The 44,029-nt window shown below is 67.4% G+C and carries 45 protein-coding genes (1 of these 45 running past the window's edge); 24 read left to right on the top strand and 21 right to left on the bottom strand.

The annotated features are described in order from the left end of the window. Both dnaE and AC1DHX_RS09195 read right to left on the bottom strand, forming a co-directional pair. A partial coding sequence (gene dnaE / locus AC1DHX_RS09200) for a DNA polymerase III subunit alpha (RefSeq protein WP_476899970.1) occupies positions 1 to 2,674 on the bottom strand: 2,674 nt, incomplete at its 3' end. Next, entirely contained in the window at positions 2,671 to 3,006 is a 336-nt protein-coding gene (locus AC1DHX_RS09195) for a DUF6504 family protein (protein ID WP_476858399.1), read from the bottom strand. The genes AC1DHX_RS09195 and dnaE, both read right to left, overlap by 4 nt. 229 nt (positions 3,007 to 3,235) lie before the next feature. On the opposite strand from AC1DHX_RS09195, the gene AC1DHX_RS09190 reads away from it, so the two are divergent. After that, positions 3,236 to 3,622, top strand: a complete 387-nt coding sequence (locus AC1DHX_RS09190; RefSeq protein ID WP_018773194.1) for a hypothetical protein — start codon at positions 3,236 to 3,238, stop codon at positions 3,620 to 3,622. Positions 3,623 to 3,629: 7 nt separating this feature from the next. Here AC1DHX_RS09190 and AC1DHX_RS09185 read toward each other — a convergent pair whose 3' ends face one another. Continuing rightward, positions 3,630 to 3,956 (bottom strand): chorismate mutase, encoded by a 327-nt coding sequence (locus AC1DHX_RS09185; RefSeq protein ID WP_028277548.1) that lies wholly within the window; start codon positions 3,954 to 3,956, stop codon positions 3,630 to 3,632. A gap of 14 nt (positions 3,957 to 3,970) precedes the next feature. Here AC1DHX_RS09185 and AC1DHX_RS09180 point away from each other — a divergent pair, with 14 nt between their 5' ends. After that, entirely contained in the window at positions 3,971 to 4,393 is a 423-nt protein-coding gene (locus AC1DHX_RS09180) for a VOC family protein (protein WP_476858398.1), read from the top strand. A 67-nt stretch (positions 4,394 to 4,460) separates the two neighbouring features. Here AC1DHX_RS09180 and AC1DHX_RS09175 read toward each other — a convergent pair whose 3' ends face one another. Next, complete coding sequence (locus AC1DHX_RS09175; RefSeq protein ID WP_459384961.1) at positions 4,461 to 5,207, bottom strand: SOS response-associated peptidase; 747 nt, start codon at positions 5,205 to 5,207, stop codon at positions 4,461 to 4,463. A gap of 287 nt (positions 5,208 to 5,494) precedes the next feature. Here AC1DHX_RS09175 and AC1DHX_RS09170 point away from each other — a divergent pair, with 287 nt between their 5' ends. The 4 genes from AC1DHX_RS09170 (at position 5,495) to AC1DHX_RS09155 (ending at position 8,197) form a co-directional block, all read left to right on the top strand. After that, a complete protein-coding gene (locus tag AC1DHX_RS09170) occupies positions 5,495 to 5,752 on the top strand; it encodes a mycoredoxin (protein ID WP_011692168.1) in 258 nt (85 codons plus the stop codon). A 132-nt stretch (positions 5,753 to 5,884) separates the two neighbouring features. Beyond that, positions 5,885 to 6,970: an S-(hydroxymethyl)mycothiol dehydrogenase gene (locus AC1DHX_RS09165; RefSeq protein ID WP_476858397.1), complete on the top strand. Its 1,086-nt coding sequence runs from the start codon at positions 5,885 to 5,887 to the stop codon at positions 6,968 to 6,970. Next, positions 6,967 to 7,629, top strand: a complete 663-nt coding sequence (locus AC1DHX_RS09160) for an MBL fold metallo-hydrolase (protein WP_476858396.1) — start codon at positions 6,967 to 6,969, stop codon at positions 7,627 to 7,629. Before AC1DHX_RS09165 ends, AC1DHX_RS09160 begins: the two co-directional genes overlap by 4 nt. A gap of 67 nt (positions 7,630 to 7,696) precedes the next feature. Further along, positions 7,697 to 8,197, top strand: coding sequence for a DinB family protein (locus tag AC1DHX_RS09155; protein WP_476899969.1), 501 nt, complete (start codon positions 7,697 to 7,699; stop codon positions 8,195 to 8,197). 530 nt (positions 8,198 to 8,727) lie between these two features. Here AC1DHX_RS09155 and AC1DHX_RS09150 read toward each other — a convergent pair. After that, positions 8,728 to 9,039: a hypothetical protein gene (locus AC1DHX_RS09150; protein ID WP_476858394.1), complete on the bottom strand. Its 312-nt coding sequence runs from the start codon at positions 9,037 to 9,039 to the stop codon at positions 8,728 to 8,730. A gap of 206 nt (positions 9,040 to 9,245) precedes the next feature. Between AC1DHX_RS09150 and AC1DHX_RS09145 the strand changes: the two genes are divergently transcribed. Together AC1DHX_RS09145 and AC1DHX_RS09140 are read left to right on the top strand one after the other, a co-directional pair. Continuing rightward, the gene (locus AC1DHX_RS09145) at positions 9,246 to 10,004 is read left to right on the top strand and encodes a VOC family protein (protein WP_476899968.1); all 759 of its coding nucleotides are present in this window, start codon (positions 9,246 to 9,248) and stop codon (positions 10,002 to 10,004) included. 56 nt (positions 10,005 to 10,060) lie between these two features. Continuing rightward, entirely contained in the window at positions 10,061 to 11,473 is a 1,413-nt protein-coding gene (locus AC1DHX_RS09140; RefSeq protein WP_476858392.1) for an AAA family ATPase, read from the top strand. A 58-nt stretch (positions 11,474 to 11,531) separates the two neighbouring features. Here AC1DHX_RS09140 and AC1DHX_RS09135 read toward each other — a convergent pair whose 3' ends face one another. After that, positions 11,532 to 12,320: a GNAT family N-acetyltransferase gene (locus AC1DHX_RS09135; protein ID WP_476858391.1), complete on the bottom strand. Its 789-nt coding sequence runs from the start codon at positions 12,318 to 12,320 to the stop codon at positions 11,532 to 11,534. 291 nt (positions 12,321 to 12,611) lie between these two features. On the opposite strand from AC1DHX_RS09135, the gene AC1DHX_RS09130 reads away from it, so the two are divergent. Together AC1DHX_RS09130 and AC1DHX_RS09125 are read left to right on the top strand one after the other, a co-directional pair. Next, the gene (locus AC1DHX_RS09130) at positions 12,612 to 14,243 is read left to right on the top strand and encodes an FAD-dependent oxidoreductase (protein ID WP_476858390.1); all 1,632 of its coding nucleotides are present in this window, start codon (positions 12,612 to 12,614) and stop codon (positions 14,241 to 14,243) included. Between the two features lie 54 nt (positions 14,244 to 14,297). Next, positions 14,298 to 15,587 carry a cytochrome P450 gene (locus tag AC1DHX_RS09125; RefSeq protein WP_476856822.1) on the top strand — a complete coding sequence of 430 codons (1,290 nt, stop codon included), beginning with the start codon at positions 14,298 to 14,300 and terminating at the stop codon, positions 15,585 to 15,587. Here the strand turns inward: AC1DHX_RS09125 and AC1DHX_RS09120 are convergent. Then, complete coding sequence (locus tag AC1DHX_RS09120; protein ID WP_476856823.1) at positions 15,577 to 16,065, bottom strand: hypothetical protein; 489 nt, start codon at positions 16,063 to 16,065, stop codon at positions 15,577 to 15,579. The two genes, AC1DHX_RS09125 and AC1DHX_RS09120, sit on opposite strands and share 11 nt — an antisense overlap. Positions 16,066 to 16,097: 32 nt before the next feature. Continuing rightward, positions 16,098 to 18,656 carry an AMP-binding protein gene (locus tag AC1DHX_RS09115; RefSeq protein WP_476899967.1) on the bottom strand — a complete coding sequence of 853 codons (2,559 nt, stop codon included), beginning with the start codon at positions 18,654 to 18,656 and terminating at the stop codon, positions 16,098 to 16,100. Positions 18,657 to 18,875: 219 nt separating this feature from the next. On the opposite strand from AC1DHX_RS09115, the gene efeO reads away from it, so the two are divergent. Then, positions 18,876 to 19,796 carry an iron uptake system protein EfeO gene (efeO, locus tag AC1DHX_RS09110; RefSeq protein WP_476850017.1) on the top strand — a complete coding sequence of 307 codons (921 nt, stop codon included), beginning with the start codon at positions 18,876 to 18,878 and terminating at the stop codon, positions 19,794 to 19,796. Then, positions 19,793 to 21,205 carry an iron uptake transporter deferrochelatase/peroxidase subunit gene (gene efeB / locus AC1DHX_RS09105; protein WP_476858389.1) on the top strand — a complete coding sequence of 471 codons (1,413 nt, stop codon included), beginning with the start codon at positions 19,793 to 19,795 and terminating at the stop codon, positions 21,203 to 21,205. The genes efeO and efeB overlap by 4 nt, the downstream gene beginning before the upstream one ends. Positions 21,206 to 21,250: 45 nt before the next feature. On the opposite strand, the gene AC1DHX_RS09100 is transcribed toward efeB, so the two are convergent. Genes AC1DHX_RS09100 through AC1DHX_RS09090 form a run of 3 tightly spaced genes read right to left on the bottom strand, consistent with a single transcriptional unit; the run spans position 21,251 to position 23,042 of the window. After that, positions 21,251 to 21,802, bottom strand: coding sequence for an N-acetyltransferase family protein (locus AC1DHX_RS09100; RefSeq protein WP_476850019.1), 552 nt, complete (start codon positions 21,800 to 21,802; stop codon positions 21,251 to 21,253). Positions 21,803 to 21,825: 23 nt separating this feature from the next. Continuing rightward, positions 21,826 to 22,086 (bottom strand): hypothetical protein, encoded by a 261-nt coding sequence (locus AC1DHX_RS09095; RefSeq protein WP_476856826.1) that lies wholly within the window; start codon positions 22,084 to 22,086, stop codon positions 21,826 to 21,828. Positions 22,087 to 22,115: 29 nt separating this feature from the next. Further along, positions 22,116 to 23,042 carry a GNAT family N-acetyltransferase gene (locus AC1DHX_RS09090; RefSeq protein WP_476856827.1) on the bottom strand — a complete coding sequence of 309 codons (927 nt, stop codon included), beginning with the start codon at positions 23,040 to 23,042 and terminating at the stop codon, positions 22,116 to 22,118. Positions 23,043 to 23,277: 235 nt separating this feature from the next. Between AC1DHX_RS09090 and AC1DHX_RS09085 the strand changes: the two genes are divergently transcribed. The 3 genes from AC1DHX_RS09085 to AC1DHX_RS09075 all read left to right on the top strand — a co-directional run bounded on the left by AC1DHX_RS09085 (position 23,278) and on the right by AC1DHX_RS09075 (position 25,062). Further along, the gene (locus AC1DHX_RS09085) at positions 23,278 to 23,535 is read left to right on the top strand and encodes a DUF1387 domain-containing protein (protein ID WP_230008836.1); all 258 of its coding nucleotides are present in this window, start codon (positions 23,278 to 23,280) and stop codon (positions 23,533 to 23,535) included. Between the two features lie 301 nt (positions 23,536 to 23,836). Next, positions 23,837 to 24,403, top strand: coding sequence for an N-acetyltransferase family protein (locus AC1DHX_RS09080; protein ID WP_476856828.1), 567 nt, complete (start codon positions 23,837 to 23,839; stop codon positions 24,401 to 24,403). A gap of 179 nt (positions 24,404 to 24,582) precedes the next feature. Further along, positions 24,583 to 25,062: a hypothetical protein gene (locus tag AC1DHX_RS09075; protein ID WP_476856829.1), complete on the top strand. Its 480-nt coding sequence runs from the start codon at positions 24,583 to 24,585 to the stop codon at positions 25,060 to 25,062. 28 nt (positions 25,063 to 25,090) lie between these two features. Here the strand turns inward: AC1DHX_RS09075 and AC1DHX_RS09070 are convergent, their stop codons facing one another. Together AC1DHX_RS09070 and AC1DHX_RS09065 are read right to left on the bottom strand one after the other, a co-directional pair. Next, a complete protein-coding gene (locus tag AC1DHX_RS09070; protein WP_476858387.1) occupies positions 25,091 to 26,410 on the bottom strand; it encodes a carboxylesterase family protein in 1,320 nt (439 codons plus the stop codon). Positions 26,411 to 26,422: 12 nt separating this feature from the next. Continuing rightward, positions 26,423 to 27,130, bottom strand: a complete 708-nt coding sequence (locus AC1DHX_RS09065; RefSeq protein ID WP_476856831.1) for a FadR/GntR family transcriptional regulator — start codon at positions 27,128 to 27,130, stop codon at positions 26,423 to 26,425. Between the two features lie 123 nt (positions 27,131 to 27,253). Here AC1DHX_RS09065 and AC1DHX_RS09060 point away from each other — a divergent pair, with 123 nt between their 5' ends. The 3 genes from AC1DHX_RS09060 (at position 27,254) to AC1DHX_RS09050 (ending at position 31,621) form a co-directional block, all read left to right on the top strand. Further along, on the top strand, positions 27,254 to 28,663 hold the full coding sequence (locus AC1DHX_RS09060) for an SLC13 family permease (protein WP_476899966.1): 1,410 nt from the start codon (positions 27,254 to 27,256) through the stop codon (positions 28,661 to 28,663). An 82-nt stretch (positions 28,664 to 28,745) separates the two neighbouring features. Beyond that, a complete protein-coding gene (locus AC1DHX_RS09055; protein ID WP_476856833.1) occupies positions 28,746 to 29,999 on the top strand; it encodes a CaiB/BaiF CoA transferase family protein in 1,254 nt (417 codons plus the stop codon). Beyond that, complete coding sequence (locus AC1DHX_RS09050) at positions 29,993 to 31,621, top strand: carboxyl transferase domain-containing protein (protein ID WP_476899965.1); 1,629 nt, start codon at positions 29,993 to 29,995, stop codon at positions 31,619 to 31,621. The genes AC1DHX_RS09055 and AC1DHX_RS09050 overlap by 7 nt, the downstream gene beginning before the upstream one ends. Here AC1DHX_RS09050 and AC1DHX_RS09045 read toward each other — a convergent pair. Beyond that, positions 31,579 to 32,325 carry a lipoate--protein ligase family protein gene (locus AC1DHX_RS09045; RefSeq protein ID WP_476856835.1) on the bottom strand — a complete coding sequence of 249 codons (747 nt, stop codon included), beginning with the start codon at positions 32,323 to 32,325 and terminating at the stop codon, positions 31,579 to 31,581. The two genes, AC1DHX_RS09050 and AC1DHX_RS09045, sit on opposite strands and share 43 nt — an antisense overlap. A 16-nt stretch (positions 32,326 to 32,341) precedes the next feature. On the opposite strand from AC1DHX_RS09045, the gene AC1DHX_RS09040 reads away from it, so the two are divergent. Further along, positions 32,342 to 32,725 (top strand): DUF2177 family protein, encoded by a 384-nt coding sequence (locus tag AC1DHX_RS09040; RefSeq protein WP_230010036.1) that lies wholly within the window; start codon positions 32,342 to 32,344, stop codon positions 32,723 to 32,725. Between the two features lie 2 nt (positions 32,726 to 32,727). Here the strand turns inward: AC1DHX_RS09040 and AC1DHX_RS09035 are convergent, their stop codons facing one another. Further along, positions 32,728 to 33,531, bottom strand: a complete 804-nt coding sequence (locus tag AC1DHX_RS09035) for a thioesterase family protein (protein WP_476856836.1) — start codon at positions 33,529 to 33,531, stop codon at positions 32,728 to 32,730. Positions 33,532 to 33,726: 195 nt separating this feature from the next. On the opposite strand from AC1DHX_RS09035, the gene AC1DHX_RS09030 reads away from it, so the two are divergent. The 3 genes from AC1DHX_RS09030 (at position 33,727) to AC1DHX_RS09020 (ending at position 36,988) form a co-directional block, all read left to right on the top strand. Continuing rightward, positions 33,727 to 34,437 (top strand): endonuclease/exonuclease/phosphatase family protein, encoded by a 711-nt coding sequence (locus tag AC1DHX_RS09030; RefSeq protein ID WP_476850153.1) that lies wholly within the window; start codon positions 33,727 to 33,729, stop codon positions 34,435 to 34,437. A 95-nt stretch (positions 34,438 to 34,532) separates the two neighbouring features. Further along, positions 34,533 to 35,801: an alkaline phosphatase family protein gene (locus tag AC1DHX_RS09025; RefSeq protein WP_476899964.1), complete on the top strand. Its 1,269-nt coding sequence runs from the start codon at positions 34,533 to 34,535 to the stop codon at positions 35,799 to 35,801. Continuing rightward, the gene (locus AC1DHX_RS09020) at positions 35,798 to 36,988 is read left to right on the top strand and encodes an alkaline phosphatase family protein (protein WP_476899963.1); all 1,191 of its coding nucleotides are present in this window, start codon (positions 35,798 to 35,800) and stop codon (positions 36,986 to 36,988) included. Before AC1DHX_RS09025 ends, AC1DHX_RS09020 begins: the two co-directional genes overlap by 4 nt. A gap of 6 nt (positions 36,989 to 36,994) precedes the next feature. Here the strand turns inward: AC1DHX_RS09020 and AC1DHX_RS09015 are convergent, their stop codons facing one another. Continuing rightward, entirely contained in the window at positions 36,995 to 38,110 is a 1,116-nt protein-coding gene (locus AC1DHX_RS09015) for an alkaline phosphatase family protein (RefSeq protein WP_476856839.1), read from the bottom strand. A 151-nt stretch (positions 38,111 to 38,261) separates the two neighbouring features. Between AC1DHX_RS09015 and AC1DHX_RS09010 the strand changes: the two genes are divergently transcribed. After that, a complete protein-coding gene (locus tag AC1DHX_RS09010; protein ID WP_476858384.1) occupies positions 38,262 to 39,302 on the top strand; it encodes an isopenicillin N synthase family dioxygenase in 1,041 nt (346 codons plus the stop codon). 69 nt (positions 39,303 to 39,371) lie between these two features. Here AC1DHX_RS09010 and AC1DHX_RS09005 read toward each other — a convergent pair whose 3' ends face one another. The 4 genes from AC1DHX_RS09005 to AC1DHX_RS08990 all read right to left on the bottom strand — a co-directional run bounded on the left by AC1DHX_RS09005 (position 39,372) and on the right by AC1DHX_RS08990 (position 42,427). After that, positions 39,372 to 39,839, bottom strand: coding sequence for an SRPBCC family protein (locus AC1DHX_RS09005; protein WP_223916783.1), 468 nt, complete (start codon positions 39,837 to 39,839; stop codon positions 39,372 to 39,374). A 50-nt stretch (positions 39,840 to 39,889) separates the two neighbouring features. Continuing rightward, positions 39,890 to 40,087, bottom strand: a complete 198-nt coding sequence (locus tag AC1DHX_RS09000; RefSeq protein WP_223916785.1) for a YegP family protein — start codon at positions 40,085 to 40,087, stop codon at positions 39,890 to 39,892. Between the two features lie 127 nt (positions 40,088 to 40,214). Next, positions 40,215 to 41,879: a DUF5671 domain-containing protein gene (locus AC1DHX_RS08995; RefSeq protein ID WP_476858383.1), complete on the bottom strand. Its 1,665-nt coding sequence runs from the start codon at positions 41,877 to 41,879 to the stop codon at positions 40,215 to 40,217. Next, a complete protein-coding gene (locus AC1DHX_RS08990; protein WP_476858382.1) occupies positions 41,876 to 42,427 on the bottom strand; it encodes an LpqB family beta-propeller domain-containing protein in 552 nt (183 codons plus the stop codon). Before AC1DHX_RS08990 ends, AC1DHX_RS08995 begins: the two co-directional genes overlap by 4 nt. Positions 42,428 to 42,530: 103 nt before the next feature. On the opposite strand from AC1DHX_RS08990, the gene AC1DHX_RS08985 reads away from it, so the two are divergent. Next, the gene (locus AC1DHX_RS08985) at positions 42,531 to 43,985 is read left to right on the top strand and encodes a DUF5129 domain-containing protein (protein WP_476858381.1); all 1,455 of its coding nucleotides are present in this window, start codon (positions 42,531 to 42,533) and stop codon (positions 43,983 to 43,985) included. 15 nt (positions 43,986 to 44,000) lie between these two features. Here AC1DHX_RS08985 and AC1DHX_RS08980 read toward each other — a convergent pair whose 3' ends face one another. Next, on the bottom strand, positions 44,001 to 44,029 hold the 3' end of the coding sequence (locus AC1DHX_RS08980) for a DUF1918 domain-containing protein (protein ID WP_476850038.1). The gene runs 166 nt beyond the window's last position; 29 of the gene's 195 nt are visible here — the last part of the coding sequence; its start codon lies beyond the right edge, outside the window; it ends in the stop codon at positions 44,001 to 44,003.

Here is a 44,029-nt window from a genome sequence, read left to right as displayed (position 1 = left end):
GCCGGATGCCCAGCCTGCCCCGGTCCGGCCCGGATTCCACCCGTTCCACCCGGTACTCGGCCTGGCTCCGGTTGATGTCGAGGGGAAGGATGGGGATTCCCAGCCGGCGGGCCTCGGCCACGAGCAGGCGTTTGGGGTACATCCCGGGGTCGTGTTCCCAGAGCCCGGCGAGGAACGCCTCCGGGTGGTGTGCCTTGAGCCAGGCCGACTGGTAGGTGGGCACGGCGAAGGCGGCTCCGTGGGCTTTGCAGAACCCGAAGCTGCCAAAGGCCTTGAGGGTCCCCCAGACCTTGTCCACCACCTCGGGACTGTAGTTCCGGGCCCGCGCCTCCTTCCGGAAGAACTCTTCCACCCTGGCTTCAAGCACGTCATTGCCGAGGGCACGGCGGAATTCGTCGGCCCGCGCCAGCCCGCACCCGGTCATGACATCGAAGGTCTTGAGGATTTGTTCGTGGAAGACCGTGACCCCGTGGGTCTCTTTCAGGACAGGCTTGAGGTCGGGATGCGGGTAGACCTCGGGGGCGAATCCGTGCCGGTGCTCCAGGAAGGGCCGGACCATGTCGGATTTCATCGGGCCGGGGCGGAACAGCGAGATGTCAATGATGAGGTCGTTGAATTCCCGGGGTGCCATCTTGCCGATCAGTTCGCGCTGGCCCGGGGATTCGATCTGGAAGCAGCCCAGGGTGTGGGTGCTGCGGATCAGTTCATAGGTGGGCTCGTCATCGAGCGGGACCGCGTTGAGGTCGATGTGCCCGTCCCCTGAGATGTAATCCGGGCCCGTACCGTCCGGGCCGGCCGGATGCGCGCCGGCGGCCACCACCTCGGCCTTCGAGGGGTGGAGCCGGATCACTTCCCGGACGGCGAAGGCCATGGCACTCTGCATCCGGACGCCAAGGACATCGAGTTTGAGCATGCCCATGGGGTCCATGTCGTGCTTGTCGAACTGGCTCATGGGCAGGCCCAGGCCGCTGGGCTGCACGGGGGTGCGGTCCAGCAGGGTGGCGTCGCCGAGGATGACGCCGCACGGGTGCATGGAGATGTGGCGGGGCAGCCGGTCCAGCCGCTCCGTGAGGTCCACCAGCAGGTCCAGCTGCTGGTTCTCGGAGAAGCCGCGTTGCTCCACCCGGTCCGCGAATTCCTTCAGCTCGGGTTTCTCCACGAGGGCTTCGCGGAAGTGCCGGGCCGAGAACCGCCACAGTTGCTTGGCGATTTCCCCGACCTCGCCGTCGTCCATGCCCAGGGCCAGGCCGGCGTCGCGCACGGCACCGCGAGCGCGGTAACCGTTCTGCATGCTCATCAGCGTGACGCGTTCGGCTCCGAAGCGCTCAAAGATCTTCCGGTAGACGTTGTGCCGTTCGGCGCTTTCGACGTCGATGTCGATGTCCGGCAGGGTGGCGCGGTCGCGGGAGAGGAAGCGTTCGAAGATGAGGTCGTGCTGGAGCGGGTTCACCTGGCTGATGTCGATCAGGTAGTTGACCAGGCTGGAGGCGCCCGAACCGCGTGCGGCCGCCCGGACGCCCAGGGCCAGGATCATCCGGGAGACCTCTGCGACGGTGAGGAAGTAGGAGGCGAAGCCCAGCGAGTCGATGATCCGGAGCTCGTGCTCCAGCCGGGTCCGCATCTGCTGTTCCCGCTGCCCGGAAATTCCCGGGAAGCGGCGGCCGATGCCGGCTTCGCAGCGCAGGGTCAGTTCGGCGAGCGCGTCGCCGTCGATCCCGATCACGGAGGCTTCCGGGACCACGGGCTGTTTCCAGCCCATGTCTGCCACAGGATCCATGCGGCAGCGGTCCGCGAGCGCCTCGGTCTGGGCCAGGAGCCGTTTGAGGTCCGCTGTGCCGTAGCCGGCGGCGTGGATGATCTCCTTGCCCAGTTGCAGCATCCGGGCCGCCGATTTGAGCCAGCCCTGCCCGTTGGGCTGCAGCAGCGGTGCGGCGGAGAGCTCGGGGAGGGATTTCAGCGTCCGGGCCGAGTCCAGCACATCGGCGGTGGCCGCGCCGTCCTCGGCCACGTACCGCACGGCGTTGCTCAGCACGGCGGGCACCCCGTGTTCTGCGGCGAGTTTGAGCATGCGCACGGCGTGGGCGGTGCTCAGCGGTTCCCCGGGCGGGCTGAGCTGGGACACAACCTCTGCCGCCAGCGTTCCGGGGGGCATGGCGTCCAGCCAGCTTTTGAACAGGGTGCGGGGCCGCAGGTAGCGCCGGCCGCCCATGGCCCGGCCGACGTCGGAGTCCGGGCCGATCAGCACTGTCAGGACCGGCTTCAGGGTGTCCGGGTGCAGGGTGCGGGAGGCCAGTTCCGCCCGGGTGACGGCCACCGGCACTATTCCTCCGGCCTTGCCCGTGGTGCGGGCGTGGGCGTCGGAGATCAGCCGGCACAGCGCCCGGTAGCCGGCACCGTTGTTGTGTCCGTGCGCCAGCACGACGACGCGTCCCCCGAGCTGGGTGCGGTGGTCGCCGTCGTCGTCAAAGACCGCAAGGTCCACCCCGACGATTGCATCCAGCCCGGCTGCCATGCACGCCTTCAGGTGCTTGACGGTTCCATACAGGCCGTCGCGGTCCGTGCAGGCCAGCGCGGTGGCGCCGTCAGCGGCGGCCGCGGCGGCAAGTTCATCCGGCCAGGAGACGCCATAGTGGGCGCTGAACGCGGTGGAGACGTGCAGGTGGGTGAAGGTCATGCTGATTCGGGCTTCCGGAGGGGCTGGAGGGCGTCGTGGATCTTCAGGAGCCGCCACCGGCCGCTGCCGACATGCCGGGTCAGGTCAAGGGTGAGGGTGGAATCCGCGGCGTGATCCCCGGCCGCACGCACCTGGACCCGCCAAATCTCATGATCCACCAGGCCCGGCCCGCTTCCGAGTGGCGCCCGGCGTTCCTCGGCCCACCACTGGCGGCGTTCGTACCAGCGGACGGGGTCAGCGCAGACCGTGTAGCGCCGGCCGGCCCAGTCGAGGCGCAGGGGCTCGCCGGAGGGCGTGCAGATGACATCCACGGACTCGCTGAAAATACCCACGTTGCCTCCCGACCCAGTCCGGGCTGGAGCCGGCCCAGTCCCCGCTTCGACTTCCTACGTCCATTCCGCTTCCGACGCCTTGTGTTCAACGCCCACTACTTCAGCGCCTTCTGTTTCACGCCCTGTATTTATTCGAACATATCTTCGAATAAATACAGTCTACGTCGCGGAGCCGACAAAACCCAGATCGGGGGTGGACGGACGATTGCACAGGTAGCAGGATTGAGCCATGAGCTCCCATATCGCACTCCTGAAGCACGTAAAGATCGCCGCCAAGAATTCAACCTTGGTGGCGACCTTCGATATAGACGGAAATATCCCGGGGCAAGGCGCCTACGTGGTGGGCCTGCTGGCAGCCGGGCCGGACTACTCCCATCAGCGCAGACTGGGCATTGAGTTCATGAACGGCGAGGCCGTGTCCTTCTACTACTTCAACCATGACGGCACGGAAGAGAACTTCGACCTCAAAGGCGTGGAACACTCAGGAAACACCATCACGGGAAACTTCCCCATCGCGACTGTGCTTGGCCTGCCCAAGGGCCATCTCATGACGGCCTTCAGCGATTGTGACGGCCGGGACTACCAGGCCAACGTGCCTGTCGAAGAAGCCCTATAGGCACCTTCTAGGAGCTGGACTTGTACACTTCCAGCTCGAGCGTGATGAAGGCATCGATCATCGCCCGGTAGGTCTTCTCGACAAGTTCGACGTCGATGTCCTTCTTTTCCGCTGTGGCGCGGACGTGTTCGATGACCCGCTCCACACGCCCGGGCGCACGGACCTCGGCGCTGTCCGCCTTGAGGGTCCCGGCGATCCGGATCAGCCGTTCCCGGCGCCCGATCAAGGACACGATCTGCTCGTCCACCTCGTCAACAGCCACCCGCACGGCGGCGAGCTGTTCGCGGTCGGCCTGGGCGGCCTTGTCGTCTGCGTGATTTGTGGGCATGTGCATGACAGTATCGAAAGATGCAGCCACGAGTCGACTTCATATCGCTAGGTGTCCGCAGTGTTGACGCCTCACGCCGCTTCTACGTCGATGGCCTCGGATGGCCGGTCCACCGGGAAGTCCCCGGGGAGGTGCTCTTCATCCAGGTCAACCACGGCCTCATCCTCTCGCTCTGGGACGCGGGTCAAATGCAGTCCGAGGCGGCCACCGATCCCCCTGCCGGCATTGCGTGCATCACGCTCAGCCTCAACCTGGCCGGCACGGCGGACGTCGACCGGGTGATGGCCGAAGCCGGGACCGCGGGAGCCCGCATCGTTGCGGCACCGAAGACCCAGCCCTGGGGCGGCTACACCGGCTACTTCGCCGATCCCGACGGCTACCGCTGGGAGGTCGCGTTCAACCCCGACTGGTCGGTCGACGGCGACGGCAAAGTAACGCTCTGACCTCAGGTGACCAGTACCGCCCCGCGCCTTGGCAGCCGGCGGGCACCTTGACAGGGCGGCGTACCCGCTAGAACAGGCTCCCCACCGGCTGGATGAGTTCCGGTGAGTCATTCCTGACGTTCCCGACGGCGGTTCCGACGGCGTCGATCGTCCAGCCTTCCGCGACGTCGTGGGCCCCGGCCCGGACCAGGTCCACGAGCCCGGCCGCGTCATCGGCCTGCGGGTCCAGCCACGTCTGCATGGTCTCGCGGTTCATGGGCAGCGGAACCCTGTCATGCAGCGCGGTCAGCTCGGCCAGCATTCCCCCGGCGTAGCCCTCCGGCGGCGAGTCGGTGGTCATGATCGAGGTCGAGAGCATCCAGCGCTCCGGGTCGCCCTCTTCCTTGGACGGGTCCCGCCACCATTCATAGAGTCCCGCGAAGACAAGGGGGCGTCCGTCCTTGGGATGGACGTAGTAGGGCTGCTTGGTGCGGCCCTCACCTTTCCACTCGTAGTAGCCGTCAGCCGGGACGGCGCAGCGACGGGCGCGGGTCGCTTTCCGGAAGGCGGGCTTCTCCAGCACGGTCTCGCTGCGGGCATTGATCATCTTGGACCCGATGCCCGGGTCCTTGGCCCAGGACGGCACCAGGCCCCACCGCGCAATGTGCAGTTGGCGGACCGGTTCTCCCTCCACCAGCCGTTCGAGCAGGATCGGCACATCCGCAGTCGGGGCCACGTTCCACGACGGCGGAATCGCGATCTCATCCTCCAGCCCGGCATCGAATTCGGCCAGCAGGTCTCCGACGGCCCGGGCCATCACGTAGCGTCCACACATGGCACCAGCATGCCACCGCACCCATCCCATGTCATCCGCCCAGCCGCCGTCGCGCACTCTGCGGGAAGACCATCCTGAGCCCGCCGAGGTCGCCGGAAACGTGCGAACTCGCCGGAACTTTCCGGCGACTTCGCATCTTTACCGCGAATTCGCGTCCGACGGCGGCGTGGGGGGCAGCGCTCTCTGCGGGAATAGCGGGCTGCGGGGTACGGTTGTTGGCAGTGACGTACGACTTCAGTGGGGCCGGCCCTATACGCCGGCCCCACCACTTACTTGAGGAGAACTTCGTGGACTTCACCCCCGAATCCGGCACCATCACCATGTTTTCGACCACGTGGTGCGGCTACTGCAACCGGCTGAAGAAGCAGCTGGACGCACAGGGCATCGGGTACACCGAGATCAACATCGAGGAAGTCGAAGGCACGGCCGATCTCGTCGAGCAGCTCAACGGAGGCAACCGCACCGTCCCCACCGTACTGTTCCCGGACGGCACCGCCGCCACCAACCCCTCCGCAGCTGAGGTCAAGAGCCGGCTCGCCGCCTAGGCCCTTCCTGCATCCAAGGACACCACCAAACCACGACGGCGCGGCCTCCCAAGGGCCGCGCCGCCGCCCGTTGTGCCAGTAACCAGTAAGTTGTGCCAGCAATCCGCGTTCCAGAACAGAGGAGCTTGTTTCATGGTCCATAAAGTCAAAGCCGCAGTAGTCCGTTCCAAAAATGCCGACGTCACCCTGGAGACGATCCTGGTGCCGGACCCGGGCCCCGGCGAGGCCCTCGTGGACATCCTCACCTGCGGTGTCTGCCACACCGATCTGCACTACAAGCAGGGTGCCATCAACGACGACTTCCCCTTCCTGCTCGGCCACGAGGCCACCGGCGTTGTCAGTGCCGTGGGACCGGATGTCACCGAGGTCGCCCCCGGGGACCGCGTGGTGCTGAACTGGCGGGCCGTCTGCGGCGAGTGCCGAGCCTGCCGCCGGGGCCAGCCGCAGTACTGCTTCAATACCCACAACGCCACCCAGAAGATGACGCTGGAGGACGGCACGGAGCTGACGGCCGCGCTGGGCATCGGCGCCTTCGCCGAAAAGACCCTCGTAGCGGCGGGCCAATGCACCAAGGTGGACGACGACGCCGATCCCGCCGCCGTCGGCCTGCTCGGGTGCGGCGTCATGGCAGGCATCGGCGCGGCGATCAATACCGGAAACGTCCAGCGCGGCGATTCTGTCGCCGTGATCGGCTGCGGCGGGGTGGGCGTGGCGGCCGTCGCCGGCGCAGCGCTCGCCGGCGCCACCACCGTGATCGCCGTCGACATCGACGCCAAGAAGCTCCAGCGTGCCACGGAGCTCGGCGCCACCCACACGGTGGACTCCTCGGCCGTCGACCCCGTCGAAGCGATCCGCGAACTGACCGGCGGTTTCGGYGCCGATGTGGTGATCGACGCCGTAGGCCGCCCGGAAACCTACAAGCAGGCCTTCTACGCCCGGGACCTCGCCGGCACGGTGGTCCTGGTGGGTGTGCCGAGCCCCGAGATGACCCTGGACCTGCCGCTGCTGGATGTGTTCGGCCGCGGCGGCTCGCTCAAGTCGTCTTGGTACGGCGACTGCCTGCCCTCCCGCGACTTCCCCACGCTCATCAGCCTCTACCGGCAGGGCAAGCTGGACCTGGACGCCTTCGTGACGGAGCGGATCACGATCGACCAGATCGAGGACGCCTTCGCGAAGATGCACGCCGGCGCTGTGCTGCGCTCGGTGGTGGAACTGTGAACGCCGGCTCAGAGAGCTTCCGGATCGACCGGCTGGTGACCTCCGGGACGTTCTCGCTCGACGGCGGGACCTGGGATGTTGAGAACAACGTATGGGTCCTCGGGGATGACGCCGAATGCGTGATCATCGACCCGGCGCACGATCCCGCGGCCGTGGCCGCCGCCGTCGCGGGCCGGAAGGTCACGGCGATCCTGCTCACGCATGGCCACGATGACCACATCGGCGCCGTCGGAGCCCTCCGGATGCTCGTGAACGCGCCCGTGTACCTGCACCGGTCCGACTGGATGCTGTGGGAGCGGGTGTTCCCCGGCACCGAGCCGGACCACGCCATTGCCGACGGCGACACATTCGACGTCGCAGGGGCAAGGCTCGTGGCACTGCACACCCCCGGCCACTCGCCAGGGTCCGTGTGCTTCCTTCTCGAAAGCGAAGGCACCGTGCTCAGCGAAAAAACAGTGTTCAGCGGGGACACGCTGTTCCAGGGTGGCCCCGGGGCGACGGGCCGTTCCTTCAGCGATTTCCCGACCATCATCGAGTCCATCCGGACCCGGCTCCTGCCGCTCCCGGCCGACACGACGGTCCGGACCGGCCACGGGGATCCCACAACGATCGGCGCCGAAGCACCGCACCTTGAGGAATGGATCGCCCGCGGCCACTGACCGCGTCCGCGGAAAGGCCCGGCCCACCGCTTCCGGCCCGGGCCTTTCCGCCATAGGATGTGGGGCCATGAGCWCTCGCCCCAGCATGGATCCGGCAACACTGGCCGCGGACCTGCGTACCCAGTTCGATGCATTCCTCGATGAGCATCGCGCGGACCTGCACGCCTGCCTGGACGGGCTCACCGAAGAAGAGGCCCGGGCCTCGCTGGTGCCGTCGCGGACCACCCTCCTCGGGCTGGTGAAGCACGCCGCCTTCGTGGAGAAGGTCTGGTTTGACGAGGCCATCACGTGCCGGCCCCGGGCGGAGATCGGCATTCCGGCCACCCCCGACGAATCGTTCATCCTGGCGGATGGCGACACCATCGCGGACCTCCAGGCCGCCTACCTCCACGCCTGCGGGGACTCACGGCGTCGGGCCGCTTCGCTCGGCCTTGACGACCTTGTCAGAGGCAACCGGCGCGGCCCGCTGCCGCTGCGGTGGGTCTACCTGCACATGCTCAGGGAACTCGCCCAGCACTGCGGCCACGCGGACATTCTGCGCGAGCAGATCCTCGCTGCGCGCACCTGACGGCACCGGCCTCCCGGGTCAATGTTCTGAACCAGAAGAGCGGCATTGAACAATGAGTGCCGGTGAGCGCGGATGCGGCCACCCCCGATTGGTTTTCACAGGGCCGCATCCGCGCTGGTCTAGGGAAGCCCGGGGTCGGGCTCTGGTCCTGTGCGCGGGCGGCGTAATCGCGCCCCGGTCAGCTCAGACACCACAGCGGGGGCGCGCAAGGAAGCGGGCCGGCCGGATGTCGTGCCCGGTCTAAAGGCCAACGCCGTGAACTGGACTACGGCACTGCCGGGGACAACGACTCTGGTGGCCATGAGATAGGAACTCCCGCAACGAAGTTTGCAGCCTCTGCCTGACCAAATTCAGAATAGCAATTGCATTTGCCGTACAAAAGGAAAAGAGAGTAACAATTAATATGCGGTTATTCCGGCCGGTATCCCCCTGGTCCGGCTCACCGTCTCCAGGGCCCCCGGTGTTTGTAGGGACCACAGTCCGGAAAGATGTGGGATGCGGATGAGGTCAACCGGCCGGTGCGCTGGCCGTCATTTCGTGGACGGGGCGTATTCCGGGTAGTAGCGCTGGATCTCCTGAACGGTCTTGCCGGCCCTCACCATTCGCTCAACGGACATCATGCTCCGGACTTTCTCGTCCGAGGACCGGGTGCTGTTCCACGGTCCCATCGTTCGGTAGCAGAAGTCATTCGGATCGTTCAGCCTGGCCTCGTTGAAGCACTCGGGATGATCCGAGGCATCAGTTGCCGTGCCAGCAGGACCGGATTTCGATGTTCCGAACGCGGCGGACAGCCCCAGCGCGAGAAGTGGCGTGAGCGCCACGGCTGCAATTCCAGTTTTCATTCCTTTATTCATGGTTCCCCCAATTGGCCAGAAATATGTTGGCGAGCCTACCGCACAGGTGCCAGGTTTCCCGAGCGACGGTGTTTTCCCCTCGGTCATGGAGGTTCGGCAGTTTGCCTCGGCGGAATCGCAGTTGGGTCTTGATCCACTCCGCGGTCCTGGGAAACAATGTTCGCGGCATAACGGGCCCCGGAGAAAGGGTTTCAATGACAGCGCGGGATACCTCCTCAGTCGGTGCTCCGTGCTGGGTCGACACCTGGCAGCCCGACCCTCAGGCGGCCAAGGACTTCTACGGTCCGCTCTTCGGGTGGACTTTCGACGACCCCATTCCGATGCCGTCCGGGCTCGACGGCTTCTACTACGTTGCGCGCCTCCGCGGTCAGCTGGTTGCCGGAATCGGACAGGCGCCGCCGCAATCGCCGCCGGGGTGGATCACCCACGTGCGTGTCGTAAACGTCGGGGAAGCCTTGGCTCGTGCCGAGCGGGCGGGGGGCAAGCGCCTGGCGCCGTTTGGTGCCGGCCCGGATGACCGTATTGCTGTGCTCGCCGATGCCACCGGCATCCCGTTCTGCCTGCGGCGGGCAGGAGGGAATGACGGCGCCCAGCTGGCCAATGAGCCGAATTCCTGGGCCATGAGCTCGCTGCACACCGCAGATCTCGGGCGGGCCCAGGCGTTCTACGGTGCAATGTTCGACTGGGAACTCGAACCCGTCCCGGACGCCCCCTTCTCGCGGTGGCTCCGCTCCGGCCGGGTAGTGGCGGTGGTGGCAGCCACGGACGGCGTCGCGGTCCCGCCGCATTGGAGCGTCAATTTCGCCGTCCGCGACGCGGACGCCATTGCCCGGCAGGCCCTGACACTGGGTGGCAGCATCTTGATGGCGCCCATGGACTCGCCGGGATTTCGCAGCRCCGTGATCAGGGACCCCCAGGGCGGCACCATCGCGGTCAGCGCAACCGCCGGCTGACGCTTGCTGGAGAGCATGGGCGCCACACCGATTTGCGGCGCTGGTAGGGTCAGCCCATGGATGAAATTTTGGGGAAGTTCATCGACGATTTCGCGCGGCTCGTGGAGCTTGCGCAGTCCGGGCAGCGTCGGGGGCAACCGGGAACCCAGCTGCTGACTGCGCTCACCGAGCATTTGGCGGTCCGGGCCGAATCAGTGTCAGTAGTGGTTGAGGAGATTCCGCCGCACCGATTCGTGGACGCTGACATCCTCATGGAAGAGCTCGCCGCAGAGGATCCTGAGTTCCGGCTCGTGGGCATCGGCGGCGGCGACCAACGCCACCATCACTCGCTGAGCGACATGCTGCAGCAGTCCCAGCTATATCCGCAGTTCCCCCTGTCCCAGCCGGACTACGCCAACTTAGCTGTCGGTCCGGACGAACAACGGCAGGCCGTGGCACTGGGGCTCTGGCTATTCAGCCATGGAGGCAGTCCCATCGCCGTGCTGCAGCGGGACGCCAACCCCCGGTATGGCCGGCAGTCAGCTTCCCTTGAGGTTTTGGCCGGCGCTACAGATAAGGCCGCACGCTTCCTCTCGGAGTTCCGCAATCGGATGCAGCACCGCAGCGTGCTCAAGGGACAGGTCATTTCCCTGGTGATGGGCGAGTATGGTCCCAGCGCGGCCGGGGTGACGTTCCATGCACGGCCTGTCCTTGCCGCGTCGGATGTCATCCTGCCGGATGGCCTGCTGGAGAAAGTGTCGGACCACGCCTTAGGTATCGCCGAGCACCGTGAGTCTCTGATCAGGTACGGCCAGCACCTCAAACGCGGCGTCCTGCTCTACGGCAGGCCGGGGACGGGCAAGACCCACACGGTACGGTATTTGTTGAGCCGGAGCGAAGGTGTCACAGCAATCCTTCTTTCGGGAGGATCGCTCGCGAGGATCTCAGAAGCCGCCACCATGGCCAGGGCGCTGCAGCCCTCCATCGTGGTCCTTGAGGACTGTGACCTCATCGCCGAGGACCGCAGCTTCGGGCACGGACCCCAGCCGCTGCTATTCGAGGTGCTGGACGCCATGGACGGTTTGGCCAGCGACGCCGACGTGGCGTTCGTCCTCACCACCAACCGCGTGGACATGCTGGAACGCGCCCTGGCGCAGCGTCCCGGCCGTGTGGACCTGGCCGTGGAAATTCCCATGCCTGCCCAGGCGGAGCGGGTTGCACTGATCAAACTGTATGCCCGCGGTATTCCCCTCAGTCCGAACTCGATTGAAGACGCCGCCGCCCGCACCGAAGGAACCACCGCTTCGTTCGCACGCGAACTCGTCCGCCGTGCGGTCGTTGCCGGCGCATTGGACGGCGTGCCGGTGGCGGACCATCATCTTCAGAAGGCTGTGGATGACCTGATGGCCGACAGCGCCGCGCTCACCCGAAGCCTCCTCGGCAGCGGCACCGGAGACGGCTCTGAGGGCATGGGCGGACCGTTCCCCTGACCGCCGGCGGCCTTCCATCCCGGGGGCTAGGACGTACCGCGCCAGTGCGCTTGGGCCCTCAGCGCCGCCAGCGGTACGGGGTGGTCGTTGAGACTCGCAGCAATCCATAGCGTTCCAGGATCGGTCGCGAATATTCAGTCGAGTCACTGTGGATGAGTCTCTTGCCGAGCGCCAGCGCGGCCCGGGCCCGGGCGGCGGTGAGGGCCCGGTAGATACCCTGACCACGCCATTCTGGTCGCGTCGCCCCGCCCCAGATGCCCGCGAATTCCGAATCCGGCACCGGCTCGAGGCGGCCAGCGCTCACGATCAGTCCTTCGTGTTCGGCTACCCACAGTTCCATGCCGTCGTCGCGCGCCATGCGTTTCAGGATTGCGTCGGCGTTGCCGTCGGAAACGTCAACGCCGAAAACCTCGTCCTGCATCGCGCTCATGGCGCGGATGTCCCGTTCTGCGCTCACCGGCCGCAGGCTGACGCCGGGCGGGAGCTGGACGTCCACCGTCAAGGCGTTTGCCGGTCCGATCATGATCGACTCGGTCTCATCAGGCTCGAATCCGTTGTCGAGCAGTGCCCCGTGGAGTCCGGGCGCATGATCGTGACCACGGGTTTTCCACTCGACCCGCACGATTGCGGGATCGCTGCGGTAAAACGCGAGCGCTTCGGCTACCCACTGCGCGATCGTCAGGGCGTTGGCCCCATCGAGGTTCTGATAGGTCACGAAGCCCCTGCCGCCTGCGAAGGTCACCAGCCGCAGCGGACCCAGCCGTTCCACGCCGCTGGCACCGGGCGTCTCTGCAGCTGTCCGGAGTTGCTGGTCGTACGCCACAAGAAGGTCTTCAGAAAGAGTCATCGGCGTCCACCCTACAGCCACGCCGGACGCCGGATACAGGACATAGGACACCCGGTGCTCAAGTTCCCTCACCGAGGGCAACCCGGCCGGAGCGATGGCTAAGTGTCACCTGCACTCCTGCCGCCGCCCCCAGCGCGGCCACGTGGCGAAGGTCCGCCTCCGCCGCAAGATCCCCCACGCCCCGCTCTGGAGGGCCTCCGCAGCCTCGTCGTACCCGGCCGCAGGCCCCTTCCGCGGCCAGCCCGCGAGGCTTAGACTCGATTGGCTTGAGCAAACAGAGAGAAGTTCGGCATGAGGCTCGTCGTCGATCTCACTAATTGTCAGGGTTACGCACAATGCGCCTTCCTCGCCCCGGAGGTCTTCACGATCCAGGGGGACGAGGCACTTACCTACGACCCGGACCCTGACGAGGCRCAGCGCACGAGGATCCGGCGGGCAGCCGCGGCCTGCCCCGTCCAGGCCATCCGGCTCGACCAGCTTGAGGAGCCGCACAGGCCGCGGCCTCCCGAAGAAGCCCCGGGAACGGCCGCTGCCGCAAGGGGCAACGGGGGCGCGTTCCTTCGATCCGGCAGGATTGTCATCGTGGGCACGTCACTGACCGGGCTGCGCGCGGCGGAGCGGCTGCGCGAGGAAGGGTTCACGGGCTCGCTGACTCTCATTGGTGAGGAAACGCACGAGCCGTATGACCGGCCGCCGCTGTCGAAACAGGTCCTGGCCGGGTCGGTGCCGTCCGATGACACGTCGCTGCCGCGCCGCCGGGCAATCGACGCCGACTGGCGTCTGGGCGTCGCGGCCACGGGTCTGGATCTCGCCGCCAGGCAGGTGCATCTCGCCGACGGTGGCCGGATCGGATTCGACAAGTTGTTGATCGCCACTGGCGTGCGGGCCCGGTCCTGGCCAAACGCGGCGGAGGCGGCGCTGGCAGGCGTGCTGACCTTGCGGACCCGGGAAGACGCGGCAACGCTTCGGCAGCTCCTGGCCGCGCGCCCTCGCCGGGTCCTGGTCATTGGCGCCGGGTTCATCGGCTGCGAAGTCGCTTCGGTGTGCCGCGAACTAGGCCTGCCGGTCACCGTGGCCGAGGCGGGCCCGGCACCGCTCGGCGCGGCGCTCGGCAGCGTGATCGGTGCAATTGCCGGAGAGCTTCAGATCGAGAACGGCGTGGATCTGCGCTGCGGCGTCAGGGTCGTTGCACTGGAAGGCGATGCCGGCGGACAGCTGCGCCGCGCCCGCCTCTCCGATGGCACAACACTTGACGTGGACATCGCGGTCGCCGCGCTGGGGACCGTTCGTAACGGTGATTGGCTCGCAGGCTCCGGATTGGCGAGCGGCGTGTGGGGTGTCGCGTGCGACGCCGGCTGCCGGGCTTTCGACGTCAACGGGCTGGTCACCGATGACGTCTTCGTCGCCGGCGACGTATCCCGCGCCCCGCAGCCGATGTTCGGCTACCAGTTCCTCGCCGTCGAACACTGGGGCAACGCAATCTCCCAGGCCGAGGTTGCAGCGCACAATATGGTCAGCGGCGAAACCGAACGGTGGCCGCACCTGGCTGTGCCCAAATTCTGGTCCGTCCAGTTCGGCACCGAAATCAAGAGCGTGGGCGTGCCCTCGGTCGCCGATGAGGTCGCCATCGTGCAAGGATCGGTCGGATCTCGGCGGTTCCTGGCCGTTTACGGCTACAAGGGCCGGATCGTGGCTGCAGTGGCGTTCAACCAGAACAAATGGCTTGACTTCTATGAACCGCTGATTGACCAGGCGGCGCCCTTCCCGCCGTCGTTCCACCATATTGACGAGCCCGAGGATGCGCAGCCCGTGCCGGCCGGGTTCCAGCCCGCCGCCAGCCCCACCCAGGATGCGACCGTCGTCGTGACCGGTCACTATCCCAATGAGCGGCGCGCCAGATTGACTGACCGCCGCCTCCCGTAATGCGCCGCACCGGAGACCGGCAGCCACCGGCCCACGACCCAAGGAGCCTTCGCCATGGCCGAGCCCAGCACCTGGGAGCAGATCCTCGACTACACCAACCGGGCTAACCCCTACCCGTTCTACGACGAACTCCGCAAAACCCCCGTGAGACGACTTCCGGACGGCAGCTATCTCGTGAGCACCTACGCGGAGATCGCCGCCCTGTTGCACGATCCACGGGTCAGCTCCGACATAACCCGCAACCCGGCTGCCGCCGCGGCGGGCGCCGCCGTCGGTGAGGACGGGGACGGGGACGGCGCCGGCATGACGCCGACTTTCCTCAGCATGGATCCCCCTGATCACGACAAGTTCCGGCGGATCACCATGCGGCATTTCGGGCCGCCCACGACGCCTGGCAGGGTGGCCGGGATGGAGGCGCGGATGGCGGAAATTGTCACCGATCTGGTCGACAATATGGCGGACCGCGGCCGGATCGACGTCGTCGATGATCTGGCGTATCCCCTGCCCGTCACGGTGATCTGCGAACTTCTCGGTGTGCCCCCGGGAGATGAACAGCGCTTCCGGGTCTGGGTGGACCTGGCCCTGCAATCGACCGATCCCGGACTCGATCCCGAAACCCARCAAAAGAAGAGGATTGAGGCCGGCACGGAACTGCGCGCGTTCATGCAAGAGCTGGTCGACGCCCACCGGCTGGCCCCGGGGAATGACCTGCTTTCAGCGATGGCCACCGATGATGGCCCGGAGGGCCGCATGCCGGACGAACAACTGGTGAGCACCGGGCTTCTCCTGCTCATCGCCGGACATGAAACCACCGTGAACCTCATCTCCAACGGCGTACTGACGTTGCTCCGCCACCCGGCCGAGCTCCAGAGGCTGCGCGCTGACCCCGGCCTGGCCATCCCGATGGTCGAGGAGCTGCTCCGCTACGAGCCGCCCGTGCATTTCGTCCCGTTCCGCACCGCTCTCGACGACATCGACATCGCCGGCACCACCATCCCGGCCGGCGCCTCCCTCACCCTGGTCCTTGCTGCGGGCAACCGCGACCCCGCCCACGTGGCTGACCCCGGGCTCTTCATCCCTGACCGGGCCAACAACCAGCACCTCGGTTTTGGGGGCGGGGTTCATCTTTGCTTCGGGGCGCCCCTGGCCCGGCTGGAAGCGCAGATCGCGCTCACTGAATTCGCCACCAGGCTGGAGAACCCGCGGCTGGTCTCGGACCCACCGCCGTACCGGCCGAGCCCGTTCCTGCGCGGCCCGTCCCACCTCCCGGTAGACATCGACGGCGTCCTCGCCCCGGGTAAGCCCTTGCCGGCAGTCGCCCGGAAAATGCACTTCAGCGGGTGACGGTTAGAGGTTTCATGGGCAACACACAGGACACCCGTTCCAGTCGTAGGTCGCCAGGGCCCGCCACGCGGTTGTTCCTGCCGGTGTCATCGCACCAGTCAATGTTGTAGGGCACCGCGGTTACGGCGGCATCCCCCACAGCTGTCCGGGCGGGAACGACAAACGTATAGGTGAACCCCCCGGCGTCGTTCATGGCGGTGGTGGTGTTGACGACCTCCACGCCTGTGGCGTCGGTGACGCTCACCTGGATACGGGCGTTCTTGCCGTAGCGGGGATTGCAGTCAGCGTCCGGCGCTGCCACCGTCACGCTCTGCCCCGGTTTGGCTTCCGACGGGGTCAGCGAATAGGCGGGCGGGAAACACGGCGGTTCCCCACCGGTGGAGGACGAGCACCCCGAGACCGAGGCAGCCAGCACCAATGCGCCAACCGTGGCACGGATCGCGGAGCGCCGCCCGCTGTCTTTCAGACAGAGAACCATGCCGTCAGTGTCGCTGGTACAGCAGTCGGCGCCTACTGTTGTGCTGAATTCGTACCCGGATCGTTGCCTGCGCCTGCCCGCCGGCGGTTGACCGCCCCCATCAAGCGCAGGCAGAGCGCCCAGTAGGCTACCCCCGCGGCCAGCGAGCCTGCCACGGCCAAGGCGGGGCTGATCCCGGCCAGCGGCGGATAGACCACCCAGTGGACAAGGTATGCGTAGAGGGAGGCGCTGGCGAGTACCACCATGAGGCGGCGGAGGACCTGCGGCACCGGAATGCTGGGCAGCCAGATGAGCAGCAGGATCCCGGCGAGCAGCGTGGCCTCCCGACCCGGATTCTCGAAGAATCCCGGAACGGTCACTGCTGCAATGACCGAGACCAGGCAACGCTGGGCGACGGTCCGGGACCGTGCGATAGCCCAACCCAGCGCGAAGAGCCAGAGCGCAGGCGCCGTGTGCGGCACTCCCGGGTTGACCAGCTCATACCGGGTCAGGAGCCCCACGCCGGTCAGCGCCAGCGGAAAGAGCAGGGGGAAGCGCCGCTCGGCGCGGTCCGCCCACGGAACGGCAAGCAGAGCCACGGACCCCACAAGCAGGTAAACAAGAACTTCGATGAACCAGAAATGCCACTGGGTGCTCACCCCCTCCGGCCCGAGGACGGCATTGAGCAGCACGATATTGGCGGGTGAGTAGTTGTCGGTGATCAGGTACGCCACCGCGATGAACGCCATGCTCGGCACGATGATTCGTGCCGAGCTGGACAGCTGCCTCCGCAGCCGCGGGATCCGCTTCCCGGAGAGCTGGAAGCGTGCGAAGTTGTAGCCTGCCACCGCCATGAGCACGTGGGCCGCACCCTGCCAGCTAAACAGCCCAACGTGCGTGCTGACGATCAGGACGATCCCGACGGCCCGCAGCACGATGCTCGTTTCCACCGGCGCAAAGAATCTCCTCCGCTTACGGCCCGGTGCAGTGCGCGGCCGGGGCTCCAGATCCCGGACCGGCGTCACGTGCCAGTCCCGCGGGAGATGGCCCAGCGCCTGTTCCAGCCGCACCGACGCGGCCACATAGGACAATGAGTCCCCGCCCAGGGACACGAACGTGTCGCTGTCCGCGATGTCGGCGCACTCCAGCACGTCCTGGAAAATCTTCCGGACGCTGTCCGGAGCATTGTTGTCCGGCGCGCCGGTTTCCGCTGCAGGGGCGGGTGCCGGCCCGGGTTTCGGCCCGGACAGGGCCAGGACGCCCCTGTAGTCGAGCTTGCCCGTTGCCAGGCGCGGGAGATGGTCGACGGCGTGGACCTCTAGGGCGGCTCGCGGCAGCCCCATGCCCTGGGCGAGGACCTTGCCCAGCAGGTGCGCGTCGTGGTCGCCTTCGACGGCGACGACGACGCCGTCGTCCGTCCCGGCGCTGGCCGCCTGCACACCGAGGTCAGCCAGGAGCCGCTCCACCTGCCCCAGGTCAACGCGCAGCCCCACGATCTTGACGAACCGGCTGCGCCGGCCCACCACTTCGTAGACGCCCGCCGGGTGCAGCCTGGCGAGGTCGCCGGTGCGGAGCTCCGCAACGGTCCGGCCCGCGGCGAGATCCGCCGGGCATTCGGCGTAGCCAAGCATGACGTTGGCGCCGCTGTAGACCAGTTCGCCGTGTTCCAGCCCCGGCACGGGGTCGATCCGGAACGAGCCGCCGGGCACCGGGACGCCCACCGCGCCCGGCACCTCGGCCGCCAGTTCAGGAGGCAGGTATGCCATCCGGGCCGTCGCCTCGGTCTGGCCGTACATCACGAAAAATTCCCAGCCGCTGCTGCGGCCAAGTTCGGCGTAGTTCCGCACCGAGTCCGGCCCCAGTCGGCCCCCGGCCTGGGTGACGTAGCGCAGGCCGGGCAGATCCATGTCCGCGAACCCGACCCGTTCCAGCAGTTCAAAGGTGTACGGAACGGCCGCGAAAGACGTCGCCCCGCGGCCTCGGAAGAGGTCCCAGAAGCACGGATCGACCACGGAAAGATCGGTCAGGACCAGTCCGGCGCCGCGGAGCAGGTGGCTGTTGATCACGGACAGCCCGTAGCAGTAGGACATGGGCAGCGTCGTGGCCGCGCGGTCGTCGGGCCCGATGTTCAGGTACTCGGAAATCGACTCGGCGTTGGACTGCAGGTTCGCATGCGAGAGCCGCACGAGCTTGGGCGAGCCGGTGGATCCGGAGGTGCTGAGCAGGAGCGCGAGGTCCGGGTGAAGCTCGTGGCGGGTGCCGGTCCGGCGTTCGTCCAGCAGGAGCTGCCCGTTGCCGGGTTGGACAACGACGTCGGGGTCGTAGGCCGCGACGAGGGATTCCAGGGCGGCCGGCTTGTCCTCCGGCAGGAGGATCAGCGGGTGGCCGCCGGCCAGGGCCGCCAGATAGACCACCAGAGAGTCGAGGTCGTTGGCTGCGGCGAGCGCCACGAGGCGCCGTGTGGTGCCAAGCCGGAGGGCGAAGGCATCGACCCGCTCCGCCAGCTCCCGGTACGTCATTGCCAGGGTGTCGGTAAGGATGGCTGGGCTGTCCCCGTAGCTCGCAAGATCGGCGGCAAAGGGCACCCGCATGAAGTCAWGCTGCGTGGTCACCCGGACGATGTTATTAGATTAGGCTTACCTAATCCAAATTAGGGTACGAAAGGTTTGCGTAATCGTCGCGAATCGGTATCCTCCTTACTTAGGTGTACCTAAGTCGGGATTGCATCGGCAATGTTGCCGGGGAAGCCCACTCGGTCCCGTACCCCTGCCTCCACTCCCCCGCACCGCACCGCACCGCACTGCTCCACCCCACCGATCCAAGGAAACACCATGCCCAGCATCCCCCTGCCCAAAAATGCCCCCCGGTTCCGGAAGACGCTTGCCCTGTTGGCCGCGGCAACCGCAGTTCCGTTGGCCCTGGCCGGCTGTATGGGCAACCCAAAGGACCCGGGCGCCGCCGGACCCATCCAGGTCACGAGCAGTACCGGCGTCGACGCCCATCTTCAGGGCCTGTTGGACACCGGCACCCGGCAATACTCCGCTTTCGTCGTGGATCAGACCGATCAGCTGGTTACCGGCACGAGGTCATTCGCGGCGGCTTACGCCGCCGGGGATGCGACGAAGGCCCGCGGACTCTATGCCGCCACGCGCATGCACTGGGAGCGTATCGAGCCGGTCGCCGAGTCGTTCGGGGACCTGGACCCCAAGCTCGATGCCCGTGAAGCCGACCTCGCACCCGGCCAGGAATGGACCGGCTGGCACCGGGCCGAGAAGGACTTGTTCCCGCCGGCCGGCTACACTCCCCTCGCACCGGCGGAGCGTGCCGCCATCGCCACGCAGCTTGTTGCCGACACCGAGGACCTGGCCCAGCGGACCCGCACCGTGGAACTCTCCGCGGACAAGATCGGCAACGGCGCCAAGGAACTCCTGGACGAGGTGGCCACCGGCAAAGTTACCGGGGAGGAAGAAATCTGGTCCCACACCGATCTCTGGGACTTCCAGGCCAACGTTGACGGAGCCCGGACCGCTTTCGAGAGCCTGTTGCCTGCGCTGCAGCAGAAGGACCCGGCCCTGGCCGAAGCGCTCGAGGCCAAGTTCGCCGCCTTGCAGGCCGGGCTCAAGCAGCATTCCACCGGCGCAGGCTTCGTCTACTACAACGACCTCAGCCAGGCCCAGGTGCAGCAACTCGCCTCCCTGGTTGATGCCCTGGGCGAGCCCCTGGCCAAGCTCGCTTCGGCAATAGCCCCGTGACCGGCTGCCCCTTCGGCGGCAGCCCCCGCCAGACCCCCGACGGCGGCGCCTCCGAATCAGCTAGCGCACCGGAACCAGCCAAGCCACCGGGAGCCGCCGCCATGCCCGCGCCGCCCGCAGCCCCCGGTTCGGGAAAGGGCCGGCTGTCCCGCCGCGGGCTCCTGTCCCTGGCAGGAGCCGGCGGCGCGGGCGCCGTCGCCGGCCTGGCGGTTGGCTTCCTCAGTCACGACGCCGTCGAGGCCGCGGCCGCCCCCGTGGCAGAGCCCGGCGACATCATCGCCTTCCACGGTGACCGGCAGGCCGGCATCGTCACGCCGGCCCAGGACCGCCTTCACATTGCAGCCTTCGACCTCGTCACGGAGGACCGTGCAGAGCTCATCCGGCTTCTGAAAAACTGGACGGCCGCCGCCGTGGCGATGACCGAGGGGCGCAGCACGGGCAGCAGCGGGGCCGTCGATGGCCCCTACGACGCCCCGCCCGAGGACACGGGTGAGGCCCTGGACCTCGGCGCCGGCAGACTCACCCTCACCTTCGGGTTCGGCCCCGGCCTGTTCGAGAAGGACGGCAAGGCCCGCTTCGGACTCGAGGGGCGCCGCCCGGACGCACTGATCGACCTGCCGCACTTCCCAGGCGACGACCTCCAGCCGGGACGCACCGGCGGCGACATCGTGGTGCAGGCCTGCGCCGACGACCCCCAGGTGGCCGTCCACGCGATCCGCAACCTTGCCCGCATCGGCTTCGGGCAGTCGCGCGTCCGCTGGTCCCAACTCGGCTTCGGGCGGACGTCCTCCACGTCGAGGTCACAGGCCACCCCGCGGAACCTCTTCGGCTTCAAGGACGGCACCAACAACCTCAAAGCCGAGGACACCGCCCTGCTTGGGGAGCACGTGTGGGCAGGCCAGGGAACGCGCCCGGAAGAGGGCTGGATGGCCGGCGGCACGTACCTCGTGGCGCGCCGGATCCGGATGCACATCGAAATCTGGGACCGCACGTCGCTGCGGGAACAGGAAGCGCTGATCGGGCGCACCAAGGGCGCCGGGGCCCCGCTCTCCGGCGGCGAGGAATTCACCGCCCCCGACTTCGAGCTCCAGGGGCGCGGCGGGGAACCACTGATCCCGCTGGACGCCCACGTCAGGCTCGCGCACTCGAGCCAGAACGACGGCGTCAAGATGCTCCGGCGCGGCTACAACTACACCGACGGCTCGGACGGCCTGGGGCACCTCGACGCCGGACTGTTCTTCATCGCGTTCGTCACGGACCCCAGGACCCACTATGTGCCCATGCAGCTGGCCATGGCGAAGGAGGACACACTGGCCCTGGAATACCTCAAGCACACCGGCTCGGGCCTGTTCGCGGTTCCGCCGGGCATCCGGGCGGGAGGCTTCATCGGCGAAGGTCTCTTCGCATGATGGCGGCAGTCACCGCTGCGGGCAGCCGCCCGGGAGCCGAAGAGCTCACTGCGTGGCAGACGGGACCGTTCCGGGCGGGAGGACCCGGCTGTGGCGCTTCTCGGCCACAGCCGGATCGAATCTCGTATCTTCCAGGGTCCCTCCGTCGTCGAGCCAACGGCGGTTGGTGTAGAAGCTGATAGCCCGATCGTTGCCTTTCTCAACCCAGAGAAATGCCCGGTCATAGCCGAGTTCGATCAGCTGTTGTTCCGCGGCCGCGAACAGGACGGAACCTACGCCCTGCGCCCAGCAGTCCGGATGCACGTTGATCGCGTGGAGCTGACCGGTTCCCGGGTCCGGGTCGCCGGCAGCAGGGCCGAGGATGGCGAACCCGGCAACCGCATCGGCGCTTTGGACGACGAGGTGAATGGTCCCTTGCCTGGGTTCAAGGATGTTTCGGCGCCAGGCGGATGCCGCGCGGTCGACGTCGAGACCGTCCAGGTACTCATCGGTCATGACGCCGCGGTAAGTGGCCCGCCAGGCCGCGATGTGGATCTCGGCCAGCCGTGCGGCGTCGTGCACGGTTGCTGCCCTGACACTGATGTCCGGAGTGGTCATGGTCCAGAATCTATTAACTGCGGTCACCGGTGCCGGGCGGCGCGCGCGAGGCGGCGGGCAAGGTAGCAGATAACGAGGACGCTGGCTGCGGCGAGGAGCCACGTGCCCGCGGATCCAAGGGCCGGGCCGCTCGTGCAGGTGCTGGCGGCGCCGGATTCCGCCGTGTAGTCGATGCACTCGCCTGTCCGAAAGCCGAGAAGCAAGGCGTCGACGGCGATCACTAACAGGATGGCACACACCCAGGGCCACATCGGACGCCGGCCGGGCCGGGGCGTTTCCTCCACGACCCCTCCTCCGCATCTCCGTAAATGAGCTAGCCCGTGGAACTCTTGGCAGACATCACAGCACGAATCGACTCCTGCGGCGAGACCCGATTCCTTGGAATTTCGAGGAGTTCCAGTGCCCGGCCCGAAACACCCGGAATTAGTTGGAGAATCGGAAAGAAGTGTGGGTCGGTGATGTGTCCGTCAAACAGGACTGGCGTACCGCCGGCGCTCACCAGAACTTCTGCCATGCATGCGGCGACGTCGAGACGCGCCAAGCGGTTGGCCTGGTCCAGGGATTCGCATATTGCCTCCACTTCCGGATCCCGGTCAGTACCGAAGACAAAGCACGCCGCAGCAATCCGGTCATTCCTGACGACGAATACGCTTCGGGACCGATCCAGTTCTTTCTGGATCATGGGGCGGAATTCAGCGAGGAGTGTCGCGCGCGACCCAGTAGGTGACCATGGCGCGTGCACGATTTCATACATTTCCGTCCATGCTTCATTCAGTTGATCCAGAGCTATTCGATCTCCTGTGAGGATGCCGCCACAGCGGTTTTCGTTTGCCCATCGGAGCACTTCAATGCTCGCGGTATCGATCTGCTCGGGCGGACACATTTGATAGCGCACAGCTCCCAGCGATCTGTAAAACTCGTGCGCAACCGTGCCCGGATGGGCTTTGACGGACAGTGGCATCCAACGACGCCTTTGAATGGATTTCACCAGTGCCGAACCGATACCCTGCCGCCGGTATTGCTCACGCACGAAAACGTTGACCGTGTCCCGAGTTGGATGGACGCGGTTGGTGGCTGAGACAGCGATCCCCACTGGCTCTGCACCGAACTTTGCCACCAGCGATGATCCCCCGGGGCGCCATTCATCGGCTCTGGCCCATGGCGCGTCGGCTGCGAAGTGATCGGTATCAGCGGCTGTCGCCGGATTGATCACCAGATTTTTTGCTTGTCCGGTCAGCATCCTGGCAGTCTATTCGTTTCAAAGCTGCGGCTTCCGGACGGCATCTTCGAACAAGGAAACAGGTGCTATCCCACCCAGCGACCGGTTGGAAACAGGAACAGAGGCTTTCGGCCGATTCCTTTGGCGCGGTAGCCTGCACTCACCCCCTGTATGCCTCTCCCCCGATCGCGATGAGGTCAAATCCCTCCTCGGGCCAGAAGAGTCCAGCAGAACCGTTTTCTTGGAAGGCCACGCCATGTCAGATTCTGAACTTTCCATTCTCCGTGAGCGGGCTGCCCGCGGTGACAACGACGCCATCGGCGAGCTCATCGAGCTGGCCGCGGAGCGGGAAGATTTCGAGGAGCTGCGGCAACTTGCCGACGGCGGCAGCCGCGACGCTGAGGATCAGCTGGTTGAACTCGCCGCTGAGAAGGAAGATCTGGACGAGCTTCGGCGTCTGGCATCCGCCGGCAATACGGACGCGGCCGAAGTTCTGGCCGAGCTCACTGAGTAAGCACTCCCGTATTTCGGCCGGGTCACCGCAGCTGAAATTGACTATGTCAATAGTCGCTGCAGCATCTATGCTGCGCTGAGCCGCAAACGCGGCATCAACTCTGGGGGTTTGAAATTGGACCTTGGTCTGCTTATTGCGGCTCTTTACTGGGCCTTTCCGGTGGCGGCGGTATTTGTCCTGGCGCGAACCGTATTCCGGCTGAACACGTACCTGAAGCTGCGGATCGCACAGCTTCGCGCGGAGGCCACGGCCGCTGAAGCGGYAGAGCCACGACCCCATTTCCGTCCACAGGATTGATCGAATGTCGGCGATGATTCAAAGGAAGGGGCGGCCTGTGACGTTCGAGAGGCTGGTGGTGCGCGCAGCGAGGCCGGAAGACGCGGCGGAGGTGCGCCGGTTGTCCATCGCCTTCACTCCAGCCGCACAGGAGGTTCCGCCCGAGGTCTTCCATAGCCGTTTCGCCCGGTTCCTTGCCGACGCCTCATGGTGCCTCCCTGTGGCTCCGGCACGCACCAGGCTGCTCGGCTACGGCCTCGCTCAGGATTTCGGGCCGGGCCTGCGGGCTGACTTCACGACGGGCCGGGTCCATGACGTCTTTGTAGACCCCGACACGCGTCTGGCCGGCACCGGCCGGGCCCTTATGAACTTCATCTTCGATTGGTCACGGGCCAGGCCACAGCCAATGATCCTGGACTGGCAGGCAAGTCCCTCCGCCATCGGCTTTTACGGGGCACTCGGCTTCACCCCCGATCGTGTGGGCGACTTTCCCGAGTATCCGGGCTTCACCCTTGACCACCGATCCGGACACGGCGTGCGCTACATTGCTCTCAACCCGGCGACGGCCCGGGCGATGGAGGGGGACCATTGAAAGCGTCAAAAGAGAACGTGCACCTGCCGCGGCCGGACTGCCCAGCGTCCACTCAGCGGTCCGCGCGGCGAGCCCGGACGCACCGTTCGGCGTCGGGCCGGCCCGTTGCCGCAACCGTATGGGCCGGTGCTGCCGGCACACTGTACTGGCTGGCGGCCAGCGGAGAACCCAGTGCCGCGATGGACGCCGCACCCTGGCTGGTTCTGGTGTCCTGGTTCGTCTATGCAGTCCAGTGGCGCCCGTGCCTCCGCGTTGAGAGCGGCGGGTTTGTGTTGATCAACGGACTGCGCGACCACCGGATACCGTTCGATACGGTTGAGGACGTCGAGGTCCGCTATGCCGTCACCGTCAGGGCCGCGGGCAAGAAGTACGTCAGCTGGGGCGCTCCGACCCCGCCGGGCTCGTTCGACTCCGGCTTTCAGCATGTCAGCGATCTGAAGAGCCGGCCACACAGCATGCTCCCCGGCAATGAGCGCATCCGGCAGCCGGAGGTAGTCACCGGCCGTGACAGGATCGCCCAGGCGTGGCACGACGCCCGCGCCGCTGGACTCCACTCCTCCGGCGGAACAGTGACCACGACGTGGAACCGCCCGGTTCTCGCCACGGGCGGCGCGGCGCTCCTCTGGGTGATCGCTGCGGTCCTGATCCAGCGGGGGTGAAGCGCACGCCGGGCAAGGCCTCGGGAGTTCAGACCGAGCGGTACCGAAGCGAGCCGGGAATCTCTCCCCGGGATCCGAGGCCTTCCCCGTAGGCGAACTGTGCCCACAGCGCCCGCATCGCCCGGCCATGGGCGTTGATCTCGTCCCACGTCGCCCCCGCCAGGAGTCCGGCACCTTCCCACGTGCGCTGGTGGCCGAAGAGCAGGGGCAGGTCGACCGTGTGCGCGGCGCCATAGAGATTTCCCGGTGCGCGCCAGGACAGGACGTAGCTGTGGGCCCGGCCGCCCGCACGTACATGCCGCCTGGCAAACTGTCTGGCCGCTTTGCCGTACACCAATTCCGTGACCACCCAGGTGACTGCCTTGAGCACCGCGCTGCCGACCACGGGAATCCTCGCCACCCGGCCCAGGCGCGGGCTGCGCGGCAGAAACAGCCGGGCTTCCTCCGCTGTGTAGCCGATCAGGATGTCGATCGCCGGGGCAGCGGCATTCCAGGCCCGGTCAAGCCCGGATTCCTCGGGCAGGGGTGAGTGCCCGTACTGGATCCCGAACGGCATGGCAGCCATCAGACCGAACTTCCTCGCCGCCCGCGCCACGTCCTCTTCAATAGCTACGACGTCCATCGCCGGAGTCGCGGCGGTAACCGCCTCCGCCGCCACCCCCATGGCGGCGGTCATCCTTTCCCGCCCCCGGGTAATGCCCAGCGGCGCACTTTGAATGATGGCGCGCTGGAAGAGCGACGCCGCGTCAGGGGTCGCCATGAGGTGCGCGACGGCGTCGCCCCCTGCGGATTGCCCGAACGCGGTGACGCGGCCCGGATCGCCGCCGAAGGACGCGATGTTGCGCTGCACCCACCGGAACGCCTCGATCTGGTCGAGCAGGCCCAGGTTGGCGGGACGGCCGGTGCTGGTGGACAAATATCCGAAGAGGCCCAGCCGGTAGGTCACCGAAACGACGATCACCCGGGTTTCGGCAACCAGCGCTGCGGGGTCGAAGATCGCCAGATCCCCGGAACCGGACGTGTAGGACCCGCCGTGCAGCCACACCATTACCGGCAACCGTTCACCGTCGTGGAGATCGGCAGGCAGGGTGATGGTCAGGCGCTGGCAATCCTCGCTGCCCGGAAGTTCGCCGTAGCGGGTGCCGAGCACGTCATCCAGGAAGGGCACCGGCGCCTGCGGGCACGCCGGAGACAGGGATGTCGCCTCGAGCGTCTCGGCCCAGTCGGGTGCCGGCGCGGGCGGCTGAAAGCGTTCCGCGGTGGCGTAGGGAATGCCGGCGGCACGCACGACGGCGCCGTCGCGCCATCCGGTGATCGGGCCACACGGCGGATCGAAGGAAAGGTTCACGTCTATTCCGGTCTAGCTGTTCTTCAGGAGGGCAACGTCGGAGACAAGATCAATGTGCTCCAGCATCGCCGCCGCGGCGGCCGCCGAGTCCCGGGACCGGATCGCGTCGGCGATCTTGCGGTGGGAGGCGAGCGACTGCTCCGGCCGGCCGGGCTGTGCGAGCGATTCGAGGCGCGTTTCCAGGACCATGCCGGCAATGAAGGTCATGAGCTGGGCGAGGACTGCCGAGTGGGCCGCGGCGGTGACGGCCTGGTGGAACAGCTCGTCGCCGCGTGCGCCGCGGTCTCCCGAGGCGACCTCTGCCGCCATGGCTTCGAGGGCGTGATCGATCGCGTCCATGTCCTGCTCCGTGCGGCGGGCCGCGGCCAGTTCGGCCAGCTTGACCTCCAGCGTGCTCCGCGCCTCAACGATCTCGGGCAGACGGCTCCGGTGTTCGCGGAGGCCTTTGATCACGGAGGGAACGTTCGGCCGGTAGACCAGCACCGCTCCGGTGCCGTGCTGGACGTCGATCACGCCAAGCACCTCGAGGGCCACCAGGGCCTGCGCCAGGGTGGCACGGGAAACCCCCAACCGCTCGGCAAGTTCCCGCTCGGCCGGCAACGTGTCCCCGGGGCCCAGCTCGGCGGACTCGATGAAGTCCATGATCTGCTCCACCAGCTGCTCGTAAAGCCGGGGCCGCGAAACGCGGGAAATCTGATGCGTTGCCGCCTGCTTTGCCATGCGCGTCCTTCCAGCCTGTCCTGACCCCTAAGACTACCGGAGAACTATTGACAAAGACACCTAGTGTCTAGGAGGCTAGGCCACTAAGCCAGTCACGAACCACTTCGATCCGGAGGAACAACGATGTCCGCTCCCGTCCTGTCCATCATCATCCTGGCGGTGATGTTCCTTCTGGCCACGGTGCTGCCGCTCAACATGGGTGCCTTGGCCTTCGTCGGCGCCTTCCTGCTGGGCTCCGTGGTGCTGGGGATGTCCACCAACGAGATCCTTGCCAACTTCCCCGGCGGCCTGTTCCTGACCATCGTCGGGGTTACCTACCTGTTCGCCATCGCGCAAAACAACGGCACCATCGACCTGCTGGTCCGGGGCGCCGTTCGGCTGGTCGGCAGCAAGGTTGCCCTGATCCCGTGGGTCATGTTCGCCATCACCGCGGTGATTACCGCCGTCGGCGCCCTCTCCCCGGCCGCCGTGGCCATCATCGCGCCGATCGCCCTCAGCTTCGCCGCCAAACACAAAATCAATCCGCTCATGATGGGCATGATGGTGATCCACGGCGCGCAGGCCGGCGGCTTCTCCCCCATCGCCGTTTATGGCGTCACCGTCAACAGCATCATTGCCAGGACAGAGCTGGACGCCAACCCGATGGCGATTTTCCTGGCGAGTTTCCTCTTCAACCTGGCCATCGCGCTGGTGCTGTTTGTCGTCCTCGGCGGCGGCAAACTGCTGTCCACCCCGGGCGGGCGGCTGGTGGAACAGGCCGCAGAAAAGCGCCTGTCCGTCAGCGTGGGTGCCCGCGCGGCCGGCGTCACGCTGCAGGGGTCCGGATCCGAYATCTCCGCCGCCGGCGTCTCGGCCAAGGGCACCTCAGGCTCCRGCACATCCTCGGCTGCCGGTCCCGCCCCGGCCGTCGCACCTCCGGCCGGCGGCGCCCGTGCATCCATGGCCCAGCTCATCACCATCCTTGGCCTGATCGCCCTGGCCGTCATCTCGCTCGGATTCAAGGTGGACGTCGGCTTTGTTTCAATCACCATCGCGATCGTCCTCGCCCTCGTGTCTCCCGCCGCGCAGAAGGGCGCCGTCAACAAGATCAGCTGGTCCACGGTCCTGCTCATCTGCGGCATGCTCACGTTCGTGGGCGTCCTCGAAGAAGCCGGCACCATCGCATTCGTGTCCGGCGGAGTGGCGGATCTCGGCATGCCCCTGCTCGCCGCCCTGCTGATCTGCTACATCGGTGCCATCGTCTCGGCCTTCGCCTCCTCCACTGCCATCCTCGCGGCCCTCATTCCACTGGCGGTGCCGTTCCTGGCCACCGGCGAGGTCGGCGCCGTCGGCGTGATCGCCGCCCTGGCCGTGGCCTCCACGATCGTGGATGTGTCCCCGTTCTCCACCAACGGCGCCCTGGTCCTGGCCAACGCGCCCGAGGACGTGGACAAGGACAGGTTCTACAAGCAGATCCTGGCCTACAGCGGCATCGTCGTCGCCGTCGGACCGGCCGTCGCCTGGCTGGTCATGGTAGTCCCGGGCTGGATGTGACCGCTGGATGCAGCCGACAAATCAACCAACCGCGCAAGCCCACCGCGCGCCCGCCACGACCGACCAAAGAAGGAACACGTCCATGAGCACCGAACCCATGCCCGACGCCGAAGGCCCCCTCACCGGCTATCTCGTAGTGGACCTGAGCCGCGCGCTCGCCGGCCCGCATGCCGGGATGATGCTGGCTGACCTCGGCGCGCGGGTGATCAAGGTGGAGAACCCCGGTACCGGCGACGACACCCGCGGCTGGGGGCCGCCGTTCGTGGGCCCCGAGGATGATCCGCAGGCCACGTATTTCCTCTCCTGCAACCGCAACAAGGAATCCATTGCCCTGGACTTGAAGAGCGACGACGGGCGGGCAGTGCTGCGTGAGCTGCTGGAACGCGCCGACGTGGTCATCGAGAACTTCCGTCCCGGCGTCCTGGACCGGCTCGGATTCTCCGCCGCGCAGATGCACGCCCTGAATCCGGCGCTGGTGGTCCTCTCCATCACAGGATTCGGGCACGACGGGCCCGAATCCCAGCGCAGCGGCTACGACCAGATCCTCCAGGGCGAGGCCGGGCTGATGTCCCTGACCGGATCCGGGCCGGACGATCCGCAGCGGGTCGGGGTTCCCATCGCCGACCTCCTCTCCGGCATGTACGGGGCGTTCGGCACCCTCGCGGCGCTGCTCCAGCGTGAGCGGACCGGCCAGGGCCAGATCGTCCGCACCTCATTGCTCGCGGCCCTGATCGGGGTCCATGCCTTCCAGGGCACCCGGGCCACGGTTGCGGGCGAAGTGCCGAAGGCGCAGGGCAACCAGCACCCGTCCATTGCCCCCTACGGACTGTTCCACTGCCGGCAGGGCAGGGTGCAGATCAGCGTGGGAAGCGAAAAGCTCTGGAAAACGTTCGCCTCGACGTTCGGGATCGACGCCGCGCGGCCGGAGTTCGCCACCAATGCGGACCGCGTGCGCAACCGCGAGAAAGTCATCGAAGAAGTGGAGCGGGTGTTCTCCGATTTCGAGGCCGAGCCGCTGCTCACCAAACTCAACGACGCCGGCATCCCGGCCGGCAAGGTCAGAACCCTGGACGAAGTCTACGAATGGGAACAGGTCCACTCGCAGCGTCTGGTGGTCGACGTCGAGCACAAAATCCTCGGCACCGTGAGCCTGCCCGGCCCGCCGCTGCGGTTCTTCAGCGCCGCCGGCACCACCGAAACCACGTTGACGTCCCACACCGCGCCGCCGCTGCTGGACCAGGACGGGGAGCAGATCCGGCGGTGGCTGGGGCTGACACCCGGCACCCCAGCGGGCGCGGCCACAGTCACCGGCCAGGAAGGCCCCCGGGCATGCTGACCGGGCAGAAGGTCCGGCACCTGGACGCCACCGAACTCATCACCGCGGTCCTCGATCCCGGGTCCTACCGCAGCTGGGACGCGCCCGTGCTGGACCCCGATCCCGGCCCCGAGTACCGGCAGGAACTGGCCGCCGCCCGGGCCAGGACCGGCGTGGACGAATCCGTCCTTACCGGCGAAGGCCTGATCCGCGGCCGCCGGGTGGCCGTGATCGTCAGCGAGTTCCGGTTCCTCGCCGGCTCCATCGGCCAGGCCGCCGCGGAACGGATCGTCACCGCCGTCGAACGGGCCAYCCGCGAGGGCCTGCCCCTCCTGGCCGGTCCGGCGTCGGGCGGGACCCGCATGCAGGAAGGGACCGTCGCGTTCCTCTCCATGGTCAAGATCAGCGCCGCCGTCCGCACCCACCGCAAGGCCGGTCTGCCCTATCTGGTCTACCTGCGTCATCCCACCACGGGAGGCGTCATGGCCTCATGGGGGTCCCTCGGCCATATCACCGCCGCCGAGCCCGGCGCCCTGCTCGGCTTCCTCGGACCCCGGGTTTACGAGGCCCTCCACGCCACCCCATTCCCGGAGAACGTCCAGACGGCGGAGAACCTTTTCGACAAGGGGCTGATTGATGCGGTGGTCCCGCCCTGGCAGCTGTCTGACGTCGTCGACCGCGCCTTGGGCATCCTGGTCACCGGCCCCCGCCCGCCGGTCGCCGCGCCCGCAACACTGTCCGTGAAGCCGTCCGGCGCCGGCGCCTGGGAGTCGATCGGTATTTCCCGCGACCCCCGCCGGCCGGATGTCCGGCAGCTGCTGGCGCACGGGGCCCGGGACGTGCTTCCGCTCTACGGCACCGGCCAGGGCGAAAAGGACCCCGGCCTCCAGCTGGCCCTGGCCCGTTTCGGCCGGGAATCCTGCGTCGTGATCGGCCACACCCGGCCCCGGGCCACGCGGCCGACAGGCATGGGACAGACGGCATTGGGACAGACGGCGATGGGGCCGGCGTCCCTCCGGGAGGCCCGGCGCGGCATGCGCCTAGCCGAGGAGCTCGGGCTGCCGCTGGTCACCGTCATCGACACCGCCGGCGCCGCCCTGTCCCAGGAAGCCGAGGAAGGCGGCCTGGCCGGCGAGATCGCCCGCTCTCTGCACGACCTCATTGGGATTAACGCACCCACGGTGTCCGTGCTGCTCGGGCAGGGGGCCGGCGGCGGGGCACTGGCCCTCCTGCCCGCGGACCGCACCATCGCCGCGCAGCACGCGTGGCTGTCGCCGTTGCCGCCGGAAGGCGCGAGCGCGATCGTCCATCGGAGCACCGGCTTCGCCGCGGCCATGTCCGAGGCCCAGGGCGTCAACGTCTCGTCGCTGCACGCCAACGGACTCGTGGAACACATCGTGGACGAACGCCCCAACGCCGCCGACGAGGCCCKGGCCTTCTGCAGTCGCCTCGGCCGCGCCATTGAATACGAACTCGCCGCGCTCTCCAAGGCAGGAGTCGACGAACTGCTCCCCCGGCGCCTGGCGAAGTACCGCAACCTGGGCAGCGTCCTTGCGCCGGCCGAGGGACGCCGTCCGGCGGGGTCACCGCTAGATGAGGCTCAGAGCAGGCTCGAGAACTCCGCGTGGCTGAGCGGGGCGTAGCGTCCGTAGGCGGCGATCACCGCGGCCTCGACCGCATCGACGTCCAGGCCCGGCACCAGGTCATCGGCCGCGCCCGCCGTCGCGGGGTCCCATTCGAGGCCGAGGGCGGCGTAGCTGGCCTCCAGGACCGCGCGGATCGGGGCGGAGTCCGCCACCACGATCACGGAGCTGAAGAGCCAGCCGCCGGCGACCACCCGCTGGGCGGTGCCGACCAGCTTGATCCGGTGCTCGGGGACCTCCGGGTCGCTGCCGTGCACGCTGAACTCCCCGGGGCAGTACTCCCCCGGGATCTCACCGACGCCGGCATCCACCCCGGCGTCGCGCAGTGCCCCGGCGAGCAGTTCGCCGAAACGCGAAAACCTCCCCTTGGCCCCGGCAATCGCGTCCGCATCGGGTTCCAGGTGGTCGATGACGAGGGTTCGCTCGTGGTACGCCGCCGCGCGGCCTCCGGCCTTGCGGACCAGCGGCTCGAAGCCCAGCTGCCGGCAGGCGTTGGCAGCGGCCTCGAAGCCTGGCAGGTGCGTGTCGCGCTGGCCGAAGGCGACCGTGGGAACCGGCCGGTACAGCCGCAAGGTGGGACCCAGCGAGCCGGTTTTGACCTTCTGGAGGAGCCCGAGCGCGAAGTCGAGGTCGGCCGCGGCGCCAAGTGATTCCTGCTGCCGCACCACCGTCAGTGTCCGGGACCCGGCTGGCGCCTGCGGCATGTTGTTATGCTCCCTTATGGTCATTCTGCAATTCCTCGTCGTAGCCGCCGCATTCGCCATCATCGACGCCATCTGGCTCAAGACGATGAACCCGTTCTACCGCCGCCAGATCGGTGACCTGATGGCCGACAAGCCCAATCTAGGTTACGCGGTGGTGTTCTACGTGATCTACATTGCCGGGATCGTGTTCTTTGCCCTGACGCCAGCGCTCGACGGCGGCAGCTGGCTCAGCGCTGTGGGCTACGGTGCCGCGCTGGGCGTGTTTGGCTACGCCACCTACGATCTGACAAATGCCGCCACGCTCAAGACGTGGCCGTGGCAGCTGATCGTCGTGGACATCCTTTGGGGTGCCGTGTTGACGGCGCTGGCCACGTTGGCCGGCTGGCTCGTCTTCCACTAGAACTAGGACCTGCGCAGCGTCAGGATCTGTTCCGCGCGTCCGAACGGGCCTGTGAGGTCATGCAGCACCGTGGAGGTGAGCCCGATCCCGTCCGTACCGAACGTGACTTCGTTGTCCAGCCCCAGCCACTCCCCCTCCGGCTGCCGGTACATGTGGATCTGCAGGTCCAGGTTGGGGAAGGCGTAGCTGCCCTTGCCCGGCGGGACCCGGGCGGCGATGCCGTTCGCCGTGTCCACGAGGCCGACCAGCCGGGCGAGGTCGCCGCTGTCCGCCCGGTCTGTCAGCGGGTAGTCGGTGCGGAGCCAGACGGTTCCCGAGCCCGCCCGGTGGCCCTCGGCGATCCGCATGTGCAGTGAGGCGATGTAGCCGCCGGGCCAGACGGCCGCGGCGTCGTACGGCTCGCAGTCCTCCGGCGCCGGAATCCTGGGATCCTCGAAGGCCGCGATGGCGGACGTGTCAGAGGTGATCATCCGCCAGGCCGTGGCGCGAATGGCCGTGCGCCCGCCGGAAACGAGCTCGGCCTGCACCAGTTCGATGGTCCGTCCCGGGCGCAGGGTGGAGGTCACGATCTCGAACTCACCGCCGGGGATCAGCCCGAGGATTTCGTAGCTGAGCCGCGCCATGCGCATGTCTTCGCGGGGCTCATGCCGGGCCAGGCGGTCGGCCATGATGCCGGACGCGGGGGCCATGTGCTGCTCGTGTTCGTTCCAGGCGCCTTGGGCGTGGATGGTGGAGCGGAACCGCCCGTCCCCCAGGACCTCGTAGTAGGAATCGCCCTCGGCAAGTTCCGGTAGTGCAGCAGTCAACGTCCGCCCTTTCGCATGGCTGGTGATTCCAGAACACACTATCCTGCTGCGCTTTCAGTGTTCCCGGCCGCTGTGTTTCCGGCTCCGATCCGGCGCGGACCCCGGACGCGCGTTGCGCTTGTTCCCAACCGATCCGCTCGGACTGGGTAGACTCGGGTGAGGTTTTAACGACTATTCACCGAAGAGGTGCTCCCCCTGCTTAGAGTCATCAGCTACAACCTCCGCAAGCACGCGGCCAGCGGCGAGCTGGTCGATCTGGCACGTGATTTCGAGATTGATGCTTTGTGCCTCCAGGAGTGCGATACGGACGATCTGCCGGAGACCATCGGGGATCTGCACTTGGCCGATTCCACCAAGGGCAACCGGCTGGGCCTGGCGATCTATTACCGCATGAGCCGTTTCACGGCCTACGAGACCAAGACCTTCGCCCTTAAGAAGTCCATGCACGACCGTGTCCTCTCCCCCGCGCACGAGCGGCTCATCGGTACGCGTGTGACCGACAACGAGACCGACCACGAACTCGTCATCGCGTCCTTCCACGCGGCACCGCTGACGGCATCGAACTCACTGCGCCGGAACCAGATCCATGCCGCCCACGCCGAGCTGCTCAGCATGGGCGGTGGGCTGATGTCCCTGATGGTGGGCGACTTCAACTATCCGTTCTTCACCAAGTCCCTGACAGCGCAGATGAAGGACGCCGGCTACGACCTCACGATGAGTGACCGACGCACCTACACCCGGTACAAGGTCTTCAAGGGCCATTTCGATTTTGCCACTTCCCAGGGGCTGGAGATCGAAAGCGTGGAAACCCTGGCCCGAGGCGCGTCGGACCACCTTCCCATCCTGATCACGGCCGAATACGGCCAGGAGGCGCCCCCCAACGGTTCAGGACCCGCGGAGCCTTAGCGGCCGGTCCGGGGGTACGAACACCCGGTGAACACCCGGTGAACCGGGCATCGAAAGCATGCTTATCGTAATCTGCCTGTGATCTACTGCTGGGCGTGAACTTCTCAAGACGCACGTTCCTGACCGCCGCCGGAACGGCCGCAGCCACCGCGCTGGCCGCCGGCAACAGCTGGCGGGCAGCGGAGGCCGCCACTGCCGCCCTGCCCCCGGCCGCCGCATCCGGCATTGACCACATCATCGTGTTGATGATGGAAAACCGTTCCTTCGACCACTTCCTGGGCTGGCTGCCCGGTTCAGACGGCCAGCAGGCCGGCCTGAGCTACACGGACCGCTATGGGACTCCGCACACCACGCACCACCTGACGGACTTCCAGGGCTGCGGACACCCGGACCCGGACCACTCGTACGAGGGCGGCCGGATCCAGTACAACGGCGGCAAGAACAACGGTTGGCTCCTGGCCGGGGAAAACGACGGGTTCGCCGTCGGCTATTACGACGCCGCCGACCTCGATTTCTGGCGCCAGGCCGGCCCGGACTGGACCGTCTGCGACCGGTACTTTGCCGCCACGATGGCCGAAACCTACCCGAACAGGTTCTACCAGCACGCGGCGGCCACCGACCGGCTGCACAACTCCACCGTGACATCCRCGCTCCCGACCATCTGGGACCGGCTGGCCGCCGCCGGGGTGGACGGAAAGTACTACTACGGCGATATCCCGTTCACCGCGCTCTGGGGCACGAAGTACCTCGGGATCTCGCACCACTACTCCGAATTCCTCTCTGACGCCGGCGCCGGCAGCCTGCCCGCGGTGTCCTTCGTGGATCCGCGGTTCACCGACGAGGGATCGGGAACATCCGGCGATGACCACCCGCACGCGGACATCCGCTCCGGGGAGACATTTCTCGCCGAGGTCTACAACGCCGTCACCACCGGCCCGGGGTGGGCCAAGACGCTGCTGGTGATCAACTATGACGAGTGGGGCGGCTTCTACGACCACGTCGCCCCCGGTACGGCCCCGGACATGAGCGCCGCGACGGCGCTGAGGGGCTTCCGGGTGCCGTCCGTGGTCATCTCCCCGCGCGCCCGACGCCGGTACGTCGCCCACGACATCTACGATCACACGTCCGTACTGAAGGCCATCGAATGGCGGTGGAACCTGCCTCCGCTGACGCCCCGGGACAGCGCGGCCCGCAACATCGCCGAAGTCCTGGACTTCGGCGCACCGGCAAACCTGACCGCTCCCACCTACCTGGTCCCGCCCTTCGTGGCCGGCCCGGCCTGCACCCCCGTGGGGCCGCCGCCGGCCGAGGAATGGTCCGGACTCAAACAGAAAGCACTCGCCGACGGATGGAAACTCCCGTGAACCCCACCACCACAGAAACCACGACGGCGGCCCCCGGGCCCCTCCGGCGGGTCMGCAGGCCAGCTCTGCGGGCCTCCGCCGCGGCCATCGTCCTGCTGGCGGCGGCGGCGATCGGCTGCGGACCGGCCCAGCCGGCTGCCACAGCCAGCGCTCCGACAGCCACCTCGGGCCAGGGCTACCTGCCCGGCGCCAAACATGTCTTCATCATCAACCTGGAAAACAAGGGTTACGACGGGACGTGGGGCCCGGCGTCGGCCGCCCCGTACCTGTCCCAGACGCTCAGGGGCCAGGGGGTGCTGCTGAACCAGTACTTCGGCACGGCCCACAATTCTCAACCGAACTACGTCGCCCAGATTTCCGGCCAAGGMCCCAACCCSCARATGCAGGCCGAYTGCCAGACCTACTCACCGTTTGTCGGAAGTGGCACGGCCAGTCCCGGCCAGGCGGTCGGAGACGGCTGTGTCTTCCCGGCCAGCGTGCCCACGGTGGCCGGCCAACTGACGGCCGCAGGCAAGACGTGGAAGGGCTACATGGAAGACATGGGAACGCCCTGCCGGCATCCGGCCCCCGGCGCGGTGGACGACACTCAGAAGGCCAAGGTCGGGGACCAGTACGCGACGCGTCACAACCCTTTCGTCTACTTCGCCGGGATCACCGGCTCCCCGGACTGCGCCAAGAACGACGTCGACCTCAGCGCCCTGAAGACAGACCTCGCGTCAACCGCCACGACCCCCAATCTGTCCATGATTACGCCGAACCTCTGCCACGACGGCCACGACGCCCCGTGCGTGGACGGACAACCGGGTGGCCTGGCCAGCGCCGACGAGTGGCTCAAGCAGTGGGTGCCGGCCATCACCTCGTCCCCGGCGTTCAAACAGGACGGCGTCCTGGTGGTCACCTTCGACGAGTCCGACGGGCCGCAGTCGGACGCCACCGCCTGCTGCGGCGAAACCGCCGGACCCAACTCACCCGAGCCGGGCATCACCGGCCCCGGCGGCGGCCGCGTCGGCGCGCTCGTGATCTCACCCTTTACCAAGGGCGGAACCTGGTCCACCACTCCCTATAACCACTACAGCCTGCTGGCCAGCATCGAAGACACCTTCGGCCTGCCGTACCTGGGCTACGCGGGAGCCCCTGGACTGAACCGCTTCGGACTCGACGTCTACAACGCAGGCGTCCAGGGGTGACGCGCGCTAGGACCCGGCGTTAAAGACGTCCCCGCCGAAACTGTCCAGACCCGGCGCCCCGGCGTACCCGAGGCGCGGGAGCGAGAACGCGTCTTCGATGCTGGCCAGGAGGCTGAAGTGGTTGTAGGGCCGGTCCGACGTCGTGCCGCCCTTGGTGAGCGGCGAGAGGACCAGCGCACCAATCCTGCCGCCGGCCGTCCCTCCGGGCAGCAGCCCTGAGGGCCCAACTGTCTTGCCCTCGGACTCGTCGAAGGTGATCACCAGCATCCCGTCCTGCCGGAAGGCCGGGGAATCCAGGATGGCCGGAACCTGCTGGCTCAGCCAAGTGTCGGCGGCGGCCAGTCCGCCTGCGCTGCCGTCGACGCAGGGGTTGTCGTGGCCGTCATTGCAAAGATTGGGCGAAATGTAGGACAGGTTGGGGGTGGTGGCTACGGACCGGAGGTCGCCGCGGAGTTCGCTGAAGTCCACCACGTTGCTCTGGCAGTCCGGTGACGAGGTGATGGCCTGGAAATACACGAACGGGTTGTGCCGCGTTGCATACTGGTCACCCACCTTGGCGCCCTGGCTGGTGTCCTGCCCGCCGAGTTCGGGATGACGGCACGGCGTGCCCATGTCTTCCATGTAACCCTTCCAGGTCTTGCCTGCGGCACTGAGCTGCCCGGCGACCGTGGGGACCGAGGCCGGATAGACGCAGCCGGCGCCCTCCGCCAGGCCGAGCGCGCCCGTCCCCGTCAGCTCAAACGCGGCGTAGGTGGGGCAGTCCTCCCTCGTCATGGCATTGGACGGCTGGCCGGAGATCTGGGCCAGGTAGTTCGGGTTCGAATTGTGGGCGATCCCGTAATACTTGGAAAGCAGGACGCCCTGGCTGCGGAGCGTCTGCGACAGGTAGGGGGCCTCCGAGCCTGCGCCCCACACCTTGTTGTAGCCCTTGTTCTCGAGATTGATGACGAACACGTGCCCGGGCTTCGACGCCGCCCCCGCGGTGGCGGTGCCCCCGGCAGTGGGACCCGGGCTGGCGCCCGGCGGCCCCGGCTCGCACGCCGCTGCCGACGCCACCAGGACTGCTGCAACAAGCAGCCGCGCGGCGATTCGCCGATGATTTTTCGTGGCAGTCCGGCTCATGGATTCCGGCTTTCTGATTGACCTGTCAGCGTGGATTTGGCGGCTTCAGTGTCTGCACTCTTTCACACCGCGGTCAAGAAAACCCGCGAGGACCCTGCACAGTTGCTGGGAATGAGTTCAGTAGTGAATGCTGTGGTGGTACTTTGCACTCATGGGCGCACCATCGGATTCCATTCCGCTCCTGGACCTGAGTACCGCCAGGGGGCGCGACGGCAGGTTTGACCCGGCGTTTATTGATGCACTGCGCGAYGCCACGCACCGGGTGGGCTTCTTCCAGCTGACCGGTTACGGGGCCTCGGCCGCCGAGGTGGATGAGCTCTTCGACGTCACGCGGCGCTTCTTCGAGCTTCCGCTTGCATCACGGCTGGAACTGGACAACCGGCTCTCGCCCCATTTCCGCGGTTACACGCGGCTGGGCCACGAAATCACCCAGGGGCGGCCGGACGCGCGGGAGCAGCTGGATATTGGACCGGAGCGTCCCGCCGTGGAGGACTACCCGCCGGATCAGCCGTACTGGCTGGTCCAAGGGCCGAACCTGCTGCCGGACCGGGCGCTGCCCGAGCTGCGCACCGTGTGCATGGCCTGGGCGGAACGGATGTCCGGCGTCGGGGCCGAATTGCTCAGCGCCATCGCCGTGTCGCTGGAACTGCCCGAAGGATACTTCGATGAACCCTTCCGGGACTCACCGGCCTGGATGGCCAAGTTGGTCCACTACGTCGGCGGCGTCGTCGCTGATGCCGGTCCGCAGGGTGTCGGCGCGCACGCGGACTACGGCTTTGTCACCTTGTTGCTCCAGGACCAGGTCGGCGGCCTGCAGGTACTCCCGCCGGGCACGGACAGCTGGATTCCGGTCGAACCCATTCCGGGGGCCCTGGTCATCAACCTGGGCGAAATGCTCGAAGTCGCGACCCAGGGTTACCTGGCCGCCACCATCCACCGCGTCGAGGCGCCCCCGGCCGGCGTCGACCGCTACACAGTCCCCTTCTTCTTCTCGCCCCGGCTCGATGCCGTCATTGAGCCAGTGCCCCTGCCTCCCGCACTCGCGGCCCGGTCCCGGGGGGTCACCGATGATCCGGACAATCCGATGCTCGCGTCCTACGGCGCAAACGTGCTCAAAGGCTGGCTGCGGGCCCACCCCGAGGTCGCCCGGATTCATCACCCGGAACTGGTCCGGAGCGCCGGGCAGACCTGAAGGGCAGCATTCCACCGGCCAACGTGCCGGGAATGACGGGCCGCCGGGGCGGCCCGGYGGCGTCCCGACTCAGGCCTGTCGCTGTTTCACGGCGCCGGCCAGCGAGGCCAGGCCCTTTTCGAAGTCGGCGCCAACCATCTTGTCCATGTTCATGAACAGGGCGAACACTTTGCCGATGCCCTTGTTCTCCCCGGTCATCGTCCAGGTGACCTGAGTGCCATCACCGGAGGGCGTGAACGTGAAGGAGGTGGGGTTGACCGCTTTGAAGGGCTTGGTGAATTCCAGACGGATCTTGATGTTGCGCGGCTCGGCCGTGTCCACGATTTCCATGGTGCCGGAGCCGGCCTTGCGGTTTCCGCTCCAGGTGTACTTGGCACCGACGCCGGATTCGCTGCCGGAGTAGCTCCGTTCCATGGCCGGATCAACGGCCTCCCAAGGGGACCATTTGGTCCATTCGTGGAAGCTGTTGACCAGCGGAAAGATCTCCTGCGCCGGGGCTGGAATGACTGCGCTGCGGGTAACTTCATAAGTAGACATGCGGCAATCCTAGGCGGTGACCGGCCCAACCGGGCGCGTGCCCTGCGGGTTCACCCCTTCTCAGCGGCTGCCTCCGTCAGATCGACCACCGGCGAGGCCGCGTTCTTCTTGACGGACTCGACCCCGCCCATGGCACTGGCCTTGGTCTTGTAGCTCTCCGAGGAGGCGATCACCTCGCCGTTGGAGGCCTTAAGCCGGAACCGGAATCCGCCGGACTTGTCTTTGTAGACCTCATACTTGCCAGCCATGCTGCATCCCTGATTTCTCCGTTGTTGTGGCCGGCCGGGGAGCCGGCACGGATCAGATTAGCGCCGCCGCAACCGGCTGACCAGAGTCCTTCGGTTGCCCGGCCCGACCAGGCTCAGGACAGGCCGGTCAGCCCTGCAGCGGGATGACCTCAATTCCCCCGTGCTGATCGGCAACGACCAGAACCCGGGGCGCCGCCACACCCTCCAGTGCGGCCGCCAACCGCTTCTCCTGGGCCCCGGCATCGCCCGCACCGGCAACGCCGGCACCGGCAGCGCCGGCAACGCCAGCAGCGCCGGCACCGCCGTCGGCCCGTTTCCACACCGTGACGCCGGCCCCGGTGACCTCGCCGATGACGCGCCGCAGCGGTGCGGGGTCGGATCCCGCCACGAGGAACACGTGGCCGATGGTTCGCGGACGGACCGGACCGGCCGCGGCGAGCACGGCGCGGTCCTGCCGCCACACGGCAAAGTGGTACCCGAACACGAGTCCCGTGGCGACCAGGAGCCCCAGGGGTGCGCGGATCCGGTCCACGAGGCTTCCCCCGCTGACCTCGCCCAGGACGAACTCGAAGATCCGGAACCCGATCACCAGCAGCGTGACCACCGCCACCACGGCGCTCAGGCCGAACACGGCCACCAGGTAGATCCGGCGCGCGTTCAGGCCGGCGCCGGTCGCCGCCGCCTGCTCCACGCGCCGCCACGCAAGCCACCAGACCGGCCCGCCAACCAGGAGCGAGCTGATTCCCGCAAGCAGCAGCGTCCGCGCCCCGGAGCCGGCCAGCGGCGTCGCCGTCATGGCGAGGACCGAGTTGACGATCACGCCTATCCCGGACGCTGCCGCGACCAGGGCGACGCCGGAGGTTACCAGCCTGCCGCCCTGAAGCGTGGCCTCTGAGCGCCCGCGCGCGATGTTGCGGTGGTAGACCCAGACGAGGCAGCCGATGGCGGCCGCAGACACAGCCGGCGCGAGGGGCTCCAGCAGGAGCTCCTGCGGTTCGGAACGGTCAAACAGCAGGCGAAGGACCACGAAGAGCGCCACCCCGGCTCCGCCCAAGGTCAGAACGCCGGCGCCAAGCACCCCGACCGTGATGAGCGCGACGTCGGCCAGCCCGGTCCGCAGCCTCCGGCCGCCGTCGTGATTCCAATGCCACCACCAGATAATGGTTCCGCCGACGGCCCAGACCAGGGATTGCAGCGCCGACACCCACCACGGTTTGCCCACCGACACCTCCGTCGCGGCTCCCCGCAGGGCGGCATCCAGCAAGGTGGATAAGGCTGCGACGGCGCCGCCCACGCCCAGCACGAGCCCCAGCACCGAGCCGAGCACCGTAGGGACACCGGAGAGGACTGTCGGATTCTTCCGGGGGTCACGCCACATCCACCGGTGCCAGGCCCAGACCGCAGCCCACACCAGACCTGTGGCCAGGGACAGCCGCCACTGAAGGCCCTGCCCGCCGATCAGCGAGGACAGAGTGTTCAGCACGTTGGTGGCCGCGATGAGCAGGGCGAGCAGGTAGGCGCCTGCCAGGTAGAGACCCCAGCCGATGGCGGACCGCTCCTCCGGGTCCTCGAGCCGCCGCCAAACCGCCCACCACAAAAGGGCCGCGAGCGGCCCGGCAATCAGGGCGAACGCCAGCGAGCGCGCGAGCCCGGCGACGTCGTCCGGGGCCAGCTCTGTCCCCGCCACCAGCAGGCGGCCCAGCAGTCCGCTGAGCCCGACGGCGGTGGTCACCACCAGTGCGAACAGCAACGCGTAGGTGATGAGCCGGCGCACTGTCCCTTGGGCGCTCATTGCTTCGCCTCGCCGGTGCACACTGCCAGGGGCCAGGGCACGGTGTCGATCAGCCAGCCGTTGCCCGCCCGAACGAGGTCAAACGCGTCCTCCACCTGGTATTCGGCGCTGCCGAAGGGACCGCCCGGCTCGGACACAGTGATGAGCACCCTCACGTCCGCGGATTCCGGCCGCTCGGTGGTGGACACCAGCGTGACTCGCAGGTTCCGGGCCGAGGGGCGTGACCCGGTTGTGCACTTGCTCCGGGCGGCCGGCGTCAGGTAGGCGGAGGCGGCCGCCTCATCCCCGGCAATGACGGCGGCGGCGTAGCGCTGCGCGACGCCGGCGGGCGTTGACTCGGCCAGGGGCGCGGGCTCCCCGCGGGTGAAGACCACTGCCAGCGCGATGATCACGATCACCGCGATCGCGGCCATGATGGCCAGCAGGGTCCGGTCAGCCCTGGTGCGGCGCGGCTCCCCCGCCTCCCCCGGCTTTTCCGGGCCGGGATCCTCCGGGCCGGGATCCTCCGGGCGGGGTTCCTCCGGCAGTCCTTCAGGCGGCGGCCTCATGGCGCAAGTATGGACGCCGTCCAGCGCACGGTCACGATGTCTTTCGTCCCCTTTCCGCGGCGTCCGCGTCGACGCAGCCAAAGCCAGCCACTACGCTCGGAAAATGGGAATCATGCGCAAAGCCCTCGCCGCTGCTGTTGTGCTGATGGCCGGCCTTCTCGTCGGGGCCCCGGCCGCGCTCGCCACGACGCCGACCGCCGTCGTCATTGAAGACCGCGCCGGGGTGTTGGACCAGCGGACGCTGTTGCCGGCGGTTCAGGCCACCGACTTTTATGAGCCCACCAAAGTTGCGGTCTACACCTATAACGGCACTGCCGCCGACAATCTGAACGAAGAAGTCCTGCGGTTCGCCCGCACCGAACATCCCGAATGGATCAGTGCCGACGGGCAGAAGTGGGCAGACGGACTGTTCATCTTCGCCCTGGATCCGGTGGGCCGGCATGTGGGGACGTACATGGGTGAGGACCGGAAGGTCTCGCCCGAACAGCGCGAGGACATCCAGAACGCCGCCAAAGAGCTGCTTCGCGATGCGCAGTGGACCGAGGGCACCATTGCCGGGATCCGCCGCGGCGCCGAACTCATCGATCAGCCGTGGTACCGTTCCACAGCCTTCCTCGTCACAGCCTGGGCGGCGGTGGCCGCCGCGGTCTGCGCAGCCGCGGCCTGGCTGATCGTGCGGTGGCGGACCCGGGTGTCCAGCCGGAAGGAACTGGCCCGGGGCGACGCCAGCTACGCCAATGTCAGCATGGACCTGCAGGTGACCGAGCTCAACGCCAGCACCATTCCCGAGTCCTCCCGGTACGGGAGCACGGTGCTGGAAAAGCACCGCACGTTCGTGAACCGCTACGGTACGGCCACCGAACTTTCCACCCAGGTACACGCCCTCAGCAGCAGGGACCTGAGCCGCCGGCCCAACCTCAAACTGGTCCGGAGTTACGCCGACGCCGCGGCCGAACTCGACGCCCTGGACGACGTGATCGCCGATACCAATGCCCTGCTCAACCGGGGCTCGTCCTGGCCTGCCGCCTGGGACCGCCAGCTCGCGCCGTTCCGCAACGATCTGGACGGCGTGGAAGACCTGCTCAGCCAGCGCCGGGCCGAGGGAACCTCGGGGACGGCGCTGGCACTGCGGTCCTTCCGCGATGAAAGCCGGCGCGACATGGAGCGCTGGTCGACGGAACTGGCGGACGGCTCCATCACACCGGAAACGGCGCTGGACAGGTTGCGTGACGCCCGGACCCACCTCTCGGAGCTGTTGAAAAATCACGCCGACACCCTGATCCAGGCCTTTGCCCGCAATGAGAAGGAAGCCGGGCTCATGCGCGAGGAAATGGACAGCGCGCAGGCGGGAACGAAGGCAAAATACGGCCGCACGTACGAGCCAAGCATCCTCGGAACGGTGTACCCGTCCTACTACTTCTTCTCGGTCCCGAGCTTCAACACCGGCTTCAGCAGCGGCATCAGCAGCGTCAGCAGCGCGCGCGGCGGCGGCACCACCACCGGGTACGGGTCCAGCGGCGGAAGCTTTTCCGGGTCCGGGAGCTCGTCGAGTTTCTAGGGCGCGCTAACGGACCTAGGGCCCGCCCGCGGCCTTTTCGACGG

The sequence above is a fragment of the Arthrobacter sp. 05N33_2 genome, from assembly GCF_056397425.1.
Note: the sequence above shows the minus strand (reverse complement) of the source record. Positions and strands in the feature narration are given on the sequence as shown.

Excerpts from the sequence above, each read along its gene's own strand:
- AC1DHX_RS09120 (WP_476856823.1), bottom strand. The coding sequence starts at position 16,065 with ATGGTTCTCTGTCTGAAAGACAGCGGGCGGCGCTCCGCGATCCGTGCC.
- AC1DHX_RS09045 (WP_476856835.1), bottom strand. The coding sequence starts at position 32,325 with ATGCCGCAGGCGCCAGCCGGGTCCCGGACACTGACGGTGGTGCGGCAG.
- AC1DHX_RS09175 (WP_459384961.1), bottom strand. The coding sequence starts at position 5,207 with ATGTGTGGACGCTACGTGATGGCCCGGGCCGTCGGAGACCTGCTGGCC.
- AC1DHX_RS09055 (WP_476856833.1), top strand. The coding sequence starts at position 28,746 with ATGAGCACCGAACCCATGCCCGACGCCGAAGGCCCCCTCACCGGCTAT.
- AC1DHX_RS09085 (WP_230008836.1), top strand. The coding sequence starts at position 23,278 with ATGTCAGATTCTGAACTTTCCATTCTCCGTGAGCGGGCTGCCCGCGGT.
- AC1DHX_RS08990 (WP_476858382.1), bottom strand. The coding sequence starts at position 42,427 with ATGAGGCCGCCGCCTGAAGGACTGCCGGAGGAACCCCGCCCGGAGGAT.
- AC1DHX_RS09065 (WP_476856831.1), bottom strand. The coding sequence starts at position 27,130 with ATGGCAAAGCAGGCGGCAACGCATCAGATTTCCCGCGTTTCGCGGCCC.
- AC1DHX_RS09080 (WP_476856828.1), top strand. The coding sequence starts at position 23,837 with ATGTCGGCGATGATTCAAAGGAAGGGGCGGCCTGTGACGTTCGAGAGG.
- AC1DHX_RS09005 (WP_223916783.1), bottom strand. The coding sequence starts at position 39,839 with ATGTCTACTTATGAAGTTACCCGCAGCGCAGTCATTCCAGCCCCGGCG.
- AC1DHX_RS09150 (WP_476858394.1), bottom strand. The coding sequence starts at position 9,039 with ATGAAAACTGGAATTGCAGCCGTGGCGCTCACGCCACTTCTCGCGCTG.
- AC1DHX_RS09000 (WP_223916785.1), bottom strand. The coding sequence starts at position 40,087 with ATGGCTGGCAAGTATGAGGTCTACAAAGACAAGTCCGGCGGATTCCGG.
- AC1DHX_RS08995 (WP_476858383.1), bottom strand. The coding sequence starts at position 41,879 with ATGAGCGCCCAAGGGACAGTGCGCCGGCTCATCACCTACGCGTTGCTG.
- AC1DHX_RS09015 (WP_476856839.1), bottom strand. The coding sequence starts at position 38,110 with ATGAGCCGGACTGCCACGAAAAATCATCGGCGAATCGCCGCGCGGCTG.
- AC1DHX_RS09100 (WP_476850019.1), bottom strand. The coding sequence starts at position 21,802 with ATGACCACTCCGGACATCAGTGTCAGGGCAGCAACCGTGCACGACGCC.
- AC1DHX_RS09075 (WP_476856829.1), top strand. The coding sequence starts at position 24,583 with ATGGACGCCGCACCCTGGCTGGTTCTGGTGTCCTGGTTCGTCTATGCA.
- AC1DHX_RS08985 (WP_476858381.1), top strand. The coding sequence starts at position 42,531 with ATGGGAATCATGCGCAAAGCCCTCGCCGCTGCTGTTGTGCTGATGGCC.
- AC1DHX_RS09190 (WP_018773194.1), top strand. The coding sequence starts at position 3,236 with ATGAGCTCCCATATCGCACTCCTGAAGCACGTAAAGATCGCCGCCAAG.
- AC1DHX_RS09140 (WP_476858392.1), top strand. The coding sequence starts at position 10,061 with ATGGATGAAATTTTGGGGAAGTTCATCGACGATTTCGCGCGGCTCGTG.
- AC1DHX_RS09185 (WP_028277548.1), bottom strand. The coding sequence starts at position 3,956 with ATGCACATGCCCACAAATCACGCAGACGACAAGGCCGCCCAGGCCGAC.
- AC1DHX_RS09180 (WP_476858398.1), top strand. The coding sequence starts at position 3,971 with ATGCAGCCACGAGTCGACTTCATATCGCTAGGTGTCCGCAGTGTTGAC.
- AC1DHX_RS09135 (WP_476858391.1), bottom strand. The coding sequence starts at position 12,320 with ATGACTCTTTCTGAAGACCTTCTTGTGGCGTACGACCAGCAACTCCGG.
- AC1DHX_RS09090 (WP_476856827.1), bottom strand. The coding sequence starts at position 23,042 with ATGCTGACCGGACAAGCAAAAAATCTGGTGATCAATCCGGCGACAGCC.
- AC1DHX_RS09040 (WP_230010036.1), top strand. The coding sequence starts at position 32,342 with ATGGTCATTCTGCAATTCCTCGTCGTAGCCGCCGCATTCGCCATCATC.
- efeO (WP_476850017.1), top strand. The coding sequence starts at position 18,876 with ATGCCCAGCATCCCCCTGCCCAAAAATGCCCCCCGGTTCCGGAAGACG.